This window comes from Aromatoleum sp. (genome assembly GCF_036675785.1).
In the GTDB taxonomy this organism is placed as follows: domain Bacteria; phylum Pseudomonadota; class Gammaproteobacteria; order Burkholderiales; family Rhodocyclaceae; genus Aromatoleum.
This window is the reverse complement of the sequence record NZ_JAKFEF010000053.1, coordinates 1-57671: the sequence shown is the minus strand read 5'-3', so window position 1 is coordinate 57671 and position 57671 is coordinate 1. Positions and strand designations below refer to the sequence as shown.

47 protein-coding genes and 1 pseudogene (1 of these 48 running past the window's edge) are annotated in these 57671 nt (G+C 68.5%); 27 read left to right on the top strand and 21 right to left on the bottom strand.

What is annotated here, in order from left to right; all coding sequences use genetic code 11:
- Positions 1-300: the 5' portion of a hypothetical protein gene (locus V6M37_RS11425; protein WP_332673356.1), read on the bottom strand. The gene continues 252 nt to the left of window position 1, outside the view; 300 of the gene's 552 nt are visible here — the first part of the coding sequence; the start codon lies at positions 298-300; the stop codon falls past the left edge of the window.
- 335 nt (positions 301-635) lie between these two features.
- Here V6M37_RS11425 and V6M37_RS11420 point away from each other — a divergent pair, with 335 nt between their 5' ends.
- The 5 genes and pseudogenes from V6M37_RS11420 to V6M37_RS11400 all read left to right on the top strand — a co-directional run.
- Entirely contained in the window at positions 636-2168 is a 1533-nt protein-coding gene (locus tag V6M37_RS11420; RefSeq protein ID WP_332673354.1) for an FAD-dependent oxidoreductase, read from the top strand.
- Positions 2169-2193: 25 nt separating this feature from the next.
- The gene (locus V6M37_RS11415; RefSeq protein WP_332673350.1) at positions 2194-2826 is read left to right on the top strand and encodes a phosphoribosyltransferase; all 633 of its coding nucleotides are present in this window, start codon (positions 2194-2196) and stop codon (positions 2824-2826) included.
- A 116-nt stretch (positions 2827-2942) separates the two neighbouring features.
- Entirely contained in the window at positions 2943-3545 is a 603-nt protein-coding gene (locus tag V6M37_RS11410) for a chromate transporter (RefSeq protein WP_332673405.1), read from the top strand.
- Positions 3542-4093, top strand: a complete 552-nt coding sequence (locus V6M37_RS11405; RefSeq protein ID WP_332673348.1) for a chromate transporter — start codon at positions 3542-3544, stop codon at positions 4091-4093. Before V6M37_RS11410 ends, V6M37_RS11405 begins: the two co-directional genes overlap by 4 nt.
- A gap of 190 nt (positions 4094-4283) precedes the next feature.
- Positions 4284-4679 (top strand): annotated as a pseudogene (locus V6M37_RS11400) (DoxX family protein); the annotation flags it as partial.
- Positions 4680-4692: 13 nt separating this feature from the next.
- Here V6M37_RS11400 and V6M37_RS11395 read toward each other — a convergent pair.
- A complete protein-coding gene (locus V6M37_RS11395; RefSeq protein ID WP_332673343.1) occupies positions 4693-5463 on the bottom strand; it encodes a UDP-2,3-diacylglucosamine diphosphatase in 771 nt (256 codons plus the stop codon).
- The gene (locus tag V6M37_RS11390; RefSeq protein ID WP_332673341.1) at positions 5463-6686 is read right to left on the bottom strand and encodes a glycosyltransferase family 4 protein; all 1224 of its coding nucleotides are present in this window, start codon (positions 6684-6686) and stop codon (positions 5463-5465) included. Before V6M37_RS11390 ends, V6M37_RS11395 begins: the two co-directional genes overlap by 1 nt.
- Positions 6687-6795: 109 nt before the next feature.
- Here V6M37_RS11390 and V6M37_RS11385 point away from each other — a divergent pair, with 109 nt between their 5' ends.
- Entirely contained in the window at positions 6796-7056 is a 261-nt protein-coding gene (locus V6M37_RS11385; RefSeq protein WP_332673339.1) for a DUF3862 domain-containing protein, read from the top strand.
- Here the strand turns inward: V6M37_RS11385 and V6M37_RS11380 are convergent.
- Complete coding sequence (locus tag V6M37_RS11380) at positions 7034-7954, bottom strand: DMT family transporter (protein WP_332673337.1); 921 nt, start codon at positions 7952-7954, stop codon at positions 7034-7036. The genes V6M37_RS11385 and V6M37_RS11380 overlap by 23 nt on opposite strands.
- A 328-nt stretch (positions 7955-8282) precedes the next feature.
- Between V6M37_RS11380 and V6M37_RS11375 the strand changes: the two genes are divergently transcribed.
- From V6M37_RS11375 to V6M37_RS11355, 5 genes are all read left to right on the top strand, one after another.
- Positions 8283-9485, top strand: coding sequence for an ammonium transporter (locus V6M37_RS11375; RefSeq protein WP_332673335.1), 1203 nt, complete (start codon positions 8283-8285; stop codon positions 9483-9485).
- A 279-nt stretch (positions 9486-9764) separates the two neighbouring features.
- Positions 9765-13913 carry an ankyrin repeat domain-containing protein gene (locus tag V6M37_RS11370; protein ID WP_332673402.1) on the top strand — a complete coding sequence of 1383 codons (4149 nt, stop codon included), beginning with the start codon at positions 9765-9767 and terminating at the stop codon, positions 13911-13913.
- A 146-nt stretch (positions 13914-14059) separates the two neighbouring features.
- Positions 14060-15487 (top strand): cytochrome ubiquinol oxidase subunit I, encoded by a 1428-nt coding sequence (locus V6M37_RS11365; protein ID WP_332673333.1) that lies wholly within the window; start codon positions 14060-14062, stop codon positions 15485-15487.
- Between the two features lie 3 nt (positions 15488-15490).
- Positions 15491-16498 (top strand): cytochrome d ubiquinol oxidase subunit II, encoded by a 1008-nt coding sequence (gene cydB / locus V6M37_RS11360; protein WP_332673331.1) that lies wholly within the window; start codon positions 15491-15493, stop codon positions 16496-16498.
- A complete protein-coding gene (locus tag V6M37_RS11355; protein WP_332673329.1) occupies positions 16498-16656 on the top strand; it encodes a DUF2474 family protein in 159 nt (52 codons plus the stop codon). The genes cydB and V6M37_RS11355 overlap by 1 nt, the downstream gene beginning before the upstream one ends.
- Positions 16657-16659: 3 nt before the next feature.
- On the opposite strand, the gene V6M37_RS11350 is transcribed toward V6M37_RS11355, so the two are convergent.
- The gene (locus V6M37_RS11350) at positions 16660-17577 is read right to left on the bottom strand and encodes a LysR family transcriptional regulator (RefSeq protein ID WP_332673327.1); all 918 of its coding nucleotides are present in this window, start codon (positions 17575-17577) and stop codon (positions 16660-16662) included.
- Positions 17578-17683: 106 nt separating this feature from the next.
- Here V6M37_RS11350 and V6M37_RS11345 point away from each other — a divergent pair, with 106 nt between their 5' ends.
- Positions 17684-18202, top strand: a complete 519-nt coding sequence (locus V6M37_RS11345) for a MaoC family dehydratase (RefSeq protein WP_332673325.1) — start codon at positions 17684-17686, stop codon at positions 18200-18202.
- A gap of 10 nt (positions 18203-18212) precedes the next feature.
- Entirely contained in the window at positions 18213-19424 is a 1212-nt protein-coding gene (locus tag V6M37_RS11340; protein ID WP_332673323.1) for an MFS transporter, read from the top strand.
- A gap of 43 nt (positions 19425-19467) precedes the next feature.
- On the opposite strand, the gene V6M37_RS11335 is transcribed toward V6M37_RS11340, so the two are convergent.
- The 6 genes from V6M37_RS11335 to V6M37_RS11310 form a co-directional block, all read right to left on the bottom strand.
- Positions 19468-20484, bottom strand: coding sequence for an asparaginase (locus V6M37_RS11335; protein WP_332673321.1), 1017 nt, complete (start codon positions 20482-20484; stop codon positions 19468-19470).
- Positions 20485-20592: 108 nt separating this feature from the next.
- Positions 20593-21240, bottom strand: a complete 648-nt coding sequence (locus V6M37_RS11330; RefSeq protein ID WP_332673319.1) for a DsbA family protein — start codon at positions 21238-21240, stop codon at positions 20593-20595.
- On the bottom strand, positions 21237-21683 hold the full coding sequence (locus V6M37_RS11325; RefSeq protein ID WP_332673317.1) for a disulfide bond formation protein B: 447 nt from the start codon (positions 21681-21683) through the stop codon (positions 21237-21239). Before V6M37_RS11325 ends, V6M37_RS11330 begins: the two co-directional genes overlap by 4 nt.
- Positions 21684-21924: 241 nt before the next feature.
- Positions 21925-22215, bottom strand: a complete 291-nt coding sequence (locus V6M37_RS11320; RefSeq protein WP_332673315.1) for a hypothetical protein — start codon at positions 22213-22215, stop codon at positions 21925-21927.
- Positions 22197-23351, bottom strand: a complete 1155-nt coding sequence (locus V6M37_RS11315) for an exonuclease domain-containing protein (RefSeq protein WP_332673313.1) — start codon at positions 23349-23351, stop codon at positions 22197-22199. Before V6M37_RS11315 ends, V6M37_RS11320 begins: the two co-directional genes overlap by 19 nt.
- A gap of 52 nt (positions 23352-23403) precedes the next feature.
- Entirely contained in the window at positions 23404-23910 is a 507-nt protein-coding gene (locus tag V6M37_RS11310; protein WP_332673311.1) for an AraC family transcriptional regulator, read from the bottom strand.
- A gap of 92 nt (positions 23911-24002) precedes the next feature.
- Between V6M37_RS11310 and V6M37_RS11305 the strand changes: the two genes are divergently transcribed.
- The 3 genes from V6M37_RS11305 to V6M37_RS11295 all read left to right on the top strand — a co-directional run bounded on the left by V6M37_RS11305 (position 24003) and on the right by V6M37_RS11295 (position 26804).
- Positions 24003-24353: a hypothetical protein gene (locus V6M37_RS11305; protein ID WP_332673309.1), complete on the top strand. Its 351-nt coding sequence runs from the start codon at positions 24003-24005 to the stop codon at positions 24351-24353.
- A gap of 124 nt (positions 24354-24477) precedes the next feature.
- The gene (locus V6M37_RS11300; protein ID WP_332673307.1) at positions 24478-25122 is read left to right on the top strand and encodes an RluA family pseudouridine synthase; all 645 of its coding nucleotides are present in this window, start codon (positions 24478-24480) and stop codon (positions 25120-25122) included.
- Between the two features lie 206 nt (positions 25123-25328).
- Positions 25329-26804 carry an inorganic phosphate transporter gene (locus tag V6M37_RS11295; RefSeq protein ID WP_332673304.1) on the top strand — a complete coding sequence of 492 codons (1476 nt, stop codon included), beginning with the start codon at positions 25329-25331 and terminating at the stop codon, positions 26802-26804.
- A gap of 55 nt (positions 26805-26859) precedes the next feature.
- Here the strand turns inward: V6M37_RS11295 and V6M37_RS11290 are convergent, their stop codons facing one another.
- Together V6M37_RS11290 and V6M37_RS11285 are read right to left on the bottom strand one after the other, a co-directional pair.
- Positions 26860-28287 (bottom strand): aldehyde dehydrogenase family protein, encoded by a 1428-nt coding sequence (locus V6M37_RS11290; RefSeq protein WP_332673302.1) that lies wholly within the window; start codon positions 28285-28287, stop codon positions 26860-26862.
- Between the two features lie 192 nt (positions 28288-28479).
- Entirely contained in the window at positions 28480-31467 is a 2988-nt protein-coding gene (locus V6M37_RS11285; protein ID WP_332673299.1) for a putative bifunctional diguanylate cyclase/phosphodiesterase, read from the bottom strand.
- A gap of 1479 nt (positions 31468-32946) precedes the next feature.
- On the opposite strand from V6M37_RS11285, the gene V6M37_RS11275 reads away from it, so the two are divergent.
- Positions 32947-35166: a putative bifunctional diguanylate cyclase/phosphodiesterase gene (locus tag V6M37_RS11275; RefSeq protein WP_332673296.1), complete on the top strand. Its 2220-nt coding sequence runs from the start codon at positions 32947-32949 to the stop codon at positions 35164-35166.
- Between the two features lie 45 nt (positions 35167-35211).
- Here the strand turns inward: V6M37_RS11275 and V6M37_RS11270 are convergent, their stop codons facing one another.
- Positions 35212-36723, bottom strand: a complete 1512-nt coding sequence (locus tag V6M37_RS11270) for an acetyl-CoA hydrolase/transferase family protein (protein WP_332673294.1) — start codon at positions 36721-36723, stop codon at positions 35212-35214.
- 328 nt (positions 36724-37051) lie between these two features.
- Between V6M37_RS11270 and gcvA the strand changes: the two genes are divergently transcribed.
- Entirely contained in the window at positions 37052-38017 is a 966-nt protein-coding gene (gene gcvA, locus V6M37_RS11265; RefSeq protein WP_332673291.1) for a transcriptional regulator GcvA, read from the top strand.
- A gap of 48 nt (positions 38018-38065) precedes the next feature.
- Here the strand turns inward: gcvA and V6M37_RS11260 are convergent, their stop codons facing one another.
- Complete coding sequence (locus V6M37_RS11260) at positions 38066-38275, bottom strand: DUF1059 domain-containing protein (protein WP_332673289.1); 210 nt, start codon at positions 38273-38275, stop codon at positions 38066-38068.
- Positions 38276-38424: 149 nt separating this feature from the next.
- Positions 38425-39573, bottom strand: a complete 1149-nt coding sequence (locus V6M37_RS11255) for an App1 family protein (RefSeq protein WP_332673287.1) — start codon at positions 39571-39573, stop codon at positions 38425-38427.
- Positions 39574-39876: 303 nt separating this feature from the next.
- Here V6M37_RS11255 and V6M37_RS11250 point away from each other — a divergent pair, with 303 nt between their 5' ends.
- Positions 39877-40626 carry a hypothetical protein gene (locus tag V6M37_RS11250; RefSeq protein WP_332673286.1) on the top strand — a complete coding sequence of 250 codons (750 nt, stop codon included), beginning with the start codon at positions 39877-39879 and terminating at the stop codon, positions 40624-40626.
- On the opposite strand, the gene trmA is transcribed toward V6M37_RS11250, so the two are convergent.
- Positions 40623-41711, bottom strand: coding sequence for a tRNA (uridine(54)-C5)-methyltransferase TrmA (trmA, locus tag V6M37_RS11245; protein ID WP_332673284.1), 1089 nt, complete (start codon positions 41709-41711; stop codon positions 40623-40625). The genes V6M37_RS11250 and trmA overlap by 4 nt on opposite strands.
- Before the next feature lie 187 nt (positions 41712-41898).
- On the opposite strand from trmA, the gene V6M37_RS11240 reads away from it, so the two are divergent.
- The 5 genes from V6M37_RS11240 (at position 41899) to V6M37_RS11220 (ending at position 45762) form a co-directional block, all read left to right on the top strand.
- On the top strand, positions 41899-42369 hold the full coding sequence (locus V6M37_RS11240; RefSeq protein ID WP_332673282.1) for a tellurite resistance TerB family protein: 471 nt from the start codon (positions 41899-41901) through the stop codon (positions 42367-42369).
- Positions 42370-42381: 12 nt separating this feature from the next.
- The gene (locus V6M37_RS11235; protein ID WP_332673280.1) at positions 42382-43041 is read left to right on the top strand and encodes a UdgX family uracil-DNA binding protein; all 660 of its coding nucleotides are present in this window, start codon (positions 42382-42384) and stop codon (positions 43039-43041) included.
- 158 nt (positions 43042-43199) lie between these two features.
- Complete coding sequence (gene hyi / locus V6M37_RS11230; protein WP_332673278.1) at positions 43200-43979, top strand: hydroxypyruvate isomerase; 780 nt, start codon at positions 43200-43202, stop codon at positions 43977-43979.
- A gap of 73 nt (positions 43980-44052) precedes the next feature.
- The gene (locus tag V6M37_RS11225; RefSeq protein WP_332673276.1) at positions 44053-45315 is read left to right on the top strand and encodes a glycerate kinase type-2 family protein; all 1263 of its coding nucleotides are present in this window, start codon (positions 44053-44055) and stop codon (positions 45313-45315) included.
- 36 nt (positions 45316-45351) lie between these two features.
- Positions 45352-45762 (top strand): GlcG/HbpS family heme-binding protein, encoded by a 411-nt coding sequence (locus V6M37_RS11220; protein WP_332673273.1) that lies wholly within the window; start codon positions 45352-45354, stop codon positions 45760-45762.
- A 67-nt stretch (positions 45763-45829) separates the two neighbouring features.
- Here V6M37_RS11220 and V6M37_RS11215 read toward each other — a convergent pair whose 3' ends face one another.
- Entirely contained in the window at positions 45830-46729 is a 900-nt protein-coding gene (locus V6M37_RS11215; RefSeq protein ID WP_332673270.1) for a LysR substrate-binding domain-containing protein, read from the bottom strand.
- A gap of 225 nt (positions 46730-46954) precedes the next feature.
- Here V6M37_RS11215 and V6M37_RS11210 point away from each other — a divergent pair, with 225 nt between their 5' ends.
- A complete protein-coding gene (locus tag V6M37_RS11210; RefSeq protein WP_332673400.1) occupies positions 46955-48124 on the top strand; it encodes an MFS transporter in 1170 nt (389 codons plus the stop codon).
- Positions 48125-48184: 60 nt separating this feature from the next.
- On the opposite strand, the gene V6M37_RS11205 is transcribed toward V6M37_RS11210, so the two are convergent.
- Positions 48185-49234 (bottom strand): DMT family transporter, encoded by a 1050-nt coding sequence (locus V6M37_RS11205; RefSeq protein ID WP_332673268.1) that lies wholly within the window; start codon positions 49232-49234, stop codon positions 48185-48187.
- 302 nt (positions 49235-49536) lie between these two features.
- Between V6M37_RS11205 and V6M37_RS11200 the strand changes: the two genes are divergently transcribed.
- Entirely contained in the window at positions 49537-50031 is a 495-nt protein-coding gene (locus V6M37_RS11200) for a polyhydroxyalkanoate granule-associated phasin (RefSeq protein WP_332673266.1), read from the top strand.
- Between the two features lie 159 nt (positions 50032-50190).
- On the opposite strand, the gene V6M37_RS11195 is transcribed toward V6M37_RS11200, so the two are convergent.
- On the bottom strand, positions 50191-50820 hold the full coding sequence (locus tag V6M37_RS11195; protein WP_332673263.1) for an MlaC/ttg2D family ABC transporter substrate-binding protein: 630 nt from the start codon (positions 50818-50820) through the stop codon (positions 50191-50193).
- Positions 50821-50925: 105 nt separating this feature from the next.
- Positions 50926-51273, bottom strand: a complete 348-nt coding sequence (locus V6M37_RS11190; RefSeq protein WP_332673261.1) for an EF-hand domain-containing protein — start codon at positions 51271-51273, stop codon at positions 50926-50928.
- 602 nt (positions 51274-51875) lie between these two features.
- On the opposite strand from V6M37_RS11190, the gene V6M37_RS11185 reads away from it, so the two are divergent.
- Positions 51876-57671: CHAT domain-containing protein (locus V6M37_RS11185; RefSeq protein ID WP_332673258.1), on the top strand; the 5796-nt coding region annotated here is incomplete at its 3' end.

Sequence of the window (57671 nt, the reverse complement as noted above, 5' to 3'; positions counted from 1 at the left end):
CAGCGGATCGCGCGCGAAATCGAAACCGAGCATGCGGCCGTCGCCGGGCTGATTGCGGAACGCGGGCGACGACAGCGCGGGCTTCTCGGGGCTGAAGTCGGGCGAGCGGTCGTGGTCAGTCAGGCGCTGCTCCGGCCGCGTGACGCGGACCTGTCGCGGGCTTTGCGCTTCGACCACCGCGCCCCGCGGCGCTGCCGCCCCCCGCGCCGTGCCGTCCTGCGCGTGGCTCGGCGTCGCGCCGATCATCAGCATTGCGGCGGCGATACTGGCCCCGAGAACCGGGCTGCGTCTTCCTTTCATCGCTCTCTCCTTTGACGTTGCGTCGAAAGCTTCAGCGGATTCATGCGGTTCCCCGGGCAGACTGCCCAAGACGGGCCGGACGCCAGCTCGAACACTAGACGCTGAATCGGGGGAATGCCATTGAGCAACTGTCATGCCGAAGGACTTATACGGGGTGGATGCGATCGGCGTGACCGGCCCATCTTTCCGGTGCGCAGCGCCGACCGCCGCACGCGGCGCCTTCGCGTCACCGGCTGCCGAACTTAGAGCGGCGCGCGCCAGTCGACGCAACGCTCGGCCCGCGCCATCGGTTCGCGCGGGCCCGTTACGCCACGGATCCCACAAGGAGGCGAACGATGTCTGTCCCCCACCCCGGCTCCACCTCGATCTGGATGGCGAGCGCCGAAATGCCGCGCGTCGCGCCGCTGGCAACCTCGGTCCACACCGACGTCTGCGTAATCGGCGGCGGCATCGCGGGGCTGACCACCGCCTATCTGCTCGCGCTCGAAGGCCGGCGCGTCGTGCTCGTCGAAGCGGTCGAACTCGGCGCCGGCGATACCGGCCGCACCACCGCGCATTTCTTTCCGCCCGACAACCGCTACCACCACATCGAAAAAGCGTTCGGCGCCGACGGCGCCAAAGTGGTCGCGGAGAGCTTTACACAGGCGACCGAAAAAGTCGGCGCGATCGTCGACAGCGAGCGGATCGACTGCGAGTTCGAGCGGCTCGACGGCTACCTGTTCTCACTGACGACGCCGGGCCTCGCCGGCATTCACGAGGAGTTCAGTGCCGCGCTGCGCGCCGGCGTCGCGGTCGACGAAGTGGTGCGCGCGCCGGACCTGAGCTTCGACACGGGTCAATGCGTGCGCTTTTCGAACCTCGCGCAGTTCCACCCACTGCGCTACCTCGCCGGCCTCGCTGACGCGATCGTGCGGCGCGGCGGGCAGATCTACACGCAGACGCGGGCGCTCGACATCGAAGCGCAACGCCACCTGCAGGTCGTGCGCACCGACGCTGGCGAAGTGCGCGCCGATGCGGTCGTCGTCGCGACGAACACGCCGTTCAACGACCGCGTCGTGATGCATACGAAGCAGTCCGCCTATCGCACCTACGTGCTCGGCCTGCGCGTGCCGCGCGGCTCGGTGCCGCGGGTCCTGCTGTGGGACAACGGCGACCCGTATTACTACGTGCGCGTCGCGACGCCCGACCCGCAGGCCGACCACGACTACCTGATCGTCGGCGGCTGCGACCACAAGGTCGGCCAGGAGGAGCATCCGCGGGACCGCTATCGGGTCATCGAGGACTGGGTGCGCGAGCGCTTCCCGATGGCGGGCGCGGTCGACTACCGCTGGTCCGGCGAAGTCATGGAACCGGCCGACGGTGTCGCGTATCTCGGCCGCAATCCGCTCGGCGACGGCAACGTCTACATCATCACCGGCGACTCGGGCAACGGGATGACGCATTGCACCGCCGGCGCGATGCTCGTCACCGACCTCATCATGGGACGCGACAATCCGTGGAGCTGGCTCTACGAGCCGGCGCGCAAGCCGACGCACGGTCTCGGCGAGTTCGTGCGGGAGCAGGCGAACGCGCTCGCGCACTACGGCGACTGGCTCAAGGGCGGCGAAGTCGAATCGGCCGACGACATTCCGCCCGGCGAAGGCGCGATCGTCCGCGACGGCGCGCGCCGGCTCGCGGTGTCGCGGGAGGCCGACGGCGGGCTGCGCGTGCACAGCGCCGCCTGCACGCATCTGGGCTGCGTCGTCTCGTGGAACGCCGCCGAGCGCTCGTGGGACTGCCCGTGCCACGGTTCGCGCTTCGACATCGAAGGGATGCCGCTGCACGGCCCGGCGACGAAACCGCTGGAAAAGGCGGAACTGAAGCAGTAGCCGCGGAAGCAAGGAGGGAAACGAAATGTTCGCCGACCGTCTCGATGCCGCCCGTCAGCTCGCCGGCGCGCTGGCCAAGTGGCGCGACCAGAACGCGCTCGTGCTCGCGATTCCGCGCGGGGCCGTGCCGATGGGCGCGGCGCTCGCCGAGTCGCTGCATGCCGACCTCGACGTCGTGCTCGTGCGCAAGCTCGGCGCGCCGTGGCAGCCGGAATACGCGGTCGGCGCGATCGACGAGACCGGCTGGTCGTTCATCTCCGATCCGTCCGCCGCGGACGAGGACTACCTGAAGGCCGAACGCGAGCAGCAGCTCGAGCGCCTGCGGCAGCGACGGAAGATGTATTCGCCGGGCCGCCCCCCGATCGATGCGCGCGGCCGCGTCGTCATCGTCGTCGACGACGGGCTCGCGACCGGCTCGACGATGATCGCCGCGCTGCACGCAGTGCGCAGCCAGTCGCCGCAACGCCTGATCTGCGCGGTCCCGGTCGCGGCGCCGGACAGCCTGCAAAAGGTCGGGCCTTACGCCGACGAGGTCGTGTGCCTCTCCGCGCCGCCGGCGTTCCAGGCCGTCGGACAGTTCTACGGCAACTTCGACCAGGTCGAGGACGACGAGGTCGTCGCGTGCCTCGCCCGCTTCCGGCGCAAACCCGGCGCGTAGCCGACCGGGAGGACGCGCGAGAACGCGGAAGAACGGGGACTCGGCCCGCCCCTTTCGGATAAGCTCCCGGCTTTCGCGCGCCCCCCCTTTCGCGCCCCTATCCGCCGGAGTCCGACCTGAACGCCACGCCGCCCCCGTTCGTCGCCACGACGACGCGAACCCCGAAGTCGCCGCTCGATCTCTTCATCGTTTTCACACTGCTCGCGATGCAGGGCTTCGGCGGGGTGCTCGCCGTCGCGCAGCGCGAGCTCGTCGACCGCCGCCGCTGGCTCACGCGCGAGGAGTTCGTCGACGCCTATTCGCTCGCGCAACTGCTGCCGGGGCCGAACGTCGTGAACCTGTCGCTGATGCTCGGCGATCGCTTCTTCGGCTGGCGCGGCGCGATGGCGGCGATCGGCGGCATGCTGCTCGTGCCGCTGGTCGTGGTCCTGGTGCTTGCAGCGAGTTACAACGGGCTGTCGGACTACCCGGCCGTCGCCGGCGCGCTCCGCGGCATGGGCGCCGTCGCCGCCGGACTGATGCTCGCGATGGGCTTGAAGATGCTCGGCGCGTTGCGCGGCAACGTCATGGGGCCGTTCCTCTGCGCGCTGCTCGGCGGCGCGTCGCTCGCGCTGATCGCGATCCTACGGATGCCGCTCGCGTGGGTCGTGCCCGGACTGGGCGCCGCGGGATGGGGCGTCGCGCGCTGGTGCATCTTCCGGCGGGGGCGCGAGCGATGACTGCCGGCTTGCCGCTCGCCGACCTCGGCCAGCTTTTCGTCCATTTCCTGACGCTGTCGCTGCTGTCGGTCGGCGGCGCGATGTCGACCGCACCGGAAATGCACCGCTACCTCGTCGCGGAACGCGGCTGGCTCAACGACGGCGAGTTCACGACCGCGATCGCGCTCGCGCAGGCGGCACCCGGGCCGAACGTGCTGTTCGTGCCGGTGCTCGGCTTCCAGGTCGCGGGCATCGTCGGCGCGGCGGCAGCACTCGTCGGCATCCTGCTGCCGTCGACGCTGCTGTCGCTCGGCGTCAGCCGCTGGGGCAGCAAGCGGCGCGACACGCCGTTCGTGCGCGCCTTCACCGCCGGTCTCGCGCCGGTCACGGTCGGGCTGATGTTCTCGTCGGCGTGGGTGCTCGCGCTGCCGTTCGTCCGCGAACCGGACCACCGGCTCGGCGGCGTCGTGCTGATCGTCGCGACGGCCGCCGTGATGCTGCGAACCCGCATCGCGCCGATCTGGCTGATCGGGATCGGCGGGGCGATGGGCGGACTCGGGTGGGTTTGAAAACCCGTCTCCCGCGGGTGCGGCCGTCAAGTCCACTCGCCCATCCGACTGTTGAAGCACATCCGCCTCGCGCGGCCCGGTCCGCGACTCGCGGTCCGCACCGGTCCCGCTGACGGCCTCGACCGCACCCCTGGCCGCGCCTGCAATGCCACCGTTCGTCGTCTAAACATAAGAGGCCGTCCCACGGTTCAAGGAGAAAAAAATGAAGGACGCAACGCTTCTTGCGGGCCGCATCCTGCTCGCGCTGATCTTCATCATCAGCGGCTGGGGCAAGATCGGCGGCTATGCCGGCAGCCAGCAGTACATGGAATCGATGGGCGTCAGCGGCGCGTTGCTGCCGCTCGTGATCATCGCCGAACTCGGTGGCGGGCTGGCGGTCGCGTTCGGTCTCTTCACGCGCATCGCCGCGGTCGGACTCGCGGGCTTCTCGCTGCTCGCCGCAGCGTTCTTCCATACCGATTTCGCGAACCCGGCCCAGTTCATCTCGTTCATGAAGAACCTCGCGATCGCCGGCGGCTTTCTCGTGCTCGCGGCCCACGGAGCGGGCGCGCTGAGCATCGACGCGTGGCGCGCGCGGCACAAGTGAGGCCGCGGCGCGCCTACACGCGCTCCTCGAGCAGCGCCGGACGCGGCTTCTCGCGCGACGGCGCGTCCTGCCAGCGCGCGATCTCCATCCGCCCGTCGGCGTGTTCGACGATCGCGCTGCAGCTGTCGACCCAGTCGCCGCAGTTCAGGTAGCGCAGGCCTTCGATCTCGTGGTCGGCGGCCCAGTGGATATGGCCGCAGATCACGCCGTCGAACGCCTTCTTCCGTGCCGCGTGCGCGATCGACGATTCGAAGTCGAAGATGAAACCCACGGCCCGCTTGACCTTCTGCTTCGCATAACCCGCGAGCGACCAGTAGCCGGGGCGGCGCAGCCACGACAGCCAGTGGTTGATCCGCACGAGCGCGGTATAGCCGACGTCGCCGAGCACCGCGACCCAGCGGTGATGGCGCGTGACCTGGTCGTATTCGTCGCCATGGACCAGCCAGTAGCGCCGGCCGTCCGCGGCCTCGTGCACCCACTCGCTTTCGACGCGGATCTCGCCGAACGCGATCCCGACGTACTGGCGCAGCGCTTCGTCGTGGTTGCCGGGGATGAAGAACACCTTGCAGCCGTGACGCGCGCGGCGCAGCACTTTCTGCACGACGGTGTTCTGCGTTCCCGACCACTGGATGCTGCGGTTCATCGCCCAGAAGTCGATGATGTCGCCGATCAGGTAGAGGTGGTCGGACGGATATTCGCGCAGGAATTCGAGCAGCCGGCCGGCCTGGCAGGCCCGCGTCCCGAGATGGACATCCGAGATGAACACCGAGCGGACCGCCGGCATCAGCGCGCGACCGCGTTCGCCGCGGGCAACTCGCGCTGCGGCTCCGCGTCGTCGACGACGTGCTGCAGCGCGCGTGCGAAGCTGTCGTGGATGCGCTCCCAGTCGAGGCTTTCGCTCTTCAGGCGCGCGTCCTCGCCGAACTGCCGCCGCAGCGCGTCGTCGCGGGCGGCCGCGATCGCCTGCGCGACGAATGCCGTCGCGTTGCCGGGGGGCGCGAGGAGCCCGTCGCGCCCCCCGGCGATGACCTCCGACGCGGCCGCGCAGCCGTAGGCGACAACGCACAGCCCGCTCGCCATCGCCTCGAGCGTGACGTTGCCGAAGGTTTCCGACAGGCTCGGGAACAGGAACATGTCCGCCGACGCATAGTGCGCCGCGAGGTCCGCGCCGCGGCGCGTGCCGGCGAAGTGGTAATTCGGGTGCTTGCCCTGCAACGGCCGGCGCAACGGTCCGTCGCCGACGATGACGAGCCGCGCGTCGGGGCGCACGCCGCGGATCGCCTCGAACGCCTCGATGAGCAGCGAGAGGTTCTTCTCCGGCGCCACGCGCCCGACGCTCAGCACCACGAGGCCGTCCTCGCCGACGCCCCACGACTCGCGCAGCAGGCTGTTGCGGAACCGCGGGTGGAACTGCTGCGTATCGACGCCGCGCGCAACGACATCGACGTTGCGGTAGCCCTCCGCGCGCAGCGCCTGCGCCATCGCGCGGGTCGGCACGAGAGTCAGCGCGGTGCGGTTGTGCAGGCGCTTCAGGTACGCCGACACCGGCTGCTTGAGCCAGCCGACACCGTAGTGCTGGCTGTAATGGTCGAAGTTCGTGTGGAAGTCGGACGTGACGGGGATGCCGAGCTTCGCCGCGGCCGACACCGCCGACCAGCCGAGCGGTCCTTCGGTCGCGACGTGGACGACGTCGGGCCGCAGGCGGAACCACATCCGCGCGAGCCGCGTCTTCGCCGGCAGCCCGAAGCGCAGACCCTGGTAGCTCGGAATCGGGACGCCGCGCGCGAGCACTTCGTCGTAGCCGGAACCGTCGGCGGCGTGGTCCCCCCTGGTCTGCCGCGGCCGGACCAGCTGGACGCGGTGGCCCCGGGCGACCAGCCCGTCGACCGTCCGGCCGAGCGTCATCGCGACCCCGTTGACTTCGGGAGACCAGGTTTCGGTTACCACGGCGATCCGCAGCGAAGGCTGCCGGCCGCGTTCTTCGGTCATGAAATCGAGGGCTTTCATGAGCCCGAAGGCTAAACTCCGCCTGCGAAAATTCCGTGACGGAAGAATGAAGCCTGTGTTACACCGGCCGGCGACCGAACGAATCCTTCCCAGACCCCCGGAGGCCCCGATGAGAAACCCGCTACGCATCCTCGGCGTCGCCGCGCTCGCGCTCGGCATCGCCGCCTGCACCAAGCTCACCGTCGAGAATTACGACCGGATCAAGGTCGGCATGAGATACGACGAGGTCAAGCGACTGCTCGGCGAGCCGACGAGATGCAGTGACCTGATGACGGTCAGGAGCTGCACCTGGGGCGACGAGGCGCGCCACGTTCAGGTCAATTTCATCGCCGACCAGGTCGTGCTGTTCAGCTCCGCGAACCTGCGCTGACGCTGCGCGACTGCAGCTCCCGCCCGCGCAGCGCGATCGCACTGATCAGCATCAGCGCGACGGCGATGCACAGCATGCCGACCGATTCGGGCGTGCTCGGCCGCTCGCCGAGCTCGATCCAGCCCGACAGCACGCCGACCGCCGGCACCGCGAGCGACGACAGGCCGGCAAGCCCGGCCGGCAGCCGGTCGAGGATGACGAGCCAGATCAGCCACGCGAGACCGGTCGCGAACAGCGCGTTGTAGATCAGCGCGACGACGAAGTAAGTCGTCAGCTGCGGCGGCTCGGACGGCAGCAGCCACGCGACGCCGCACAGCACCACCGCACCGAGGAGCATCTGCCACGCGGTCAGCGACAGCAGGTCGACGTCGAAACGTGCGCGGATCCGCTTCACGAGCACCGCGCTCGCGGCCCACGCCACACTCGCGAGCAGCGCGAGCGAGGTGCTGAAGAGATCCCCTTGCGCCTTCCACGGATCGAGGATGAACACCAGCCCGACGAGCGCGAGCGCGACCGCGAGCCATTGCAGCCCGCGCACCCGCTCGCCGAGGAACACCCACGCCATCGGCAGCAGCCAGAACGGCATCGCATAGACGAGCACCGCGGTCTTGCCGGCGCCGCCGCTGACCAGCGCCCACTGGATCAGCGCGATGAAGGCCGTCGTCTGCAGCAGCCCGAGCAGCAGCGTCTGGCCGAGCGCGACCGGCTTCAGCGGCTTGCGCCGCCACACCAGCACCGCGAACAGCGCGAGCGCGCCGAACAGCGTGCGCACCGCCGAGAAATCGAACGGATCGGCGTAGGCCATCACCTTCTTCATGACGACCCAGTTGTAGCCCCAGATCAGCGACAGCAGCACGAACAGGCCGGCCGCGGCGAGGGGGATTTTCTTTGTGTTCATGTGGATCCGGAGGCTGCGGCAGCCGCGTTGCGAGGACGCGCTCGCCCGACGGAGCCAAGACCGCGGATTGTACCGGGACCGACCGGGAGCCTGCGCAGGAAACGCTTCGGCGCCGTGGCCGCGGAGAGTTCGGCACCGGGAGGAAGCGTCTGCGCGACTGACGCGGAGCAATGCACCTCCCCCGTGCATGAAACCAGGCGCGCTGCACCGGGACGGGGACCGGGGACACCCATTTTTGCGCAGACGATGCGCAAGCGACTGAACACACGTAGTTTTTTATCTCGGCACTGTCCTTGCTCTGGCGAACGATCTTTCACCGAAGTGGCACATGGAGCAGTTCAAGACTTCCGCCGACGTCCTCTTCATCCTGCTCGGCGCGATCATGGTGCTCGCGATGCATGCCGGATTTGCGTTTCTCGAGGTCGGCACGGTCCGAAGGAAGAACCAGGTCAACGCGCTGGTCAAGATCCTCAGCGACTTCGCGGTCTCGTCGATCGCGTACTTCGCGGTCGGTTACTCGTTGGCCTACGACGCGAACTTTCTCGTTGGCGCGGACCAGTTGATCGCGAACTCTGGATACGAGCTCGTCAAGTTCTTCTTTCTGCTGACGTTCGCCGCGGCGATTCCGGCGATCGTCTCGGGCGGCATCGCGGAGCGGGCGCGCTTCGTGCCGCAACTTGCCGCAACTTTCGCGATCGTCGGCATCGTCTACCCGTTCTTCGAAGGCATCGCGTGGAATGGCAATCTCGGCATCCAGGCATGGCTCGAGAGCGCCTTCGGGGCAAAGTTCCACGACTTTGCCGGCAGCGTCGTCGTGCATGCGTTCGGCGGCTGGGTCGCACTGCCGGCGGTGCTTCTCCTCGGTGCCCGCCGCGGCCGCTATCACAAGAACGGCGCGATCGCAGCGCATCCGCCGTCGAACATCCCGTTCCTCGCGCTCGGCGCGTGGATCCTGACAGTCGGCTGGTTCGGCTTCAACGTCATGAGCGCGCAGCGCCTCGATGCGATCAACGGACTCGTCGCGATCAATTCGCTGATGGCGATGGTCGGCGGGACCGTGGCGGCGCTCGCCGCCGGCCGCAACGACCCGGGCTTTGTCCACAACGGCCCGCTTGCCGGGCTCGTCGCGGTCTGTGCCGGCTCCGACCTGATGCACCCGATCGGTGCATTGATTGTCGGCGCCATCGCCGGCGCGCTGTTCGTCCATCTCTTCACGGTGGCGCAGAACCGCTGGAAGATCGACGACGTCCTTGGCGTCTGGCCGCTGCACGGTCTCTGCGGCGCGTGGGGCGGCATCGCCGCGGGCATCTTCGGATCGCAGGCTCTCGGCGGGCTCGGCGGCGTCAGCCTCGCCGCGCAGGCAATCGGCACGCTCGGCGGCATCGCGGTCGCCGCGGCCGGCGGCACGATCATCTACTGGGCGATCGACTTGATGGTCGGGCTACGCCTCGATCCCGAGCAGGAATTCATCGGGGCGGACCTGTCGCTCCACCGGATTTCTTCCACTGCCGAAAAGGAGACCTCCTGGTAAGCGCTGTTTGCGCTTCGAAGCGGGAGGCCCTATAGCAATAGGGTCTGTTCATGAGCAGCCCGCGACGTGACTCGAAGCAGCCGGCCGGACGATAGTTACTTCCCGCCTTTGCGCGAAGAATCGGTATTCGTCGCAACACCGGGCGACATCGCGAGCGTGAGGGCGCAGGTCGAACGCGTGGTGCGCCGACTCGCCGAGGAATCGACGAAGCGTCCGACGATAAAGCCTTACTCCTGGGACCTCGACCTCGAAGGCCCGGGGTTCGAGCAGCGCGTTTCGATGCAGCGCCAGATTCCGCGGCCCGCCGATCCGTTGTGCCGCGGCACGGTCGGCATCCTGTCCGAACGCATCGGCAGTCCGCTCGAAAGCGATTTCCCGCTGCATTTGCTGGAAGCGGCGAACGAATGGACCGACCCGCAGCACCAGTACCGGCTGCAACACCCCTGGCCCGAGAAAGTCGACGAGCAGAACGAATTGCTCGCGAACGGGGCATTTCCGCTGACCGGCACGATATGGGAATTTCTCGACGCGCATCACGCCGGGAATGTCCCTGTTTTCCTGGCCTTTATCGCCGATAAACAGGTCGACGCCGAGGATGCTTCGGTCGGGTTTGGACGGGGCGTTCTGTACGGGGCCTACGCCGCGCGCGGTCATGAAACCCATAAGGCGTGGATGCAGCGCACCTACGAACCGCAGATCCGCGCGCTGCGCAATTTCATCGGCGCGCTCGCGGCACGAGGGATCGATCTCAAGACGTACCCGGACGATGCGGACCTGATCGTCGCGGTCCGGGCGTTCGTGTCGAAGTTCGTTCTGGAACAGTCGCCAGGGAGCGAACGCATACCTTTCAAGCGACTCGACTTCTACGACATCGAAGACGGCGATGTCTTCTACGGCCGGGACCTTCTGAGCGACTCGGTCGCGCGCGACATCGACGAACTCGCGGAAAGGGACGAACGCAGCACCGCGGTCGGTCTCACCGGTGTCAGCGGCAGCGGAAAATCGTCGGCCTTGCGCGCCGGCGTCCTCTACCGGCTGCAGCAGCGCCGTCAACGCGGCCGTTACCACGTGATGGCCGTTCGGCCCACCGATTTCCACAATCACGAAGGGGATCCCGAAAACATCGTTCCGCGCATCCTCTCCGGCTTCGTCCTGTCGACCGGACTCAGGTCCGTTCACGGTTTCGCGGAAGCGTTGAGCGCCCCTCGGGGCGCGCGTGCGGCCGTAGACGCGATCTCCCAGGCGCTTCCCCCGGCGTTGGACGGGGAGCCGTCGCGGCTCGTCATCGGGCTCGATCAACTCGAGGAAATCGTCGACGACCTGCTGGACGAATCGTCGGCGCCGCCATGGCGGCCGCTGCTCGAATTCATCGGCGAAGCGCAGAAGAGCGGGCGCATCCTCTTCGTCTACACGCTCGAAACGGCGCGGACGACGCAGATCAGCAAGACACCGCTGCGCACGTTCGTCGACGAGCTGTTCCAGCACAAGGTCGCGAGCGGGCCCGAATTCTGGCGCGAAATCGTGACCCAACCCTTTCGAACCGCAGGATTCGCGCTCGACGCCGGAATTCGCAAGAAGCTGCTCGACAACATCGGTGCGCTGACAAGGGACAAACCGGAGGCGGAAGTCGGTGCGCTGCTCCCCCTCGTCTCCCTGACCCTGTCGAAACTCTACGTGAAGGCGAAGCACCGGAAGGCGCGATACGACAAGCATCGGGGAACGTCACCGCTCTTCGCGGAGGCCCGACCGAAATTCGAACTCGATCCCGATGACTTTCACGCAGACGATTTCGACATCGAAAAGGCGATCGCGAACGAAGCGTCCGAAGCCATCGTGCGCTTGGAGATCGAACCGCTGGAACCGGACGATTTGAACTACCTGTTGCGCCCGTTTGTCCGGTTCTCGGGCGGCGACGACGACGCGGTCACGCTGCGCGCGGCCGTGGCGCCGAGGTTCTCGCCCGAGCACGAGATCGTCGACGCCTTCCTGAAACGTCGATTGGTCGTCCCTGTCGACGCACAGCGCTGTCGATTGGTCCACGAAGCGATCCTCCGCCACTGGCCGCCGGCCCGCCAATGGCTCGGGACCGCCCGCGGCGAACTGAGAATCGAGAACGCGATGCGCGAGCGCGCGCAGCAATGGGACCGGGCCGGACGCAAGGGCAACCGCCTGCAAGCGACCGACGAGCGCATCGGCTTTGCGGCGCTCCTCCTTTCCGCGTACCTGCGCGCGTGGTCCGGCGGGTCGCACGTCGTGCCGGGCGACGAGGTGCTGCGGGACTATTGCCTGTCTCTGCTGAAGCGCAGCAGGGCGCCGTCAACGCGGGTGGGTTCCGCCCCGGTTCAAACGACAACCCATGCCTACCTGGCGGCAGCCTATGGTCGCGTCGACATCCTCAAAGTCTTCGCGACGCGCGACATCGCCGCCCTTCGTGCGAAGCGCGAAGGGGACGGCAGAACGCTCGTCCACGCTGCCGCGTGGTTTCATCCGAAGGCCGTTGCATGCCTGATGGAATTCGGCGCCTCGCCGACGTCCCGGACCAAGGACGGCTGGCGCCCGATCAGTTCCGCGGTGTGGGGGAACAACCGGGAAGCGTTCGAGCTCCTGTTGCCGCGGTACAAGAAGGACCAGCTCGACGGCCCGGACGGACAAAGCCTCCTGCACGATTGCGCGCAGACGAATAATCGCGAGATGGCGCAGCGACTCATCGAGGACCGCCGACTCAGCGCCGATGTACGCAGCACATGGGGCACGCCGCTTCATCTTGCGGCGGCGAAAGGCCACGTCGAGGTGGCTAAGCTTTTGCTGCCGATCACGGACGTCATGCTGCGCGACCGATGGGGAAGAACTCCGCTGCACGACGCGGCGGCCCACGGAAGCGGCGACATGATCGATCTTCTCCTGTCCCGCTACGATCCCAACTGCACGGTCCAATGCGACGAGCCCGGCACATTCCCGGACAGCTCGGCCCCGCTGCGATCGACGCCGCTGCACGTCGCGGCCCGGCAGCAAAAAAGCCAGGCCGTAAAGCGGCTTCTGGACGATGCGAGAACGAACCCGAACGCGACGGACCGCGAGGGGCGCACGCCGCTCGCGCTGAGCCGCGAGGACCCGGAAATCCGCACCGATCTTCTCGAGGACGAACGCGTCGATCCCTGGCTGCCGATTGCGCCCGACGGCCCCTCTCCTCTGCAGATCTGCCTGAGCGAGCGGAAGTGGCGGCTCTGCCAGCGAATGCTGAAACGCGCGACGGTGCCCGAAGACCCCGACGCGCCGGTGACCGGATACGGCCTCTTCGACACTGCGCTCGAAAACGGCGCGGAGACGAAAGTCCTGCAGGCGCTCGCGAGCGCGCTGTCGGGCCGGATCGACCATCCCGACCCGAAGGGACTCACGCCGCTGATGGCTGCGGCGAAGAACCGTTCGCTGCCGGCAATACGGATCCTGACCACCGAAGCGCGCGCGGACGTGAACTTCCGGAGCGAGGAAACTGGAACGGCCCTGCACGTTGCGCTGAAGCATCGCGCGTCGCTGGACGTCGCTCGGGCGCTGCGCGCGGGAATGCGGGGCGAGCTGCTCGTCGAGGACGGACAAGGCTGGACACCGCTGCACATCGCCGCGGTCACGGTCGACGACGAGGTCGGGCAGTGGCTTCTTGACGACGTCGGACCCGCCCTTCTGCAGACCCGCGACCGCTGGGGGCGCCGGCCGCCTGAACTCTGCTCGCAAGCATGGGCTCCCGCTGCGGGGGACGCCGCGCACGCGCCCTCGCCGGCCTCGTCCGGATCCTGGGACCGGGCATTGACCTGGGCACCGCTCGACGACGTGCGGCGTGAAGCGGCGCTGCAAGGGCTCGCCCCCCTCGGGGACCCGCCGAAGCGGTCCCCGCGGACGCAGTTCGACGAGGCGGTTCTTCCCTTTTATCCCGCCCACAGCGTTCGACTATTGCGGCTCTCCGATCCTGCGTGGCCTCCCGACTCGCATGCCTATTATCTGGTCGCGCCGGCGCGGCATTCGGACGACCCGGCATACCTTCACCTGGACGGCACGTCGCCGCCGATCCACGCCGTCAACGCGCAGGCGCCCATCGCGCTCACGCCCGATCTCGTCTGCGACTACCTGCGCTTCTTCTGCTTCTTCGTGCGCGGCGACGAAGGCCCGTTCATCGTCGCCGAAAGCATCGAACAGCCGGAGATTCCGCCGCTGCCGGAACAACGTCGAACCGAAGTGGACAGGCAGCTCCGCCCCGCCCACTATTGGGGCAGCAACCCGGACGACGGCGCTTATCGGGCAAGCGCGACGATCTACTACGGCTCTGCGCTGTTTTTCGCGGATTTCCTGATCAGCGCGAACGGAAAGATCGAAATGGTCACCGATGTGACCGTCCTGAGCGACCTGCCGCAGGCGGCGAACGTGGCCATCGTTTGAACCGCTGCGGCACCGCCCGCGTGACGATTGCTTGCAATTCCGCGCGCCGGTTGCGGTGCTTGCGGTCGCGTCAGCGCCGTAAAGTCGCGGTCTGAGCGAAAACCGACCGCATCACGCTCCGATCGCCAGCAACGGAGGGTTCTCCCGTGTGGGATTTCGACGCGCTGCTTCTCGCCCGCATCCAGTTCGCCTTCACGATCTCGTTCCACATCGTGTTCCCGGCGATCACGATCGGGCTCGCGAGCTACCTGGTCGTGCTCGAAGCGCGCTGGCTGCGCTCCGGCGACGGGATGTTCCGCGATCTCTACCACTTCTGGTCGAAAGTGTTCGCGCTCAACTTCGGCATGGGCGTCGTCTCCGGCATCGTCATGGCCTATCAGTTCGGGACGAACTGGAGCTACTTCTCCGACTTCGCGGGCGGGGTCACCGGACCGCTGCTCGCGTACGAAGTGCTGACGGCGTTCTTCCTCGAAGCCGGCTTTCTCGGCGTGATGCTGTTCGGCTGGAACAAGGTCGGGCCCGGGCTGCACTTCCTGTCGACGGTGATGGTTGCCGCCGGCACGCTGATGTCGATGACGTGGATCCTCGCGTCGAACAGCTGGATGCAGACGCCGACGGGCTACGAGATCATCGACGGGCGCGTCGTGCCGGTCGACTGGCTCGCGGTGATCCTGAACCCGTCGTTCCCGTACCGCCTCGTGCATATGGGGATCGCGGCCTTCCTCGCGACGGCGCTGATCGTCGGCGCGACCGGGGCGTGGCATCTGCTGCGGGACCGCGACAGCCGCGCGATCCGCAAGATGCTGTCGATGGCGATGTGGATGCTGCTGCTCGTCGCGCCGCTGCAGGCCGTCGTCGGCGACTTCCACGGCCTCAACACGCTCGAGCACCAGCCGGCGAAGATCGCCGCGATGGAAGGGCACTGGGAGAACAAGCCCGGCGACGGCGTGCCGCTGACGGTCTTCGGCTGGCCGGACATGGCGCGCGAGGAGACGCGCTTCGCGGTCGAAATCCCGCGCCTCGGCAGCCTGATCCTCACGCATTCGCTCGACGGCCAGTTTCCCGGCCTGAAGGAATTTCCGCCCGAGGACCGGCCGAACTCGACGGTCGTGTTCTGGACCTTCCGCATCATGGTCGGGCTCGGCGTGCTGATGATCGCGCTCGGCGCGTGGGCGGCGTGGGCGCGGTGGCGCGGCACGCTGTTCCGCTCGCGACCGCTGCTGAACTTCGCGCTTTGGATGGGCCCTGCCGGCCTCATCGCGATGCTCGCCGGCTGGTTCACGACCGAGGTCGGCCGCCAGCCGTGGGTCGTCTACGGGCTGATGCGCACCGCCGACGGCGTGTCGGCCCACGGCGCCGGGCAGCTCGGCACGACGCTCGCGCTGTTCGTCGTCGTCTATACGGTCGTGTTCGGCGCCGGGCTGGTCTACCTGCTGCGGCTCCTCGCGCAGGGGCCGGTGACGCACGAGGGCGAGGAGCCGGTGCCGGGCGGGCCCGGCCAGCCGCGCACGCCGGCCCGGCCGCTGTCCGCCGCGCCGGACCCGGATGGCGACGCCGTCCGCATCGGAGGCTAGGCAATGGGCATCGACCTTCCGCTGATCTGGGCCGTGATCATCCTGTTCGGCGTGATGATGTACGTGATCATGGACGGATTCGATCTCGGCATCGGCCTGCTGTACCCCTTTCTGCCCGACAAGACCGACCGCGACGTGATGATGAACACCGTCGCGCCGGTGTGGGACGGCAACGAGACCTGGCTCGTGCTTGGCGGCGCCGGGCTGCTCGCCGCCTTCCCGCTCGCGTACGCGGTCGTGCTGTCGGCGTTCTACCTGCCGCTGATCCTGATGCTGCTCGGGCTGATCTTCCGCGGCGTCGCGTTCGAGTTTCGCTTCAAGGCCGATGAGCATCACCGGCACTGGTGGGACAAGGCTTTCATCGGCGGCTCGCTGGCGGCGACGTTCTTCCAGGGCGTCACGCTCGGCGGCTTCATCCAGGGTATCGCGGTCACCGACCGCGCGTACGCCGGCGGCGCGTTCGACTGGCTGACGCCGTTCTCGGTGTTCGTCGGCGCCGGCCTCGTCGTCACCTTCGCGCTGCTCGGCTGCACCTGGCTGATCTACAAGACGCAGGGGCCGCTGCAGGCGCGGATGTTCGCGCTCGCGCGGCCGCTGACGCTGACGCTGCTCGCGGTGATCGCGGTCATCAGCATCTGGACGCCGCTCGCCCTCCCGAACATCGCGGCGCGCTGGTTCTCGATGCCGAACATGCTGTGGTTCGCGCCGGTGCCGGTCCTCGTCGTGCTGACGGTGTGGGAGCTGCTGCGGCGGCTGCAAGGCGAAGCGCACGGCGGACCGTTCGTGCTGACGCTGTTCCTCGTCTTCCTCGGCTACAGCGGGCTCGGCATCAGCCTGTGGCCCAACATCATCCCGCCCGACATCACGATCCGCGACGCGGCAGGGCCGGCACAGAGCATGGGCTTCACGCTCGTCGGCGCGCTGCTGATCATCCCGCTGATCCTGATGTACACCGCGTGGGGCTACTACGTGTTCCGCGGCAAGGTCGACGAGACTCAGGGCTATCACTGATGCCGGACGACGGGAACGCCGCGCGGCAGCCGGCTGCGGGGGCTTGGGCGAAGCGGCTCGGCTGGCTTGCGGGCCTCTGGGCCGCCGGCGTTGTCACGCTCGGCGCGGTCACGCTGCTCTTGCGACTTCTCGCGCGCTGGGCGGGACTCGCCGCATGAGCGTCACGCCCGCTCCCACGGCGGCACCGGCGTGAAGGCGCGCTCGAGCGCGTCGAGGAAGACGCGCAGCTTCGGCAGATGGACGCGGCTCGCCGGGTAGGTCGCATACACGTGACGCCCGAAGCTCGTCACCGGCTCGTGGTCGGCGAGCACCGCGACGAGCTCGCCGCGCGCGAGCTGCGCGCCGCAGACGTAGGTCGGCAGGATCGCGAGGCCGTGCCCCCCGAGCACCGCGTCGAGGATGCCGTCGAGGTGGCTGATCTGGAACTTGCCCCGCACCGGCACCGTCGCAAGCGCGCCGGACGGGCTGCGCAAGGTCCAGTCGCTCTCGGTCCGCGCGCCTGAATACGCGAAGCAGTCGTGATGCGCGAGTTCGTCGGGCGTACGTGGCACGCCGCGGCGCCCGAGATAGGCCGGGCTCGCGCAGATGCGCCGCTCGATGACCGCGAGCTTGCGCGCCACCGCGTTGTCCGGCGGCGCATCGGTGAGTCGCAGCGCGAGGTCGAACCTCTCGTCGACGAGATCGAGCGCGCGGTCGGTCAGCACGAGCTCGCACTGCACCTGCGGATAGTCGACCGCGAAGCGCGGCAGCAGCGGCGCGATGTGCAGCCGGCCGAATGCGATCGACGCGGTGATCCGCAGGATCCCGGTCGGCGTGTCGACGACGTGCTGCACCGCGAGCTCGGTCTCCTTCAACTGCGCGAGCACGCGCAGCGCCTGCTGGAAGAACACTTCGCCGGCCGGCGTCAGGTGCAGCTTGCGCGTCGTGCGCTCGACGAGCCGCACGCCGAACGCGGCTTCGAGTTCGGCGAGCTGCTTGCTGACCTGAGCGCGCGAGCAGTCGAGCCGGCGCGCGGCCGCGGCCATGCTACCAAGCTCGACGGTTTTCACGAACGCTTCCCAGGTTGCGAGCCAGCCCATTCGTCAACATCTCATTGACAGTGAAGCGACAAAAAGCCGCTCGTTTGTTTCTCTTGCGGCAACTATAGTACGAGCCCGTCAGCACACCGAAAACGGAGAAAAGAACGTGTCCCCGCAGAACCACGCGCCGCTGTACCTCGACGACCTGTCGGTCGGCCAGCGCTTCACGAGCGCCGAGCACGTGATCGACGAAGCCCAGATCTTCGAATTCGCGCGCCACTTCGATCCCCAACCCTTCCATCTCGACGTTGAGAGCGCCCGCGAATCGCTGTTCGGCGGGCTTGCCGCGAGCGGCTGGCATACCGCCGCGCTCACGATGCGGCTCATCGTCGGCGAACGCGCGCCGTTCGCGGGGGGTGTGATCGGCGCCGGCGCCGAAGTCGCATGGCCGCGACCGACGCGGCCTGGCGACGTACTGCGCGTCGTCAGCGAAATCGTCGAGATCGCACCGTCGCGGTCGAAACCGGACCGCGGCATCGTCACGCTGCGCAGCGAAACGCTGAACCAGCACGGCGAGGTCCGGCAGCGGATGACCTCGAAGCTCATCGTCCCGCGCCGGCAGCCGCAGGCCGCCGACGATGTTCCAAACCGCGCCGCGGCGTCGCGCCCGGCCGGTGCCTGCTGAGGAGCCCGCCGTGCTGCGTTCGCTCGGTTCCCGCGACGTCATGGTCGTCACGCTCGCCGCCGCCGGCATCCTGATGGTGACGATGGGCGCCCGGCAGTCGCTCGGCCTCTTCGTGTCACCGCTGAACACCTCGACCGGCCTCGGCATCGCGACGATCAGCTTCGCGCTCGCGGTCGGCCAGTTCATGTGGGGCGCGATCCAGCCGCTCGCCGGCGCGGTCGCGGATCGCCACGGCCCCGGCAAGGTGCTCGTCGGCGGACTGGTCGTGCTCGCGATCGGCAGCGCGCTGACGCCGTGGATGACGTCGGGCTTCGGCCTCGTCGTCTCGCTCGGCCTGCTGTCGGCGATCGGCTCCGGCGCAGGCAGCTTCTCGGTGCTGATCGGCGCCGCGGCGCAGCGCCTACCGCTCTCCGCGCGCGGCTCCGCGTCCGGCGTCATCAATGCCGGCGGCTCGTTCGGGCAGTTCGTGTTCGCGCCGGTGCTGCAGAAGCTGATCCAGTCGATAGGCTGGATGGGCGCGATGTGGTCGCTCGCGGTGATGACGCTCGCAGCGTTGCCGCTCGTGCGCGTGCTCGCGCCGAAGGGCTACGAGGCGCCGAAGGCGCACGACGACGGCGGCGTCTGGAGCGCGGTGCGCCGCGCGATGGGCGACCGCAGCTACCTGCTGCTGCACGCGGGCTTCTTCACCTGCGGCTTCCACATCGCGTTTCTCGTCACGCACCTGCCGAGCGAGGTCGATCTGTGCGGCCTGCCCGCTGGCGTCGCGAGCTGGTCGCTGGCGATCATCGGCCTGTCGAACATCGTCGGCAGCCTGATCGCCGGCGCCGCGGTGTCGCGCTATTCGAGCAAGTACATTCTCGCGGTGATGTACGGCTCGCGCGCGCTGCTCGTCGCGGTGTATCTGCTCGCGCCGAAGACCGCGCTGACCTTCTACCTGTTCGCCGCCGGCCTCGGCCTCACGTGGCTCGCGACCGTGCCGCCGACCGCCGCGATCGTCGGCAAGCTCTTCGGCATCCGCTACCTCGGCACGCTGTTCGGGCTGACGCTGCTGTCGCACCAGATCGGCGGCTTCCTCGGCGCGTGGCTCGGCGGCCTCGCGTTCATGGAGTTCGGCGACTTCTCGTGGATGTGGTACGCGGACATCGCGCTCGCCGCGCTCGCCGCGGTCGTCAATCTGCCGATCCGCGAAGCGCCGCCGCAACGCGTCGCGCTCGCGACCTGACGCGACATCGGCGGGCCGCAACGACCGGACCGGTCGAGCAGATTCAATCGAGAGTGAACACGGGCACGAGGCGGCCGGTCACGATGCCGGCGTAGTTGCGGATCTCGTCGTCGCCCCACGCGCGCAGCAACGCCGCCGCGTCGGGCGGCAGCAGCCCGAGCTGCGCGAGGGCCGAGAGGGTCGCGACGCGTACCGCCCGCGCGCCGCCGTCGGCGATCTTCACCGCGATGCCGATCCCGCGGCTCGCGACGCCGATCGCCTGCACGCCTTCTGCCCCTGCCTTCGCGAGCCAGTCGCCTCGGCCTGCCTGCGCGAACAGCAGATCGCCGCGGCTCTCCCCCGACACCATGTCCGGGTGCTCCGTCATCGCGCGGAAGATGACGCCGAGTGGCCCCGCGCCGCGCCGACCTTCCGAGACGAGGCGGGCATAGCCGCCGGCGAGCCGCGCGAGCGGCATGGCGTAATTCGGTGCACTGCAGCCATCCGTCCCGGCGACGAGCTCGCCCTCGTCACACTCGAGGAGTGCCGCGAGCGACCGGCGGATCGCCCGCTGCAGCGGATGGACGGGGTCGAGATAGCCGTCGAGCGGCTCCGCGTGCAGTCGGCACCAGGCGAGAAACCCCGCGTGCTTGCCGGAGCAGTTGTGGTGCAGCGGCGTCGGCGCGAGGTCGGGCGGAACCGGCGTGTGCGTCGCGCCGAAGAACAGCGGCGGATGCATCCCGCACCCGAGCTTGCGTTCGTCGCACCCGGCTCGCGCGAGCATATCCGCGACAGCAACGACCTGCCGCGGCTCGCCCGAATGGCTCGCGCACATCAGCGCGACCTGCTCGGCCGAAAACCCGAACCGCGCCGGCCCGCCGTCCGAGACGAACGGCAGCGCCTGGAAGGGCTTCAGCGTCGAGCGCGTGAACACCGGGAATGCCGCGTCGCCGACCCCCGCGAGCAGCGCGCCCCTCGCATCGACCACGGCGATGGAGCCGTAATGCACCGATTCGACGAAGCCGCCGCGCGTCGCGACGACAAGCGGAACATGCGAAGGCAATCCGGGATGGTCGTTCATCGGCGAGCCCTGTCCGAGGAAGAAATCCCCTGAGTGACGCGATCACCGGCCGCAAGGGGAAATCGGTTTCCCCCAATGATAGAAAACCCGCTGCTGTCCGCTCCCGCTTCAGCGCACCGCGAGCGCCGCGTCGACCATCGCCTTCAGCGGCTCGTAGCCGAAACGCGGCAGCGGCTCACCGTTCACGAAAAACTCCGGCGTTTTCGTGACGTTCAGCGCTTCCGCGTCGGCGAGATCCTGCCCGATCACGCGCCCGATTTCCGGCGCGACCATGTCGGCGCGCAGCCGGTCGAGATCGAGCCCGAGCCCTTCGAGCTGCGGCCAGACGAGATCGACCTGCGGCGCGTGGGCCGGCGCCCAGTGTTCCTGCGTCGCGAACAGCGCTTCGAGCGTCGGCCAGAACTTGCCCTGCTTGCGCGCCGCTTCGAGCACCGCGACGACCGCTTCGGAGCCGTCGTGGAACGGCGCGTAGCGGACGACGAGGCGGATGTCCTCGGGGTTCGCGGCCATCATTTCCTTGACGAACGGATAGAAGCTGCGGCAGGTCTCGCACGCCGGATCGAGGAACTCGACGATCTGCACTTTCGCCTGCGCGTTGCCGAGCGTCGGCGAATGCATGCGCACGAGGCGGTCGCGGTTCTGCTCGACGACCCGCGCCGACTGCTCGGCGGTACCCGTGTTGTAGGTCATCGTCGCGACGACGAAGACGAGCAGCAGGATGGCGGCGGCGCCGAGAAACAGCGTCTTTTCCTTCATTTGGAGCTCCGGAGATGCACCGCGACCAGCAGCGCGATGACGATTGAGAAAGCGGCGACCGACAGCAGCGGGATCGTGACGAAGCCGAACCACTCGATGACGGTCTGGGAACACGGCACGCCCTGCGTGCAGGGGCGGATCTCCTCGGGGATCACGCCGGCGACGAGGAGCTGGTGGAACACTGCGATCAGCCCACCGACGACCGCCAGCGGCAGCGCGTATCGGACGAGCTTGCGGTCGAACGGGAACAGCCCGACCGGCAGGATCAGCGCGAGCGGGAACATGAAGATGCGCTGGTACCAGCACAGCACGCAGGTCGGCAGCTTCATGACCTCGCCGAAGAACAGCGCCCCGAGCGTCGACGCCATCGCGACGAGCCAGGCGGCGAAAGCCAGCATCCAGGCGGAAGACTCGCGCTCGCGCGCGGCGGGGGAAGTGCTCATCTGCGGGTTCGGGTCGGATTCGACAAACATTTTCGATCGGCGCGCGCCCCGCCTCGCGCCCGACGGGTCGGGAGGACGGTCCGCTACGGGGCGCAACTATACCCGCCCGCAAGCGCCCGGCGCGGCTGTTTTCGGCACATGTTTGTTCCTCGGAACGGAGCGAACCGGCACGTCAGGGGGCTATTTGCTCATCAGCAAGAAGACCGAAATCGAGTTCCGCCGAACGAAGGGAAGGGGCAGGTCAGGCGGCGTCCGGTTCGGCGCTGGCGCGCACCGCGGCGAACTCGTGCAGGTCGACGAGCTTCGCGCGGCGCATCGCCTTCACGAGGATGCGGTACGCGTCAAGTTCGAAGCTCGGCCGGCCCGCGTCGAGGATCGCGTGCAGTTCCTCGTCGCTCGACGCGGTGCCGAGGTAGCACCAGCTGTCGACGACGTGCATCGCGTCGCCCTCGCGGATGCCGACCGCGCCCCGATACGGCCAATGTTCGACGCGCAGATCGCGCAGCGCGAGCATCAGCCGCGCGCCGTGCATGCCGCGCGGCTCGCCGCCGGCGCACGCCCCTTGCAGCGGCGAAGCTGGTGCGTGAAGCAGCGCCCCGCCGGGTCGGGCTTTTCGAGCCCGAGCAGCGGCGGGCAAAGCTGCTGCTCGGCGGCGATCGCGCGCAGCTTCGCGACCGCGGCGCGGCGGGTGCGGAACAGGCCGTAGAGATGCTCCTGCCGCCCGACGTCGAGGTCGTCCGCATACACGAGCTCCGGCCGCCAGCCGCCGTCCGCCTGCAGCTGCAACTGCCAGCTGCACAGCTCGCGACTGCGCCGCAATTTGCGGTTCATCGTCGGCAGCAGTGTCTTGACGAGTTCGGCTTCCTTCAGCAGCGCGCCGATCTCGCCGGCGGTCACGATCCAGTCGATGCGGCGCACCTGCTGCGACAGCGTCATCTCGCGGCTGTCGCGGTGATCGGCGCCGAAATGCGACAGCACTCGCGTGCGCAGCGTCTTGCTCTTGCCGACGTAGAGCGGCAGGTCGTTGTCGCCGTAGAAGAGACAGACCCCGGGCGAGTCGGGAATCGCGTCGATGAGGTCCGCGTCGAGATGCGGCGGCAGCGTCGGCCGGCCGAGCAGGTCGCGCAGCACCGTCTCGACGCGCGCCGCGCCGAACTGCCGATGCACGCGCTGCCAGAACTGCCACAGCGCCTGCGCGTCGCCGAGCCCGCGGTGGCGCGCGTCGATTTCGAGGCCGTGCCGTGCGATCAGCGCGTCGAGGTTGTGGCGCCGCTCGTCCGGATACAGCCGGCGCGACAGGCGCACGGTGCACAGCACCTTCGGCCGAAAGTCGACGCCGAGCCGCCGGAACGCGGCGCGGATGAAGCCGTGGTCGAAGCGCGCGTTGTGCGCGATGAAGATGCGGTCGTGCAACCGGTCGAACACCGCGTCGGCGAGCTCGGCGAAGCGCGGCGCGTCGGCGACCATCTCGTTCGAGATCCCGGTCAGCCGCTCGATGTAGTCCGGGATCGGGTTGTCCGGCCGCACCAGGCTCGACCATTCGCGCACGCCGTCCTCGTCGACCTCGACGATGCCGATTTCGGTGATCGAGTCGCGCGACGACGTCGCGCCGGTCGTCTCGATATCGACGAACGCAAGGCCACGGGGGTGGAGGAAAGCGGGAATCATCGGGGGCCCGACGGGCGTGGGCGGTAACAGGGGCCGCCCATTCTATCGGCGATCAGGCCGCCGCGACGCCGCCGGGGGGATTCGACATCCTGCGGCGCCACGTCGCGGGCGGCGCGCCGACCAGGCGCTTGAAGGCGCGCGAGAACGCGGCCTCCGACTCGTAGCCGACGTCCTGCGCGATCGACGCCACCGTCCGCCGGGTGTCGCGCAGCAGCCCCGCCCCGAGCTGAATCCGCCAGTTCGCGAGGACGAACATCATCTCTGCGAGCCGTTCGAGCACCGCGTCGGCGCCGGCGCGCTGCTCCGTCGACTCCTGCGCCGCCTGATCGATGACGCGCGCGATCCAGCCGCCCGCGGCGGCGGACGGAAGATGCAGCAGGCGCGGCAAGGCCGCAATCAGCGGGTTGAACGGCCGCGCATCGGAACCGACGAAGCCGCAGACGAGGATCGTGGGCGCATCCGCGACGGGCGCCGTCGCCCCGGGTTCGCGGACGCCGCGGTGATAGGCGACCGGCATCGGCTTCGACGTCGCGCTGTCGACCTTCGGCGCGATGTTCACGCCCGGTCACCGGCGCACGGCCGCCGAGCTGCTGCGCGTCGTGCGTCCCGGCGGGCGCATCGGCCTCGCGGCGTGGACGCCGGAAGGCTTCATTGGCGAACTGTTCCGCCTCGTCGGCAGTTACGTTCCGCCGCCCGCCGGCGTGGCGTCGCCGTTGCGCTGGGGCGACGAAAGCTACGTCGTCGCGCTGTTCGGCCCGCAGGCCGAAGCGATCCGCTGCGCGCCGCCTCTACAACTTCCGCTACCGCTCCCCGGCCCACTGGATCGAGATCTTCCGCCGCTTCTACGGCCCGACGCACAAGGCGTTTGCCGCGCTCGACGCCGACGGGCAGAGCCGGCTCCACGCGGACCTGATGCGGCTGCTCGAATCCCGCAACGTCGGCGGCCCGGACTCGCTGGTGGTTCCGGGGGAATACCTCGAAACGGTGCTCGTCCGGCACTGAGACCGGACGGCGGGCAAGGCCGCGCGGTCTCTGCCCGCCGCACCCGGTTCCGTTTGTCTTGGGCGGCGATTCCTGCTATGAACGCGGGACTTTCCGACCCCCGCCGACAGTCCCCCCTGCTCCCATGCCATCCCTCGAACCCGCAATCCTCCATGCAGACGACGCGCTGATCGTCGCCGACAAGCCGGCCGGCCTGCTTTCCGTGCCCGCGCGCGGGGACGAACGGCAGGACTGCCTCGCGAGCCGCGTCCAGGCGCTGTATCGCGACGCGCTGATCGTGCACCGCCTCGACATGGCGACGTCGGGGCTGGTCCTGCTTGCGCGCGGCCCGGAGATGCTGCGGCGGATGAGCCTCGCGTTCGAGCAACGCGTCGTCGGCAAGCGCTACGTCGCGCTGGTGCAGGGCCATGTCGCCGACGACGCCGGCGAGATCGACCTGCCGCTCGGCCCGGACGTGGAAAACCGGCCGCGGCAGATCGTCGATCCGTTGCACGGCCGCCGCGCGCTCACCCGCTACCGCGTCATCGCGCGCAGCGGCTCGGGAGCGGACGCGGTCTCGCGCGTCGAGCTGAAGCCGGTCACCGGCCGCTCGCATCAGTTGCGGGTGCATCTCGTGTCGATCGGGCATGCGATCCTCGGCGATCCGCTCTACGCGCCACCCGAAAGCGCCGCGCGCGAGCCGCGCATGCACCTGCACGCGGCCGGCATCGCGTTCATCCATCCGGACACCCGGGTCCCGGCGAGCTTCGAGAGCCCGGTGCCGTTCTGACCCCCGTCGCTGTCCCCGGACCCAGCCGGTCCATCACGAAACCGCGTGGTAACTGCGCCACGCTGCACCGCACGAAATGTTTCAGTTCGCGTCGCCGATCTGAGAGAATCCGCCCCGTCTCGATTTCAGGATATCGGCCGTCAGTCGGGGTCCCGGGTGCGGAAGAGCCGATTTCCGTCACCGGCCGCGACTGCGAAGCCGTGCAGATGATTCAACTATTTGGCACCCTCGACCCCTGGCTCCTCGCCAGTCTCGTCCTTGCGCTGGCGTTCGTGCTGGCCTTCGAGTTCATCAACGGCTTTCACGACACGGCCAACGCGGTCGCCACGGTGATCTACACGCGCGCGATGCCGCCCTACCTCGCGGTGATCGCATCGGGCGTCTTCAATTTTCTCGGGGTACTGCTCGGGGGCGTCGGCGTCGCGTACGCGGTCGTGCATCTGCTGCCCGTCGAACTGCTGATCGACGTCGAGACCGGGCGCGGGCTGGCGATGGTGTTCTCGCTGCTGACGGCGGCGATCGCGTGGAACCTCGGCACCTGGTACTTCGGGATCCCCGCGTCGAGCTCGCACACGCTGATTGGCTCGATCCTCGGCGTCGGCCTCGCGAACGCGATGATCACCGACATCGCGCTCGCCGAAGGCGTGAACTGGCAGAAGGCGATCGATATCGGGATCTCGCTGATCGCATCGCCGATCGCCGGCTTCGTCGTCGCCGGGCTGATCCTGATCGCGCTGAAATGGAAGAAACCGCATTCGTCGATGCATCGCACCCCCGAGTTCCGCATGGGCGAGGTCGGCAAGAAGCATCCGCCCTTCTGGAGCCGGCTGATCCTGGTACTGTCGGCGATGGGCGTGAGCTTCGTCCATGGTTCGAACGACGGCCAGAAAGGTATCGGGCTGATCATGCTGGTGCTGATCGGGATCGTGCCGGCGCACTTCGTCGTGAATCTGAACAGCACCTCGTACGACATCAGCCGCACCCACGACGCGGCGGGCCACCTCGGCGAGTTCTACCAGCGCAACACCGCGTCGCTGTCGGGCTACCTCGCGCTCGGCAAGTCGAACGGGACAGATCTGCCAACGAAGTTCCGTTGCGATCCGCAGCAGACCGAGATCACGATCGCGGCGCTGCGGCGCGACCTCGAGGGCGTCCAGAGTTACGACGACCTCGCCCATCCGGCACGCATCGCGGTGCGTCGCTACCTGCTGTGCCTCGACGACACCGCGCGCAAGGTCTCGAAGCTCGCCTACCTGCCCGACACCGAGAAGAAGGACCTCGCCCGCCTGCGCAAGGACCTCACCTCGACGACGGAATACGCGCCGTTCTGGGTCGTGCTCGCGGTCGCGCTGGCGCTCGGCTTCGGAACGATGATCGGCTGGAAGCGCGTCGTCCTCACCGTCGGCGAGAAGATCGGCAAACAGGGCATGACCTATTCGCAGGGGATGAGCGCGCAGATCACCGCCGCGATGGCGATCGGCCTTGCCAACGTGTACTCGTTGCCGGTGTCGACGACGCACGTGCTGTCGTCGGGCGTCGCGGGGACGATGGCCGCGAACCGCAGCGGCCTGCAAAGCCGCACGGTCGGCAACATCCTGCTCGCGTGGGTGCTGACGCTGCCCGCGTCGATGCTCCTGGCGGCGGGCCTGTACTGGCTGGCTTACCGCAGCTTCATTTCCTGAGCGGGATTCGTCCGCCGGGGACGGGCGCGAGCCGTCCCCGGCAGCGGCGGGACGTTCAGCCCGCCCGCAACTGGATCGCCTTGTACTCGAGGAACTCTTCGAGTCCGTAGACGCCGTTCTCGCGGCCGAGCCCCGACTGGCGGTAGCCGCCGAACGGCGCGAGCGGGTTCCATGGCGCGCCGTTGACGTCGACCTGGCCGGTGCGGATGCGGCGCGCGACCGCAAGGCCGTGCTCGTCGCTGCCCGCCCAGACCCCGCCACCGAGGCCGTAGATCGAGTCGTTCGCGATCGCCACCGCATCGTCGTCGCCGTCGTGCGGCAGGATCACGAGTACCGGCCCGAACACTTCCTCCTGCGCGATCGTCGCCTTCGCGTCATCGACGACGAGCACTGTCGGCGCGACGAAAAAGCCTTCACCCGCCGGCGCGGCATCGGCGCCCCCGGCGACGACCCTGGCGCCCTCCCCGACGCCGCGCCGGATGTAGCCGACGACACGGTCGCGCTGCGCGGCCGATACCAGCGGACCGAGGCGGCTGTCTTCAGCGAGTGCCGGACCGACCCGGAACGACGACGCAGCCGCGGCGGCGAGGCGCGCCGCGTCGTCGAGCTTCGCGCGCGGCACGATCATCCGCGTCTGCGCGGAGCACGTCTGGCCCGAATTCAGCAGGCAGTTCGACACGGTGCCCTTCACCGCCGCCGCGAGATCCGCGTCGTCGAGGACGACGGAAGCGGACTTGCCGCCGAGTTCGAGCGCGACCTTCTTGACGGTCGCCGCGGCGAGTTCGGCCACCCGCTTGCCGGCGCGCGTCGAGCCGGTGAAGGACACCATGTCGACGCGCGGGTCCGACGCGAGCACTTCGCCGACGACCGGACCGTAGCCGGTCACGAGGTTGAACACGCCGGCCGGCACGCCCGCTTCCGCAATAATCTCGGCGAGGATGAACGCGTTGATCGGCGCGACTTCCGACGGCTTGAGCACGACCGTGCAGCCGGCGGCAAGCGCCGGCGCGACCTTCAGCGTGATCTGGTTCAGCGGGAAGTTCCACGGCGTGATCGCGCCGACGACGCCGACCGGCTCGCGCACGACGAGCGAATTGCCGACCCGCGCTTCCCATTCGAACTCGCGCGCGAGCTGCGCGTAGTGCCGCCAGCTCCCCAGCGGCCCGCCGACCTGCACGCGTGCGGCCAGCTTCAGCGGCATGCCGACTTCGTGCGCGATCGCGAGCGCGAGATCGTCGCTGCGCGCCCGGAAGCCTTCGGCGATGCGCTCGAGGCAGTCGGCGCGTTCCACCGGCGACGCGCGCGACCAGCCGTCGAACGCGTCGCGCGCAGCCGCGATCGCAGCTTCGGCGTCCGCCGGCGCGCCTTCGGGCACACGCGCGTAGATCGACGCGTCGCTTGGGTCGATGACGTCGATGAAGCCGCTGCCCTGCGGCGCGACCCACTGGCCGCCGATAAAGATCTTGTCGCGAACGATGGTCATGGGAAATTCCTCGGCTGTCGGGAAACCCGTCGACTATAGCTGGTGACCATGCTCGGTGACGCGCGGCCCGCCGGCGACGGCTCCCTGCGCCGGCGCACAACGATCCCGCCGGCTGTGAACCGGGCAATGAAACAGGTACCGTTCGCCCCGAGCTTGTCGAAGGGCTCAGCCCGAACGGTATCGGTTGCCGGATTAACCGCGAGCCGGCGCGGATTTCCCGCCTTCGACCGGCGCGGTCCCGTCGCGACCCAACAGTTGCTCGAATTCTTCGAGCGGCACCGGCCTGCTGAACAGATAGCCCTGATACGCGCGACAGCCGATCTCCTCCAGGAAGGCGCGTTGCGCCTCGCATTCGACACCTTCCGCGATGACTTTCAGGCCGAGGCTCTGCGCGAGCGCGACGACAGTTTTCGCGATCGCCGCGTCGTTCGGGTCGGTCAGCACATCCCGGACGAACGAGCGGTCGATCTTCAGCTTGTCCGGCAGCAGACGCTTCAGGTACGACAGCGACGAGTAGCCGGTCCCGAAGTCGTCGAGCGCGAAGCTCACACCATGCGCTCTGAGGCGCGTCAGTTTCGCAATCGTGTCCTCGACGTCGCTCATCAGCTGGCTTTCGGTGAGTTCCAGCTTGAGCTTCGCCGGAGCGACCCCCGCCCCCTCGATGATCGCGAGCACCTGTTCGACGAAATCGTCCTGTTGCAACTGTTGCGCGCTGACGTTCACCGCGAGCGTGAGGTGTTCGGTCGCGGGGTGCTCCGCCCACGCGGCGAGCTGAACACACGCGCGTTCGAGGACCCAGCGACCCAGCGGCAGGATCAATCCCGTCTCCTCGCACAACGGGATGAATTCGTTGGGGAACACGAGGCCGCGCTCGGGATGCAGCCAGCGCACGAGCGCTTCGGCGCCGGTCAGCCCGCCCCCGTCGTCGACTTGCGCCTGGAAGTGCAGGACGAACTGGCCGACGCGCAGCGCGTCGCGCAGATCGGTTTCGAGCGCGACATGCGCAGCGACGGCCGCCTGCATTGCCGGGTCGAAGAAGCGCACCGCGTTGCGGCCGGCGCCCTTGGCCTGATACATCGCGAGGTCGGCCTGCTGCAGCAGGCTGTCGATCGAGACGTGTTCCGCTCCGAACAGCGTCACGCCGATACTCGGCGTACTGCGGTGCTCGCGGCCGTCGAGCGTGTACGGTTTGTCGAGGGCGGCGCGGATCTTTTCGGCGACGATTTCCGCCTGACCCGCCGCTTCGCTCAGCCCGTCGCTGAGATTGTCGAGCATCACGACGAATTCGTCGCCCCCGAGCCGGGCAACCGTGTCCCCGTCGCGCACGCATTCGAGCAGCCGGCCGGCGACCAGTTGCAGCAGCTGGTCGCCCTTGTTGTGACCGAGCGTATCGTTGAGCGACTTGAAATTGTCGAGATCGATGAAGAGCAGCGCGCTGCGGCGCCGGGTGCGCGAGTTCCCCGCGAGCGCCTGGTGCAAGCGATCGAGCAGCAGCCGGCGGTTCGGCAGGTGCGTCAGCGGGTCGTAGAACGCGAAATACCGTATTTCTTCCTCGGCGGCCTTGCGGTCGCTAATGTCCGTCTGCGTCCCGACGTAGTGCGTGACCGATCCGTCATCGCCTTTCACCGCGGTGATCGTCAGCCACTTCGGGTAGATTTCGCCGTTCTTGCGGCGATCCCAGAGTTCCCCCTGCCATACGCCGGTGCGCGCCACGCTATCCCACATTGCCGCGTAGAAAGCCGCGTCATGCCGGCCGGATTTGAGAATTCGCGGCGTTTGGCCCACGACTTCCGCGGCGGTGTAGCCGGTTTCCTCGGTGAAGGCCCGGTTGACCCTGAGGATCGTGTTGTTCGGGTCGCAAACGATGATGCCGACATGGGCCTCGAACGCCGCTGCCGCAATGCGCAGGTCCGCGTCGATCTGCCGCTGGTCGGTGACGTCCCGCAGGATCACCGTGAAAAACTTCCGGCCGTTCGCTTCGAGCTGCGAGATCGACGCCTCGATCGGGAACTCCTCCCCGTTCGCCCGCAGCCCGGTGATCGTCCCGGGCCCGTGACGGTTCGGCGTGTCCGACGCGTCGAAAGCCTGCAGATGCTCGATGTAGCGCGCCCTGACCCGCTGCGGCAACAGCACGCCGAGCCATTTCTCGAGCACGTCCCGCGCGTCGTAGCCGAACATGCGCTCCGCAGCGGGGTTGAACAGCACGATCCGCTGCTCGCCGTCGATCATCACGATCGCGTCCATCGCCGATTCGATGATCCCGGTCAGTTGGGCTTGCTGCTCGCGCCGCGCACGATCGATCGCGGTCCGCCGCGTCTCGCTTTCGCGCAGCACCTCGGCAGTGCGCCAGATCAAGGCACCGAACAGCACGACGTAGACGACCGACACGAGGGCGACGCCGAAATCCGACTCGAAATGCCCCCCGCGCTCGCCGAGCAGGCGCGCCCACCCGATCAGGAACGGTGCGATGAAGGCGACCGGCAGCAGGCGCCGCGCCATCAGCCCGCCCAGTGTGTCGCTCGTCACGGTCACCATCAGGCCGTGCCGCGGACGGACGAGGAACACGCCGACGTTGATCAGCACCAGCCCGACCGCCGTGGGGAACGCAACGTTTGAATAAAGCCCGAGGCCGTACAGCGGATAGACGTCATAGGCGTACCCGAGGATCGCGAGGACACCGAACAGCCCGCCGCCGAGCGCGGCCGCCTGCGACTCGAAGCGCGCGCGGGGACGGTCGAGCATCAGCAGCGCCACGCCGAAAAACGCGAAAGCGAGCGCAGCCGCCAGTGGCATCCGCGCGGCCGGGCCGCCGCTGCGCGGCTCGAATGGCGCGTCGAACAGCATTCGGTCGATGCCGAAATCGGCGGAGAGGACGTACTGGCCCAACGTCAGCAGCGCGAGCAGCGTCAGAGCCGCCGCCGAAAGCCGGCTCGCGACGCGCCACGCCCGCACGTCGGCGCTCTTGTCGGCGGCAGTGAGCGAAATTCCCGCCAGGATGAAGCCGAGCGCGGTATTGGGCTTCATCGCCACCCAGGGCGGCAGCAAGGTCTTCAGCGCGTCGACTTCGAACGCCCATCCCGAAAGGACGGCCAAGCCCAGCGTGAGCGAGGCGAGCGCACAACAGCGCGCGGCACGTTCGCATGCCGCGGCCAGGGGAGCGCTCGCGTTGTCCTCGTTCATGTCGGGGGCCGCATTGTCCTTTTCCCGACATTCTCTCATTCCGCGAGCAATCGCGGCGGTCCGCCACACCTTTCGATGCAAGGAGGTGTTCGACCGAGGACCGGCCGGGCGCAGAGGCGCGAAAGGCAACGCCGGCGGCCCGCAATATGCGCCCTGGCCGCCCAGGACTGGAGGCCGAACCGCAAACGGCCTGGCCGGAAGCCAAAACGGAAACTGCTACATCGATTCGCCGCGCAACGCCCGCAGGTGCCAGTCGAAGACCTCGCCGAGCCGGTGCGGCGTGTGCCGGCCGGGCGACCGGTCCAGCGCCGGCTTGAGGTCCGGGTGCGCGCAGTTGTCGATGACGGCCTTCGCGCGCTGCTTCGGGAGAGGCCGCGGAGGTCCGCAAGACCGCGTTGCGTGACGAGCACCTGCACGTCGTGCTCCGCGTGGTCGACGTACGGGACCTTCGGTCACGCGTGCGCCGAACAGTGCAAGAGTGCTGCTGCGATACTTGAGGCACACGGCGCGCGGTTCCTATTGACCCACAAGCTCATTGAACATTTGTTCGCGGGCATAGTGCTGACCGAAAACGTGGTTGCTGAATAGCACGGCGTCTCCGGCGACATAGGTGTCGACTCGGTGCAGCATCGGCGCTTCGACGCCGCTCTGGTCAATCTCGGCATGGTTGGCGACGATGTAATCGATCTTGGCAGGCCCTGGCGGGAGTGAGTCCGCTCGGTGCCGTTCGCGGCCAATTTCGACGTTACGGCGGCTGCAAACGAAGTGCTCAAGGCAGCAATCAGAGTAATGGCAATGTTCTTCGTGAATTTCTGCATTTCAATCTTCAATATCAAGTGTGAAATTGCCGGGATTTACAGCCGGACCTCATCGACAGGATGCAAATGACGAAACGTGAAAAGAAATGCCAGGTCGCGGGAAAGTATTTCTGTGTTGACGCGCGCTGCCTTTTCCGACGGACCGCAATTAATTGACGGCTTCGACCACCCAAGGCGTTAGCGAGAGATGTGCCATGTCACTTAGGTCATTGAAACAACACGCCTTCGTATGCCAATCAGGATCAATCCAAATCACCGAATGAACGTTCATTTGAACGTTCAGCGTTCAGGTGTTCCAGGCTTGACACTTTCCGGATCCGAATTCAGGCAACGCGAGCGGGAAGCATCCGCACTATTCGGCAGGACTGCTTCGTTCGAGATCAGCGCGAACGGTAAGGGCGGGCAGGAACTCGATACAGGCATCGCCCACTCACAGCGCTCATGCCGGTTTTTAGCAGGTTCAAATCACCTTTTTGCTCTGCAAACGGGCCCCTGCGGCATTTGAGCCAAATCAAGGTTCGACATTTAATAGCCGAGTAATTTTCTCGGCCATTATCGATTCCCCTTCCGTTCGCGAAGAAGAAACAATGCTGTTCGAGACTTATCGAAGATTCCTTTTTGCGGGCGAAGCGGCCGTCGACGCCCTCGGGACGACTCATTGATGACCGACGAGGACTGCAAGCTCGAATTGAGGATAGACGCGGCTGAAATTGCCGAGCGCAAACGATTCCTCGATTTCGACGAAACCGACGTGGCGCGGCTGCGAGCAGTTCATGAAAGGATTGCCGAGGCCCGCAGCGGTTTTTCAGATGGCCTTTACGATTACCTGCGACGCTATTCCCCGCTCGCAGCGCTGCTCGACGACGAGAAATCGGTAATCCGGCTCAAGGCTGCTCATGATCGCTACTTTGCCGAGCTGACCGAGGGCGACTACGGTGCAGACTATGTCCAGCGACGCCTCAAGGTCGGACTGGTGCATGCACAGATCGGACTCGAGCCGAAATGGTACGTGGGCGCCTTTCGGAAATATCTGGCCGACATGCTGCCGGCGCTCTGGGACCAGGCCGACGGAGATCGCGACAGCTTCCTCGGCACCTGCGACGCGCTACTCAAGGTCGTCGTCTTCGATCTATGCCTGACGCTCGATACTTACATTCATGCCGACAAGCGCAGCATCGCCCTGCGGGATCGCGCCATCGAATCCAGCGTCAACGGCATATTCATTGCGAACGCGACGCTCCCCGAATACCCGCTTATCTACGTGAATCCTGCGTTCGAACGCATTCTCGGGTTCGCGCCAGGCAGCGCCCTGGGCAAAGCCTGCATCTGTCGTGACGATGAGGCGGGCGAGGTTTGCAATGCCTATGCCGATGTCTGCCAGGCGATCAGCCGCGGCACCGAAGGCTACACGGTGCTCAACCTGATACGGGACAACGGCCAGCAGCAATGGGTGGAGCTCTTTCTCGCGCCGGTCGAGAATGAATCCGGCAACGTCACCCATTTCATCGGCGTGCTGAACGACGTCACGGATCGCACGCGGGCCGAGACCTTGATGCATCAGGCCAGCCACGACGTGCTGACCGGTCTGCCGAATCGCAGCCTGCTGCACGACCGGATCAGCCACGCTGTCGCGCGCAGCCGCGGAGGGCTGAACGCCGTGCTGTTTCTCGATCTGGACCGCTTCAAACTGGTTAACGATAGCTACGGACACGCGGTCGGCGACGGTCTCATCCGGGAGGTTGCCAGCCGCCTCTCCGGTTGCCTGCGCGAAGGTGACACGGTGGCGCGACTGGGCGGCGACGAATTCGCTGTTTTGCTGGAAGATCTGTCGAGCGCCGAGGATGTGGCGCGGCTCGCAGGAAAGCTTCGCGACCGACTCGCCGAAAACGTCCGCGTCGGCGGCCTCGAGCTGCCGCTGTCCGCGAGCATCGGCGTTGCCCTCGCGCCCCGTGACGGAACCGATCCGGAAACGCTGCTCAAGCACGCCGACATCGCGATGTATCGCGCCAAGGAATACGGACGCAACGGGTACTGCTTTTATGCTTCCGAAATGGACCACCACGCGCGCCGCCGCTTGACGGTCGAAAGCGAGCTGCGGCGGGCCCTGGTGGCGGGCGAACTGGAAGTTCACTACCAGCCGCAGGTTGACCTCGCCAGCGGCGCACTGATCGGCGCGGAAGCCCTGGTGCGGTGGCTGCATCCCGTGCGGGGCATCGTGTTGCCCGCGGAGTTCATTTCGGTGGCCGAGGAGACCGGGTTGATCGTGCCACTGGGCGAGCAGGTGCTCCGCGCGGCCTGCCGCGAGAGCGCGCGGTGGCGCGAGGCCGGGCGGCCCGATTTGAAGGTGGGAGTGAATCTGCCGGCCCACCAGTTTCGACAGCGCGACCTTGTCGCGAAACTCACCGCGATCCTCGCCGAGACGGGCGCCCACGCATCTCAGCTCGAGCTGGAGATCACGGAGAGCGTTGCGATGGCCGACGCCGATGGCAGCGCTGCGGTCCTTGCGAGCCTGCGCGACCACGGCATCTCGCTCGCGATCGACGACTTCGGAACCGGCTACTCGTCCCTGTCCTATCTGAAACGCTTTCCGATCGACGCCATCAAGATCGACCGTTCATTCATTCGCGGCATTCCGAATGACGGTGACGACACCGCGATCGTTCAGGCGATCATCGCAATGGCCCGCAGTATGCGCCTCTCGCTATTGGCCGAGGGGGTCGAAACCCCCGAACAACGCAGGTTTCTCCTCGACCAAGGGTGCCAGTCGGCCCAGGGCTATCTCTTTGGTCGTGCCATGCCCGCGACAGAGTTTTACGCGCTGATCGCCTCGACGGCGGCACCGCGTCCGCGGCCGCGTACCGCTGATCTGACCGCGAAATAGCTGGCTGCAGTCGGAGCATGCCGCGACGAAGTCCCGCCGCGGCGGCTACATCGACTCGCCGCGCAACGCCCGCAGGTGCCAGTCGAAAACCTCGCCGAGCAGGTGCGGCGTGTGGCGGCCGGGCGACTGGTCGAGCGCCCGCTTGTAATAGTCGGTCAGCGCCGGCTTGAAGTCCGGGTGCGCGCAGTTCTCGATGACGGCTTTCGCGCGCTGCTTCGGCGACAGGCCGCGAAGGTCCGCGAGGCCGCGCTCGGTGACGAGCACCTGCACGTCGTGCTCGGTGTGGTCGACGTGCGGGACCATCGGCACGATGCACGACACCGCGCCCTGCTTCGCGACCGACGGCGTCATGAAGATCGACAGGTAGGCATTGCGCGCGAAGTCGCCGGAGCCGCCGATGCCGTTCATGATCTTCGAGCCCATCACGTGCGTCGAATTGACGTTGCCGTAGATGTCGGCCTCGATCATGCCGTTCATCGCGATCACGCCGAGGCGGCGGATGACTTCGGGGTGGTTGCTGATCTCCTGCGGGCGCAGCACGATGCGGTCGCGGTAGCGGCCGAGGTCGGCGGTGAGCTCGGCGAGCGCCTCGTTGCTGAGCGAGAACGCGGTCGCCGACGCGCTCGCGAGCTTGCCCGACTTGATCATCTCGAGCATGCCGTCCTGCAGCACCTCGGTGTAGGCGGTCAGGTTGTCGAACGGTCCGTCGTTGAGGCCAGCCATCACCGCGTTCGCGATGTTGCCGACGCCCGACTGCAGCGGCAGCAGGTTCGCCGGCAGGCGCCCCTTCTTCACTTCGTGCGCGAAGAAATCGAGGATGTGCCCGGCGATGCGCTGCGAGTTTTCATCGGGAGCGCTGAACGCCGAGTTGCGGTCCGCGCTGTGCGTCTCGACGACCGCGATGATCTTGTCGGCCGCGCAGCGCAGGTAGGGTTCGCCGATGCGGTCCGACGCGCGGACGAGCGGAATCGGCTGCCGGTTCGGCGGCAGCTGCGTGCCGTAATAGATATCGTGCATGCCTTCGAGGTCGGGGCTCTGCCACGAATTGACCTCGAGGATGACCTTGTCCGCCTGGTCGAGCCACGTCTTGTTGTTGCCGACCGACGACGACGGGATCAGCCGGCCGTCTTCGAGGATCCCCGCGACCTCGACGACCGCGACGTCGAGCTTGCCGAGGAAGCCGGACCAGACGAACTGCGCGACGTGCGACAGGTGGATATCGATGTATTCCATCCGGCCGTCGTTGATGCGCTCGCGGCAGGTCGGGTCCGACTGGTACGGCAGCCGCATCTCGATGCCGTCGACTTTCGCGAGCGCGCCGTCGAGCTCGGGCGCGGTCGACGCCCCGGTCCACACACCGATGCGGAATTTCTCGCCGCTCGCGTTCGCGGCGTTGATCCGCGCGGCGAGCGCCTGCGGCACCGCCTTCGGGTAACCGGCGCCGGTGAAGCCGCTCATGCCGACGTTCGCGCCGTTCGGGATCAGGCGCGCGGCGGCGTCCGCCGACATGACGCGATCGCGCAGCGCCGCGCAGTGAATTCGATTCTCTTTGCTCATCGTGTTCCGTCTCCAGACAGCCCGCATCGGCGTTGCCGGGGACGGAACGCGGACGGGCGAAAGGTCCCGCTGCTGCGGGTCGCGAGCGACCGCTCGATGTCATCGCTTGTGGCGAGGCATCGGGCCGCTTCTTCTAGCTTGTACGGGAATCGCGCACCACCCGGGCGGGGCAGTGCGCGCTGCGCTCGGTCGTATCCGGCCGACGACAGAGGAGGGAGAGGGCCGCCGGTCAGGACCGATGCATTGGTAGCGAGTCTAGTCAGCGCTTTGCCCGCTCACAAACGACGATTTATGATGCGATGCATTAGCCCCAGTTAACCATCGAACGATGAAGTACCGTTTGCCCGGCCTCGCCCTGCTGCGCACCTTCGAAGCGGCCGCGCGCCGCCTGAGCTTCAAGAAGGCGGCCGAGGAACTCCACGTGACGCCCGCAGCGGTGAGCCAGCAGATCAAGGCGCTCGAGGACTGGCTCGGCGTCCCGCTCTTCCGCCGCATGACCCGCGCGCTGGAACTGACCGAGCAGGGCGCGGCGATGCTGCCCAAAGTGCGTGAAGGCTTCGAGTGCTTCGACGCGGCGGTCGAGGCGACGCGGGAGCGTGCGGCCGTTCCGCTGACGGTCATCGCGCCACCATCGTTCGCGAGCCACTGGCTCGTGCCGCGCCTGGCGCGCTTCTCGGGGGCGCACCCCGACATCGAACTGCGCCTCGCGAGCACGGCGGACACGATCCACCGGCGCGGCGAGGCGGCGGTGCTCGAAAAGGACGATGACTCGCGCGACCCGAGCAGCAAAGTCGCGATCCTGTACGGTCAGGGGGACTATCCCGGCTACCGCGTCGAACGCGTCTTCACGCCCGACTACGTGCCGGTTTGCGCGCCGTCGCTGCCGGGCCTCGCGGCGCTGACGGCGCCGCGCGAGCTCCGGCGCTTCACGCTGATCCACGACGAGACGCTGCACGAGCAGGTGCACGGCGGGCGGTCGCGCTCCGGCTGGGGGCAGTGGCTGCGGCGCGCCGGCGTGAGCGGCGTCGACGCGAGTCGCGGCCCGCGTTTCTCGAACGCGGTGCTCGCGATCGACGCCGCGCTCGCCGGCCAAGGGATCGCGCTGGCGTCGAAACCGCTCGTCGAAGCGCGCGTCGCCAATGGCAGCCTCGTGATCCCGTTCGACCTCGCGCTGCCGTCGGCGCTTTCGTACTTCCTCGTGATGCGCGAATCGATTTCGCACCGTCCGGCGATCGAGGCGTTCCGGGCCTGGCTGCTCGCCGAGGCCGCGGACACGGGCGGCACGACGGACTGAACGCCGCGTCGCTCCCCGCGTCCGCTCAGATCGATCGACGAACCGACTTCACGCCGCCTTTTGCTCCTCCGGCGGCGAGCCGCTTTTGATCGCGCCGCGCAGCCAGGTGCGCAGTTCCGGGGTGTCCTCGTGACCATGCACCGCGACCGCGTGCTGCGCCGCAGCCTCGACGAGTTCGTCGTCGGTGTCGGCCGACACCGCGACGGTGCAGTTCGTCGCGCTCGGATATTCGCGGCAATCGATGTATTTCCTCGTCATGGCGAGCTCCTTCGAGAAAGCGGGCTCGTGCCGCGCGTTGTCGTTGTCGGGCATTTGGCGGACGCGGATCGCAAGTCCTTCACACTCCCTTATTTCCCTATAGGTCGCATCAGGGCAGAGGGCAATCGGAAATTCGGCCGCCGCGGCGCTCAGATGCCGGCCCGCCCCGCGATCGTCGGTGCGTCCTGGTCCTCCCGTTTATCGGCGCGCACCGCGGCCAGCGAGGCCGGCGCGATCAGGCCCTGGGCTGCGGCGTGCACCGCCGCGAACTCGGTATCCGGCGCGAGGACGAGCTGGGCGCCGGTGTGCCGGACCTCGTCGATCAGCCGGTCGATCGCCTCGACGCGCCCCGGGTCGGGATTCACGCTGCGGATATAGATCGCGCGGATCCTGCCCGGATGTGCGTGGACGATTTCGGCGTAAACCTCGGGATCCTTCTCGCCGCTGTCGCCGATCAGCACGAACGGCAGGTCCGGAAAGCGTCGCAGGATGCGCTCGATGTTTTCGAGCTTGTGCCGGTGCTGGTGGCGCGACGACAGCAGCGACTGCCTGCTGAAGTCGCGCAGCAGCAGCGGCCCGGCGGGGATGTCCTGCAGGCGCAGGAACTCGACCAGCGGCGTGTAAAGATTCCACGGGCTGCCCGAGACGTAGAAGATCGGATTGCCTTCGTCGCCGCCGGCGCCGTCGGCGAGCGCGCGATAGAACGCCGCGACGCCCTTGAACGGCTTGCGCGTGTGCGCGTTCGAGCGAATCAGCAGCATCAGCATGCGCAGCTTGTTGCGGACGTTCGTCCACACGACGGTGTCGTCGATGTCGCTGATGACGCCGAAGCGGGCCGTCGGCGGCGGCACGAGAACCGGCGCCGCGACGCGCACCCCGGCAGACCGCGGCACGGGGCTGACGAGTTCGAGTTCGGCTTCATGCCAGCCACTGCGTTCCAGCGGCACGGCCGGCGACAGCTCGACGCTGAAGTGCCCTTCCGCGTCGGCGACGAGGGGCTCGTCGAGGCCGGCGAAGCGCACCCGCAACCCGGCGCCCGGCACTTCATCGGTCTCGAGCCGCTTGTACAGCTCGATCAGGTTGCGCAGCGTGCGGTCGTTCGGCGTAGGCACCGCGAAAGCCTCGTCCTTCAGAACGCGGCCCTGGATCAGCACGCATTCCTGCGTCCCGTACCCGGCGTAGGCGGCGATGATGAATGGGCCGCGTGGCGGCAACAGGCGGCGCACCCGCACGCGCGTATGCGCCGCGAGCCGGTCGGCGCGGCTCAGGAAACCATGAAGACGGCGCGGCGCATTCATTCCGATTCTCTCGTCCGCTGCATCCGGACCAGGTCCAAAAAATCTTCGGGGTTCGTCGATTCGGGGGCTTCAGTTCCTGCCGCCGCAACGCGAAAAACCGCCGTCGACGTCGCCCGCCCAGACCGCCGCGCCTTGCAACGCACGTTCCCGCAGCGGCTCGGGCCTGACATGGCGACGTGATTGCGCGGGACTTGCGGGAACCCGCCGCGAGCCGGTTCCCCCGGCCGCGCGGGCGCCGATCGACCTTGAACGGCCCCCCCCTCGGGTGCCAGATTGACTGGCGGCTTAGGCGCGAGGTGCGACATGAATCACGTCCTGTCCCTGGTCTTCCTCTTCGTCGTCCTGCCGGCACACGCGGCGCTATTGCGCTTCGACCTGAGAGGCGAATTCGAGGCGGCGTTCGATCCGCCGGTGCGCGGGACGGTCGCGATCTCGCACGACCTGAACGACGGCCCGAGTCAGCCGTCGTTTGCCGACACGGTGGCGCCGAACGGCACCCTCGCCCCGGACTACTTCGTCGGAACCGAATTCTTCTCCGCCGCCATCCCCAGCACGAGCCCCGAAGAGTTCGGCCCGATCGGTCCGGTTTCAATGCGTTTCGGCAACGGCGACGCACTGACGCTGAAGCCGTTTGCGAACTCGCAATCCATTTCGTCGGTCGCGTTCAACCGCTACCGCTACAGCTTCGACCTGGTCATGAGCGGCGAGGCGTTCGTGTTCCTGACCTACGAACTCCTGTTCTCGCCGCCGGACGGGGTGCCGTTCTGGCATCGCGCCTTCGTCGAATCGCTCGACGCGCCGGTGCAGCTGCTCGCCTTCGCCGACATCGAGAGCGCAGAGGGGATGATCGAGTTGAGCCAGCTCAACATGGCGGTGGAGTTCACGAGCGTGAGGATCGCGCTGCCCGCCGCTGCGCTCCCCGAGCCGCACGCGCTCGTGCTCGCGGCGACGGGCATCCTCGCGCTATGGGCCGCGAGCCGGCGAACGCTGCTTCGGGACCCGCGGCGGCGTGAAGCGTCAACCGCCCGGCGACGCGTCCGGATTCGTGCTTAGCGTCGGGCGAGCAGCAGTCCGCATTCGAGGTGGTGCGTGTACGGGAACTGGTCGAACACCGCGGCGGCGGCGATGCGATGCGTGTCCTGCAGCGCGGCGACGTTGTCGTGCAGCGTCTGCGGATTGCAAGAGACGTACAGCACGCGGTCGAAGCGGCACGCGAGGTCCACGGTCGCGTCGTCGAGGCCGCTGCGCGGCGGATCGACGAACAGCGTCGAGAAGCGATAGCCGTCGAGGTCAAGGTCCTTCAGGCGGCGGAATTCGCGCACGCGCGCGAGCGCGCCGCTGATCTCGTCGCTCGACATCCGCAGCATCGCGACGTTGTCGATGCCGTTCGCGTCGAGGTTGTAATGCGCCGCGTGCACCGACGACTTGCTGACTTCGGTCGCCAGCACCTGACCGAACAGCGGCGCCAGCGCAACCGTGAAATTGCCGTTGCCGCAATAGAGTTCGAGCAGGTCGCCGCCGAGCCCCGCCGCCTGCGCGCTTGCCCAGCCGAGCATCTGCCGGTTCACGCCGCCGTTGGGCTGCGTGAAGCTGCCCTCGATCTGCTTGTAGCGCAGCCGCCGGTCCCCGAGTTCGAACTCCTCGAGCACCCAGTCGCGGTCGAGCACGATCTTCTGCTTGCGGCTGCGCCCGATCAACTGCACGCCGAAGTCGGCGGCGAGTCCGCGCGCGGCCGCTTCCCAGCTCTCATCGAGCGGGCGGTGATAGACGAGGGTCACCATCAGCTCGCCGCTCAGGGTCGCGAGAAAATCCACCTGGAACAGCCGGCGTTTCAGGATTTCGTCGCGCTGCAGCCGTTCGCGCAGGCGCGGCATCAGCGCGCAGATCGGCTCGGCGGCGGCCGGAAAGGTGTCGATCGCGACCGGTTGCTTCGGGTCCGCGGGGTCGAACATCGCGTAATCGACGCGGTCGCCGTCGTGCCACATCCGGAACTCCGCGCGCAGCCGGTAATGCATCGGGGCCGACGCGAACACCGCGGGCTCGGGAACGGCGAAGGGCGCGAACGCGCGCTTGAACCCGGCCACCTTTTCGGCGAGCTGGGACGAGTAAAGGGCGGGGTCGATGCTGGGCAGGGGCATGGTAGGCGTGACGAAGAGGCCGGGACGGTCGCCTGCGCGTCGTTTGCGGAGCCGGCGCGAAGCGAGCGGCGAAATATACGCGCGTTCGTCCCAACGCAGAACCGCGCGCGATTTTGCACCTTCCCGTCCGGCCGTTGTCCTCACGAAAACGACCGGGCGCGACCGCGCCGTCACCGGAGACTTGCCGATGCTTCGTACGCTCAACGACCTGTTCCGCAACCTGTTCGACGCCGCGCCGTCCGCGAACGAAATGGAAAGTGCGCACGCGCTGCAACTCGCGACGGCGGTCCTGCTCGTCGAGGTGATGCGCAGCGATTCGGAAGTCGGCCCGCGGGAGCGGCAGGCGGTGCTCGCGGCGCTGCGCACGAAGTTCGACCTCGCCGACGACGAACTCGCGCGCCTCGTCGAGCTCGCGGAAACCGAAGCGACCAACGCGACCGATTTCCACCGTTTCACGTCGCGGATCAACAAGGGGTTCAGCGCCGAGCGGAAGCTGCGGATCGTCGAGTTCCTGTGGCAGGTCGCGCTCGCCGACGGCCACCTCAGCCACCACGAAAATCATCTGATGCGCCGGCTCGGCGACCTCCTCCACATTCCGCATGCCGACTACGTCGCCGCGAAGCAGCGCGCGCGCGAGCGGATCGACGCGGGCGAATGAACGGGGATCGGCATGACCGGCAAGGATGCGGAAAAGACCGCGGCGCCGTTCATCCGCCCGGACGCGTCGCTCGACGAGCTGCGCGAGGCGGCCGGGCACTGCACCGGCTGCGATCTTTACAAGAACGCGACGCAGACGGTATTCGGCGAAGGGCCGGACGACGCCCCGGTGATGCTCGTCGGCGAGCAACCCGGCGACGCCGAGGACCGCGCGGGGCAACCCTTCGTCGGCCCGGCCGGGCGGCTGCTCGACAAGGCGCTCGCCGAAGCCGGCATCGACCGCTCGCGCGTTTACGTCACGAACGCGGTGAAGCACTTCAAGTGGAGCGTCGTGCGCGGCCACAAGCGGCTGCACCAGACGCCGAAGATCATCGAAGTACGCGCGTGCGCGCCGTGGCTGCGCGCGGAGATCGAGCGGGTCCGGCCGCGCGTCGTGATCCTGCTCGGCGCGACCGCTGCGAAGTCCGTGCTCGGTCCGGGTTTCCGCGTGACCCTGCATCGCGGCGAACCGGTCCGGTCCGACCTCGCCGAGCGCGTCGTCGCGACGGTCCATCCGTCCTCGCTGCTGCGCATGCCCGACCCCGACGCGCGCGCCCGCGCGTTCGACGAATTTGTCGACGACCTGCGGAAAGCCGCGGGGGAGTCTCCTCCCCCGGCGCGCGGACCCGCGTAAAATCCACGCCCCGCTCCGCAGTCCGCCGGTCCCCGACCGCGAAACGCGCCGCCCGGCAGGCATCGGAAGCAACACCCGATCCATGGCCGCGCCGTTCGCGCGCCGCTGCGCGGCACCGCGCACCCGCGGCGCCCGGCCCAAGACACAGGAGACGAAAAATGCCGAAGTTCGCCGCCAACCTGACGATGCTGTTCAACGAGGTCGGTTTTCTCGACCGCTTCGACGCAGCGGCGAGCGCGGGCTTCGAGGCGGTCGAATGCCAGCTCCCCTACGCGTTCCCGACGGAAGCGCTCGCCGAGCGGCTCGACCGCGCCGGGCTCGTGCTGGTGCTCCACAACCTGCCGGCGGGCGACTGGGACCGCGGCGAACGCGGTATCGCGTGCCACCCGGACCGCGTCGGCGAGTTCCAGGACGGCGTCGGACGCGCGATCGACTACGCGCAGGCGCTCGGCTGCAAGCAGTTGAACTGCCTCGCCGGCATCGTGCCGGCCGGCGTCGATGCGGAGCGGGTGCACGCGACCTTCGTCGACAACCTGCGCTTCGCGGCGCCGAAACTCGCCGCCGCCGGCATCCGGCTGCTCGTCGAGCCGATCAACACGTTCGACATTGCGGGCTTCTACCTGAGCCGCACCGATCAGGTCGCGCGGCTCCTCGACGAGGTCGGCGCGGACAACCTCTTCATCCAGTACGACATCTATCACGCCCAGCGGATGGGAGACGAGCTCGCGGCGACGATCGCCCGTTTTCTGCCGAAGATTGCGCACATGCAGCTCGCCGACCACCCCGGCCGCAATGAACCGGGCACCGGCGAGATCGACTGGCGCCGTCTGTTCGACCACATCGACCGCCTCGGTTACGACGGCTGGGTCGGCTGCGAATACCGGCCGACCGGGACGACGGCCGACGGCCTGGGCTGGATCGAGCGGTTCACACGCTGAACACCGCGTTCCTTCGACAGCCCCAGCGAACCGATGTATTTCCCTTAGGGTTTAACGCAAAGAGAACGCCGCGATGCCTGACACTCCCCGCGAACTCCTCGCACGCCTGTTCGCCGCCGCGGTCGCCGCCGCGCAGCCGGAGCGCTGCCTTCCGCGCCACCTTCCTCCACCGCCGAAAGGCCGCACGCTCGTGATCGGCGCGGGGAAGGCGTCGGCGGCGATGGCGCGCGCGCTCGAACGCCACTGGGCGGGTGCGCTCTCCGGCCTCGTCGTCACTCGCTACGGCCACGCGGTGCCGTGCGAGCGGATCGAGATCGTCGAGGCTGCGCACCCGGTACCGGACGCGGCCGGCGAAGCGGCTGCGCGGCGGATGCTCGAACTCGTCCAGGGGCTCGGCGAGGACGATCTCGTGATCTGCCTGATCTCGGGCGGCGGCTCGGCGCTGCTGCCGCTGCCGGCCGCGGGCCTCGCGCTCAGCGACAAGCAGGCGGTCAATCGCGCCCTGCTGCAGTCGGGCGCGACGATCTCGGAGATGAACTGCGTGCGCCGGCACCTGTCGGCGATCAAGGGCGGACGGCTCGCCGCCGCGTGCCATCCGGCGCGCGTCGTCAATCTGCTGATTTCGGACGTGCCCGGCGACGATCCGGCGAACATCGCGTCCGGCCCGACCGTCGGGGACCCGACGCGCTGCGCCGACGCGCTCGACATCGTCCGCCGCTACCGCATCGACCTGCCCGCCGCGGCGCGCGACCTGCTCGAAACGGGTCGTGGCGAAAGCGTCGAGCCCGCCGATCCGCGGCTCGCGCGCGTGGCGACGACGCTCATCTCGACGCCGCAGATGGCCTTGCAGGCGGCCGCGGACGTCGCCGCCGCTGCCGGCTTCACGCCGCTCGTGCTCGGCGACGCGATCGAAGGCGAGGCGCGCGAGGTCGGCAAGGTCATCGCCGCGATCGCGCACCAGGTCCGCCGCCACCGCCAGCCGGTCGCGCCGCCGTGCGTGCTGCTGTCCGGCGGCGAGACGACGGTCACGGTGCGCGGCGACGGGCGCGGCGGGCGCAACGTCGAATTCCTGCTGTCGCTCGCGATCGCGCTCTACGGCGAGCCGGGCATCCATGCGCTCGCCGGTGACACCGACGGCGTCGACGGCCAGCAGGAGATCGCCGGCGCCTTCGTCGCGCCCGACACGCTCGCCCGCGCGTGGGCGCGGCAGATGAACCCGCGCGAACGGCTTGACGCGAACGACGGCCACGGCTTTTTCGAGGCGCTCGGCGATTCGCTCGTGACCGGACCGACGCTGACGAACGTCAACGATTTCCGCGCGATACTCGTCCTATGACTCCGGATGCCCCAACCCCTTAAGGAGAAACGAGAAATGAGAACGATCAAGGCACTGACGCTCGATGATGCGAAGCGGATCGCCGCGGCCGCCGAGGCCGAGGCGAACCGGAACGGCTGGGCGGTCAGCATCGCGATCTGCGACGCCGGCGGCCATGCGCTTTGGCTGCAGCGCATGGACGGTGCGCCGTTGATGAGTACCCAGGTCGCACCGGAGAAGGCGCGCACCTGCGTGATGACCGGCAAACCGAGCAAGGCGTTCGAAGACATGGTGAACAACGGCCGCTACGCCGCGCTGGCGATGCCGGTGGTGCCGCTCGAAGGCGGTGAGCCGATCGTCGTCGAAGGCGTCATCGTCGGCGCGGTCGGCGTGTCGGGGGTCAAGGCGGGCGAGGACGCGCAAGTCGCGCGCGCCGGCATCGCGGCCTTGACCGGCACCGGCGGATAAAGCGCCCGCTACGGCGCGCCTGCCTCGACGCGGGGGCCCGCCGCTTGCCCGAGTGTCGCTGCCGACCTCACATGGATTTCACCGCGACCTCGTCGAGCACCGCGAGGAAACCGGCGAGCAGCGGGCTCGGCGTGCGCTCCGCCGCGGCGATCGCGAGCGAGAAATACGCGCCCTCGTCGAGCAACGCCAGGTAACGCACGCGCGGCAGCCTGACGCATTCGAGCGGACCGGGCAGCATCGCGACGCCGAGGCCGGCCCCGACAAGGCCGATCTGCGTCGTCGCTTCGCGCGCGGTCTGCACTATGCGCGGCTCGAACCCTGCGCTGCGGCACAACCGTTCGAGCACGAATGGCAAACCGGAGCCGACGTCCGGAGGAAACGCGATGAAGCCGTCGTCGCGAAACTGGTCGAGCGACACCGCGCCCGCGCCGGCGTGGGGATGCGCCGCATTGACGACGAGCCGCAAGGGGTCGCGCCCGATCTCGCGCACGCCGACCCCGGCCGGCACTTCCAGCCCGCCATGGCGCACGAACCCGACGTCGAGCTCGCGCCGCGCGAGCGCGGCCAGTTGGTCGAGCGTGAACATCTCGCGCAATTGCAGCGCCACGTTCGGGTAGCGCTGACGGTAACGGTAGAGCGTGTCGGCAAGGGTCGACGTGTATGCGAGCGACGACGCGAAGCCGATCCGGAGTTCGCCGGCCTCGCCGCGGCCCGCGCGCCGGGCCTCCTCGACTGCCGCGCGCGACTGCTCGAGGATCCGGCGAGCGTGATCGAGAAACCGTTTGCCGGCCTCGGTCAGCGTGACACGCCGCTTTTCGCGGTCGAACAGCGGAGTGCCGACCTCTTCCTCCAGATCGCGAATCTGCATCGACAGCGGAGGCTGGCCGATATGCATGCGCTCGGCCGCGCGCGTGAAGTTCAGCTCTTCGGCGACGGCGACGAAGTAGCGCAGGTGGCGCAATTCCATAGCTTGCTTTCGTATATGGTTTTCACCATTTCAATATATTGGACAGATAGTCGAGAGGCAACCTAGGATGCTTTCCAGACCTTACGCGAGTTCGATATGTTGAAAACCGACCTCCCCGACCTTCCGATCGCCAGTGCCGCAGCCCGCGCCGGCGCCGCCGTTGCCTGCGACCCGGACGCCCGCATCGAAGCCGGCACGTCCGCGTTTCGCCGCGTGAACCTCGCGATGTTCGTCGGCGGTTTCGCGACGTTCTCGACGCTCTACGCGACGCAGCCGATCCTGCCGCGCCTGTCCGCGGACTTCGCGGTCGCGCCGACGAGCGCGAGCCTGTCGGTCGCCGCCGGCACCGCCGCGCTCGCGGCGATGCTGATCCCAGCGAGCGTGCTGTCCGACCGCTACGGCCGCGAGCGCGTCATGAAAACCGCGCTCGTGCTCGCCGCCGTCGTCGCGCTGGCGACCGCATTCGCGGCGGATTTCGGGCAATTGCTCATGCTGCGCGTGTTGCTCGGCGCCGTTCTCGCCGGCCTGCCGGCCGCGGCGATGGCCTACATCGGCGAGGAAGTCGCGCCGGGCGCGCAAGGGCGGGCGATGGGACTGCTCATTGCCGGCAACTCGCTCGGCGGCATGAGCGGCCGCTTCCTCGTTGCGACGCTCACCGACTGGACGTCGTGGCGGGTCGCCCTCGCGGTGCTCGGCGTGCTCGCCGTACTTGCCGCCCTGTTGTTCTGCCATGCGCTGCCGCGATCGCGCCAGTTCCGCCAACGCGCCGTCAGCATCGCCGCCGTCGCGCGCGATACCGCCGCGCTCTTCGCCGACCGGGCCCAGCGCTCGCTGTTTGCGATCGCCTTCCTGATGATGGGAGCCTTCACCAGCCTCTACAACTACCTCGGCTTCCGCCTGCACCTGCCGCCGTACTCGCTGGGGCAGACCGCGATCGGCGCGGTGTTCCTGCTGTATTTTGTCGGCACGCTCTCGTCGGCGTGGACCGGCCGGCTCGTCGACCGCATCGGCCGGCGCAAGGTCCTGTGGTCGATGATCGTCGCCAGCGTCGCCGGCCTCGCCGTCACGCTGTCCGACCATCTCGCGCTGGTGATCCTCGGCGTCGGCGGCCTCACCTTCGGCTACTTCGGCGCGCACACCGCCGCGAGTGGCTGGGTCGGCCGGCGCGCCGGCGAGCGGCGTGCGCTCGGCTCGGCCCTGTACCTGTGCAGCTACTACCTCGGCGCGAGCGTCATCGGCACCCTTTCGGGCCTCGCGTGGGAGCACGGCGCATGGCCCGGCCTCGTCACCGCCCTCGCGGCCGCGACGGCGCTCGCCCTCGCCGCCGCGTGGCAACTTCGGAACCTGCAGCCGATCGCCGCACCGGCGCGACCGGCTTTGAATACCGGCTCGTAACCCGGGCCGCGCGCGCCGCCCCGCTTCGTCACCGCGCCTTCGCCCCGGGATTTTCGCGTTTCAATGCCGATGCCGGTGATGCGCGTCGGGGAAGTGCGCGTGCGTGTGGCGCAGCGGTTCGTGCCGATGCGGATGGCGGTGCGGCTCACGGCCGTCCCAGTCGAAATCGTGATCGTGACGGTGGTGTTCGTCGTGGACGTGCAGATGGTCGTGCGCGATCGCCTCGTGCTGATGCTCGTGCTCGTGCCGCTCGGTCAGGTGCAACCAGACACCGAGGGCCATCAACAGGCCAGCGGCGACGAGTTGGGGCGCCAGCGGCTCGCCGAGCAGCACCGCGAGCAGCGCGCCGAAAAACGGCGCGACGCTGAAATACGCCCCGGAGCGGGCCGTGCCGAGTTCGCGCAGGCCGACGACGAAAAGCGCGAGGCTCACGCCGTACGCGAGCAGGCCGACGCCCATTGCGGCGACAGCTTGCGCAGGCGGGGGCAGTTCGGCGCCGATCGCCAAGGCCAGTCCGAGATTGACGACGCCCGCCGCGAGTCCTTTCACCGACGCGACCCACGTCGCATCGGCGAGCGACACCTTGCGGGTGAAGTTGTTGTCGAGGCCCCACGCGAGGCAGGCGCCGAGGATCAGCAGCGTCGGCACGAGCCCGGCGAACTGCGCCTCGCCCGGCCACGCCAGGACGAGCGCGCCGGCGACGATCGCGAACATGCCGAGCGCGATGCGGCGGTCGACGCTTTCGCCGAACACGAACCACGCGAGCAGCGCGGTGAACACCCCTTCGGCGTTGAGCAGCAGCGAGGCGCCCGATGCGGGCATTCCCGCGAGCCCGAACATCAGCAGCACCGGCCCGGCGACGCCGCCCGCCGCGATCGCCGCGACGAACCAACTTACCTCGCCCCGCGCGAGCCGCACCGCCGGCTGCCGCGATGCGGCGCGGTAGAGCCATAGCCCGATCCCCGATCCGAGGTACAGCAAGCCCGCGAGCAGCCACGGGCCGACGCCGTCGAGCAGCCGCTTCGCGAGCGGCGTTCCCGCGCCGAACAGCAATGCGGCAAGCAGCGCGGCGCGGACGCCGGGCGTGCAGGCGATGACGGTCGGGCTCATGATCCTGTCGACGCGGCAGCGCGAGCACTCCGCGGCCTGTTCGCTGCACCCCGGAACTCCCGCATCGCTCTTCGCCCCTCTTTCGCTCGCGTCGCGCCGGACGATGCCTGTCCGCTGCGGACAAGGTCAAGCACCGGGTCGCGCCGAGCGCTTTACAAAGCGACGCATCGGGGAGCCGGCTTTCCTGCTACCCTTCTCGGACGCCGCGGCGCCCGCGTGCGTTTCCGTGAATTTTCCACGAGGAATCCCTGGTCCGCGTCGCGGATCGCGGCGACTTCCGCATTTGCAGGTAGAAAAAACTTTTGACGACACGATTGCAAACCCGTGGCCTCTCCGCCGATCCGTTGCTGCAATGGACGAACCTCGCGCTCAAGACCGCGGAGATGATGGTCGCCTCCGCCCAGGTGATCGGACATCGGACTACGCGGATCGCCGGCGCGGGCTTGAGCCCGAGCGAACACGACCAGCGGGAATTCACGTTGATGGGACAGGAGAAGATCGAAGCTGCGACGGAGTCGGCGCGGGCGATGACCGAACGGCTGATTCGGATCAACGGCCGCCTGTGGACCGAGGCGTCGACGCAGATGTTCGCGGGCGCGAGCGCGATGTGGTCGCTCGCGACCAGCCCGTCACTCGCGGCATCGTTCGAACGCCAGGCGGCGCTTTTCGACGCGATGCGCGCACCGGCATTCGGCGCGACGGGTTTCGCGGGCTCGGCGGCCCGGCTCGCCCACTCCGTCCTCAAGCCGATCCACGCCAGGGCGACCGCGAACGCGCGCCGCCTGGGCACGCGTTAAGACTCGGGCTGCCGGCTTTGCGGTCGCCGCAATGGTGGCGGCCGACTCGCTGCACGCGCCGCACGGCGTCGGCTTCCGGCTGCGACTCGTGTCGGCTCGCGTGCCACTGCGCCGGAGACATCCGGCAGGGCCACAGGGAATTCATCACCCGGCCCTCGCTCAACCCGGTGACCGGACGGACGCCTGCCCCTCGCGGTTCTTCGCCTGCAGCGCCTTCAACAACCCGTCGATGCCGCCACTGCTGACCTCCGACGCGAAGCTGCTGCGGTAGCTCGTCACGAGGCTGACGTTGGCGACCGCGACGTCGATGACCTTCCACCCGTTGGCGCTGCGCGCCAAGTGGTAGTCGAGCGCGACCGGCTGGCCACCGGGCTGGTTGATCTGGCTGTCGACCCTGACTTCGTTCGCGTCGCTGCCCGGACGCACCGGTTTGAACGTCACGGTCTGGTCGCGGTAGCGCGTCAGCGAATTCGCGTACGTGCGGACGAGAAGCTGACGAAACTCGTCCGTCAACGCCTCGCGCTGAGCGGCGTCCGCCTGCGCCCACGCGCGGCCGACGGCGAGCGCCGTGATCCGCGGAAAATCGAAATGCGGGGCGATCCGGGTTTCGATCAGTTCGGCGGCGCGCTTCGTGTCGCCGGCCTGGATCTGGCGGTCCTCGCGAAGAATCGCCAGGACTTCCTCGGTGACGCTCTTCACCAGTTCGTCCGGCGCGCGCTCCTGGGCCGCGGCGGGGGTCCCTGCGAACAGCAGCAACGCTGAAAACAACAGGCGGGCAAATACGGTCATCGTGGTGCTCCTCCTGGCCTTGGGCGCCGCGCGGTCCTCTCCCGGGGAAGGGAGCCGCGCGGCGCGAGTCGCTCCGCGCGGATGCGACGCTGAGGGCTCAGTCGCTTACGGCATCACCTTCCTCTTGGGGCTGCTGTTCCACTCGTTCATCGACACCTTGCCGTCGCGGTTGGCGTCGATCTCATCGAAGCGCGCCTGCATGTCGGCCGAGCGCTTGGCCTCGTCCTTGCTGATCTGTCCGTCCTTGTCACGATCGAGTTCCTTGAACATCGACGACGTATCGCCGCTCTTCATCGTGCCGGTCGCATCCGGCGTCGTCGATCCGCCCGGGGTTCCCTGCGGTTGGGCCGAGTCGGTGCGAGGAGTCGAATCCTGGTAGCCGCCCTGCGCCAAGACCGCCATAGGCAGCGAAGCAGCGATCACCAGTGCCGTGAGAGTGAGCTTGCGTTTCATCGTCCATCTCCTATCGGTTTGCATCGAGCAGCCGTTCGATAACCGGCTGGGCACGGTAACGCAACCGCGATGCCAGCTCCCCGGAGCGCCTTTCCCGGCGCGGGTTTCGAGGATTCCGGGGAATTCATGGAACATGACCGGTGCGGCAAACCTGTCGCCGGCCCCCGACGCCCCGCCCTGCGATGCCGCCTCCGCGAGCGCAAAGCGCGGCAAAAGCGCGTGTCGTCCGCCGACGACATCGCAGCGCCTCCGGAGCAAGAAATACGCGGGCTCGCGTGAAAAAAACGAAGACGAAGCCCCGCGGGCAGTGTTGCTCGACCTGATCCAGCGCCCCTGCATGCCGGTATGCGATTTGACAAAGCCGGGGCGGCCTTCTACACCGAGATCGTCGAAAAGAACGGGAACAGCGGCCCCGAACGGCGCCTTTGCGAATGCACGCCTATGTGGGTGGCATCAAATGCAACCGTTCGCCCTGAGCTGTCGAAGGGCATTGGCCGGGCTTCGACAGGCTCAGCGCGAACGGTATTTGGTTGCGGCTAATCGTTTTTCCTCGCCCAGTGGATTCCGTTCGGGCCGAGCGCTTCGCCCGGCTAGGAATAGGCTTGGCTAAGACGGACGGGCTCCTGATGCCGACGATGACGAAATCGGGCGAAATCGCGCTCCGGCTGCCGGGCAATCCCCTTCCCGTGACCGGCGCACGCGACGCCTTGCCGCATGCGCTGTCGGCGGGAAGCCGGGCCGACGGCGCTGCGGACCCGTTCCTCGACCGCGTCCTCACGATCGAAGCACGTTTCAGCCTCGTCGCGCCGGGCCGCGCCGGGGGGCCGGAAACCACGACCGCGGTCGGCGACGACCGGCTCCTCGCCTTCGAAGCGGACGACGGCACGAGCGTGTTCATTCGTGCCGACAAGCTGCGCGACGATCTCGCCCGCGTACACCCCGAAGCGATCGGAGCCGACGGCTCGATCGACGTCGGCGCGCTGCGCGATCCGACCGCCGCCGCGCGCGGCATCACGGACTGGATCTGGTCGGGTATGTCGGTGCTGTCGTTGGGCAGCGACGCGATCACCGACGCTGCGCTCGACAAGGCGACGGAGTGGCTCGCCGAATGGCTCGGCGAAGCCGCGGGTGACCTCGCATCCGGTGGTGCTTCATGGCTCGGCGCGAAGGCGCTGATGTGGGCAATCGAGAACCGGCTGCCGGGCGAGCCCGGAATCTACCAGTGGCGCGATGGGGGCACGCTCGCGGCGTCGGACCGCTGCGAGCCCGGGGACGCGCGCCTCGCGGCCGGCGCGGACGCTCCGATGCTGCTTTTCATTCACGGCACCGGCTCGCACACGCTCGGCAGTTTCAAGGACTTGCGCAGCGGCAGCGCCGCCGGCGACTGGGAGCCGCTCGCGCGACGCTTCGGCGAGCGTATGTTCGGCTTCGAACACCGGACGTTCTCCGAGAGCCCGATCGACAACGCGCTCGCGCTGGCCCGCGCGCTGCCGGCCGAGGCCCGGCTGTCGCTTGTCACGCATTCGCGCGGCGGCCTCGTCGGCGACCTGCTGTGCGTCGCCGGCCTGTCCGACGCCGAGATCGCCGCGTACCGCCGCGCGCCGCCGCCGAACACCGTCGAAACGACGCAGCAAAAGCAGCTTCGCGACCTCGTCGCCGCCCGCGAGCAGGAATCGCTGCGGGCGCTGCGCCGGGAGCTCGAAACGAAGAACTTCCGCATCGAGCGCTACGTGCGCGTCGCCTGCCCGGCGCGCGGCACGCTGCTGCTGTCCGACAACCTTGACGTCTTCCTGTCCGGGCTGCTGAGCCTGACCGGGCGATTCGTCGGCGCCGTCAGCGGGCCGGCCGGCGGCGCGGCGCTGTCCGCGCTCAAACGAATCGTGCTGGAGATCGCCGACAAGCGGATCGAACCACGCCTCGTGCCCGGCATCGAGGCGATGCTGACCGACGCGCCGATGGCCACGCTGCTCGCCGGCGCGCAGCGCAAGCAGGGCGTCGAGATGGCAATCGTCAGCGGCGACGTCGAAGGCGGCAACGTGCTGAAGCGGCTCGGCGCGCGGTTCACGGACTGGATGTTCTTCGACCGCGTCGACAACGATCTCGTCGTCGACACCGAGTCGATGTACGCCGGACTCGCCGCGCGCAACGAGGCCCGCTACCTCTTCGACCAGGGCGCTTCGGTCAATCATTTCAGCTATTTCGCGAACCGCACTTCGCGCGGCGCGTTGCGCGACTGGCTGACGGCCGACGATCCGGCGGCGCTGCCCGCGTTCGCCCCCCTCGCGCGCCGTCACGAACCGGACGCGGCGGCGGCGCGGACCCGCGCCGCCCTTCGTGCCGCCCCGATGCCCGACACGCGGCCGGTCGTGATCGTGCTGCCGGGCATCATGGGTTCGCACCTCGAAATCCGCGCCGCGCAGCGCGCGCCCGGCGACGGCGACCGGGTGTGGTTCGATTTCTTCGACCTCGCAACGGGTGGCCTGTCGAAGATCCGCTTCGACCGGCCCGACGTGCGCGAGGAAGACCTGTTCGACATGGCGTACGGCGACCTCGCGGAACACCTCGCGGCGAGCCATTTCGTTATCCGCTGCCCGTACGACTGGCGGCGCCCGGTGCAGGCCGACGGCGCGGCCGCGGACCGCCTCGCCGACATCCTGAAACGGGCGCTCGCGGACCACCCGAGCCAGCCGGTGCGCCTGCTCGCGCACAGCATGGGCGGCGTCGTCGCCCGCGCGATGATCGCGAAACATCCGCAACTCTGGGCCGAAGCCGTGCGGCGCGCCGGCAGCCGGCTCGTGATGCTCGGCACGCCGAACAACGGCTCGCACCTGATGGTCGAGGCCCTGCTCGGCAAGTCGGACACGATGCGCAAGCTCGCGCGCCTCGATCTCGCGCATGGCCTGCAGGGCGTGCTCGATATCGTCGCGGGTTTTCCCGGTGCGCTGCAGTTGCTGCCGCGGCCGGATTTCGTCGACAGCGGCCCGAGCTGGGAAGGCAGCTATCTCGACGCGGCGGTGTGGCCGGCGCTCGCGCAGCACAACCGCGACCGCTGGTTCGGCGACCGCGTTGCCGGCGCGCCCGTCGCCGAGACCGTCGCGCAAGCCCTGGCGCTGTGGCAGGGTCTGCTCGCGACGAACGACGCGCCGCAGCCGGTCGAGCGCGTCCACTACGTGTTCGGCAAGGCCGAGAACACACCTTGCGGCCTCGTGCTCGACGGCGACCGCCTGAAGATGGTCGGCACGCCCGAAGGCGACGGCTCGGTGAGTTGGGCGTCGGGGCGGCTCGCGAATCTGCCCGACGCGCAGTGCTGGTTCATGCCGGCGGACCACGGCGGGCTCACGGACACGCCCGAGCACTTCCCGGCGCTCGTCGAGCTGCTCGAAACCGGCACCACGGCCCGGCTCGGCCGCGTGCCGGTGCCGCGCGGCGCGGCGGCGGCGACGGTCCGCTACGACGCGCCGCCGCCGGTGCTGCCGACCGAGGAAGAACTCGCGCGCAGCATCGCCGGAACGCGCCCGACACGGCGCCGTCCCGCCGCCGCGGTGCAGTCGCTGCAGGTCTCGGTGACCGCGATGGACCTGCGTTTCGCACGGCAGCCGGTGATCTGCGGCCACTACATCGGCGATCCGATCGCCGGCGCCGAATTGAGCATCGACCGCTATCTCGTGCAGGGGGCACTGCGCCAGCGCGAGCGGCTCGGGGTCTATGCCGGCGACGTCGGGTCGAGCGCGATCGTGCTGCAGGCGCGCGGGTCCGAAGACCGGCTGCGCGGCACCGGCCGCGGCGCGGTCATCGTCGGTCTCGGTCGCTTCGGCGAGCTCACGACGATGGACATCGGCGAGACGGTCCGCGCCGGCGTGCTGCGCTTCCTGCTGCACTCGCTCGATCGCCAGGGCGCGGACGACGCCGGTGGGAACGGGTCCGACGGCGACCTGACGCTCGCGAGCCTGCTCGTCGGCTACAACTCGACCGCGCACATCAACGTCGAAGACTCGATCGCGATGATCGTGCGCGGCGTGATCGCGGCGAACCGGCAGTTCGCCGACGCGATGCCCCGCACGCGGTTGCGCGTCGCACGGCTCGAACTGATCGAACTGTTTCTCGACACCGCGATCACCGCCGCGCGCGCCGTGCGCGAACTGCCCGAGCGCATCGCCGGCGACCTGCGCAGGCTCGAAGCGCGCATCGAGGCAGCCGAGGAACTGCGCGAAGGCGAAGGGGCGCGCCCGCGTCTCACGGTGTTCGCGCGTTTCGGCTACTGGCCGCGGCTGATCGTGACCGACGCCGACCGCCTCGACGACGCGCTCGACCCCGCGCCCGACGACGCCGGGCTGCGTCCGTCCCCGCTGCCGGGTGGCGCGCTGCAGCCGCCGTCCCGCCCGGTCGCGGCCCGCCTCAAGTACGTCTTCCTGTCCGAGCGCGCGCGCGCCGAGAGCGTCGTCCAGCAGCGCCAGCCCGGGCTCATCGAAGCACTCGTGAAGAACGCGATCCGCCGCGACGAGTACAGCCCGGATCTCGCGCGGACGCTGTTCCAGTTGATGATTCCGCTCGATTTCAAGGCCGCCGCGCGCGACACCGAAAAGCTCGTCCTCGTCGTCGACGGCTACACGGCGAACCTGCCGTGGGAGATGCTGCAGGCCGACGACCAGCCGATGGCGCTGAAGACCGCGATGGTGCGCAAGTTCGAGTCGACGCGCTACCGGCGCAATCCGATGATCCTCACGCGCAAGGTCGCGTGCGTCATCGCGAATCCCTCGACGCGCGGCTACCTGTCGGTGTTCGGCGACCCCGCCCTGCCCGCCCCCGCGACCAAGGACGACCATCTTCCCGACCTCCCCGGCGCCGCCGCGGAAGGGGCGGCGATCCGCGACCTGCTGCTGCAATGCGGGTACGAAGTCATCCACGGCGAAGGCCTCGAAGCGCTCGACGTCTTCGCGCGCCTGTTCCAACAGGCCTGGCGCATCCTCGCGATCGCCGCGCACGGCGTGTTCCGCGTCGTCGCGCGGGACGGCCGGGCGCGCAGCGGCGTCGTGCTGTCGGACGGATTGCTGCTCACCGCGGCAGAGATCGGGCAGATGGAAGTCGTGCCCGAACTCGTGTTCCTCAACTGCTGCCATCTCGGCGCGATGAGCGCGAGCCCCGAGACCGCGAACCGGCTCGCGTACAGCCTCGCGCGCGAGCTGATCGAGATCGGCGTGCGCTGCGTCGTCGTCGCCGGCTGGCAGGTCAACGACGAAGCCGCGACGGTCTTCGCGACGGCTTTCTTCGACGCCTTCGTCGCGCGTGGCCAGCCGTTCGGCGCCGCGGTGTTTTCGGCGCGGCGCGCGACCTGGGAACGGTTTCCGCAGTACAACACTTGGGGCGCGTACCAGGCCTACGGCGAGCCCGAGCACATGCTGGAGCCGCCGGGCGAGGACGTGCCGGACTGGGGCACGGCCGGAATGGTGTCGCCGGCCGAGTTGCTGAACACGCTCGCGGGCGCGCGGCTCGATCTGAGCCATGAACACGCCGACCGGGCGATGCTCGAACGCCGCCTTGCGGCGCTGCTCGGCTCGGCGCCGGAGGGCTGGCAGGCGCTGCCCGAAGTGCAGGCGGCGATCGGCGCGGTCTATGCCGAACTCGGCGGGGACGGATTCGAACCCGCGTGCGCGGCATACTGCCGCGCGATCGAAGTCGAGGACCGACGCGGAAGCGTGCCGATCCGGACCATCGAACAGCTCGCGAACCTCGAAGCGCGCACCGGGGAAGCACGCGGCGAGCTCGCGCTGATCGACCGCGCGGTCGTCCGCCTGCGCGGCCTGATCGACCTGTGCGCCCCGCCGGGCGGGGTGCCGGGCGTGCCGGTGGCCATGGAACGGTACGGCGTGCTCGGCAGCGCGCTGAAACGCAGGGCGGCGATCCTCGCCGCGACGGGCACGCCGTGGCCGAAGGTCGAAACCGTGCTGCGCGAAAGCCGCGACACCTACGCCTGCGGCGAGGGCAGCGCCGATTCGCCGACGTTCGACCCCTACGCCACGCTAAACCGGCTGCAGCTCGACTGGCTGCTGCTGGCGGATGACGCGGACGACGCGGACGATGCGCGGGAACGCCTCGCCGCACTCGCGACCCGCTCCGCCGACGCGGCGCGCAGGCAGTTCGCGGGCACCGGTGATTTCTTCGACGCGGTAAAACCGGCCGACGCCGAACTCACGCTGCGGCTGCTCGCCCGTCTGCGCGACAAGGATGTCGACGACCTCGAACGGATCTACCGCGACGCCGTCGGGCAGGTGCCGCGCAGCGCGCGCAAGTTCGACTCGGTCGTGAAGCAGATCCGCCTGCTCGCCCGCTTCGCCGCGCTGCGCGGCCGGCGCGGCGACGCTGGGCTTGCCGTCCTGCTCGACAGGCTCGCTGCGCGCCTC

What these genes read in the sequence shown, in the direction of transcription:
- V6M37_RS11330 (WP_332673319.1), bottom strand. Translation starts at nt 21,240, where the DNA reads ATGAAGGAAAAGACGCTGTTTCTCGGCGCCGCCGCCATCCTGCTGCTC.
- V6M37_RS11380 (WP_332673337.1), bottom strand. Translation starts at nt 7,954, where the DNA reads ATGAACACAAAGAAAATCCCCCTCGCCGCGGCCGGCCTGTTCGTGCTG.
- V6M37_RS11300 (WP_332673307.1), top strand. Translation starts at nt 24,478, where the DNA reads ATGCCATCCCTCGAACCCGCAATCCTCCATGCAGACGACGCGCTGATC.
- V6M37_RS11225 (WP_332673276.1), top strand. Translation starts at nt 44,053, where the DNA reads ATGCCTGACACTCCCCGCGAACTCCTCGCACGCCTGTTCGCCGCCGCG.
- V6M37_RS11320 (WP_332673315.1), bottom strand. Translation starts at nt 22,215, where the DNA reads ATGCACGGCGCGCGGCTGATGCTCGCGCTGCGCGATCTGCGCGTCGAA.
- V6M37_RS11260 (WP_332673289.1), bottom strand. Translation starts at nt 38,275, where the DNA reads ATGACGAGGAAATACATCGATTGCCGCGAATATCCGAGCGCGACGAAC.
- cydB (WP_332673331.1), top strand. Translation starts at nt 15,491, where the DNA reads ATGGGCATCGACCTTCCGCTGATCTGGGCCGTGATCATCCTGTTCGGC.
- V6M37_RS11190 (WP_332673261.1), bottom strand. Translation starts at nt 51,273, where the DNA reads ATGAAACGCAAGCTCACTCTCACGGCACTGGTGATCGCTGCTTCGCTG.
- V6M37_RS11325 (WP_332673317.1), bottom strand. Translation starts at nt 21,683, where the DNA reads ATGAGCACTTCCCCCGCCGCGCGCGAGCGCGAGTCTTCCGCCTGGATG.
- V6M37_RS11420 (WP_332673354.1), top strand. Translation starts at nt 636, where the DNA reads ATGTCTGTCCCCCACCCCGGCTCCACCTCGATCTGGATGGCGAGCGCC.
- V6M37_RS11335 (WP_332673321.1), bottom strand. Translation starts at nt 20,484, where the DNA reads ATGAACGACCATCCCGGATTGCCTTCGCATGTTCCGCTTGTCGTCGCG.
- trmA (WP_332673284.1), bottom strand. Translation starts at nt 41,711, where the DNA reads ATGCCCCTGCCCAGCATCGACCCCGCCCTTTACTCGTCCCAGCTCGCC.
- V6M37_RS11370 (WP_332673402.1), top strand. Translation starts at nt 9,765, where the DNA reads ATGCAGCGCCAGATTCCGCGGCCCGCCGATCCGTTGTGCCGCGGCACG.
- V6M37_RS11270 (WP_332673294.1), bottom strand. Translation starts at nt 36,723, where the DNA reads ATGAGCAAAGAGAATCGAATTCACTGCGCGGCGCTGCGCGATCGCGTC.
- V6M37_RS11290 (WP_332673302.1), bottom strand. Translation starts at nt 28,287, where the DNA reads ATGACCATCGTTCGCGACAAGATCTTTATCGGCGGCCAGTGGGTCGCG.
- V6M37_RS11415 (WP_332673350.1), top strand. Translation starts at nt 2,194, where the DNA reads ATGTTCGCCGACCGTCTCGATGCCGCCCGTCAGCTCGCCGGCGCGCTG.
- V6M37_RS11385 (WP_332673339.1), top strand. Translation starts at nt 6,796, where the DNA reads ATGAGAAACCCGCTACGCATCCTCGGCGTCGCCGCGCTCGCGCTCGGC.
- V6M37_RS11315 (WP_332673313.1), bottom strand. Translation starts at nt 23,351, where the DNA reads ATGATTCCCGCTTTCCTCCACCCCCGTGGCCTTGCGTTCGTCGATATC.
- V6M37_RS11235 (WP_332673280.1), top strand. Translation starts at nt 42,382, where the DNA reads ATGACCGGCAAGGATGCGGAAAAGACCGCGGCGCCGTTCATCCGCCCG.
- V6M37_RS11220 (WP_332673273.1), top strand. Translation starts at nt 45,352, where the DNA reads ATGAGAACGATCAAGGCACTGACGCTCGATGATGCGAAGCGGATCGCC.
- V6M37_RS11375 (WP_332673335.1), top strand. Translation starts at nt 8,283, where the DNA reads ATGGAGCAGTTCAAGACTTCCGCCGACGTCCTCTTCATCCTGCTCGGC.
- V6M37_RS11240 (WP_332673282.1), top strand. Translation starts at nt 41,899, where the DNA reads ATGCTTCGTACGCTCAACGACCTGTTCCGCAACCTGTTCGACGCCGCG.
- V6M37_RS11195 (WP_332673263.1), bottom strand. Translation starts at nt 50,820, where the DNA reads ATGACCGTATTTGCCCGCCTGTTGTTTTCAGCGTTGCTGCTGTTCGCA.
- V6M37_RS11390 (WP_332673341.1), bottom strand. Translation starts at nt 6,686, where the DNA reads ATGAAAGCCCTCGATTTCATGACCGAAGAACGCGGCCGGCAGCCTTCG.
- V6M37_RS11250 (WP_332673286.1), top strand. Translation starts at nt 39,877, where the DNA reads ATGAATCACGTCCTGTCCCTGGTCTTCCTCTTCGTCGTCCTGCCGGCA.
- V6M37_RS11395 (WP_332673343.1), bottom strand. Translation starts at nt 5,463, where the DNA reads ATGCCGGCGGTCCGCTCGGTGTTCATCTCGGATGTCCATCTCGGGACG.
- V6M37_RS11275 (WP_332673296.1), top strand. Translation starts at nt 32,947, where the DNA reads ATGACCGACGAGGACTGCAAGCTCGAATTGAGGATAGACGCGGCTGAA.
- V6M37_RS11350 (WP_332673327.1), bottom strand. Translation starts at nt 17,577, where the DNA reads ATGGGCTGGCTCGCAACCTGGGAAGCGTTCGTGAAAACCGTCGAGCTT.
- V6M37_RS11255 (WP_332673287.1), bottom strand. Translation starts at nt 39,573, where the DNA reads ATGAATGCGCCGCGCCGTCTTCATGGTTTCCTGAGCCGCGCCGACCGG.
- gcvA (WP_332673291.1), top strand. Translation starts at nt 37,052, where the DNA reads ATGAAGTACCGTTTGCCCGGCCTCGCCCTGCTGCGCACCTTCGAAGCG.
- V6M37_RS11405 (WP_332673348.1), top strand. Translation starts at nt 3,542, where the DNA reads ATGACTGCCGGCTTGCCGCTCGCCGACCTCGGCCAGCTTTTCGTCCAT.
- V6M37_RS11295 (WP_332673304.1), top strand. Translation starts at nt 25,329, where the DNA reads ATGATTCAACTATTTGGCACCCTCGACCCCTGGCTCCTCGCCAGTCTC.
- V6M37_RS11285 (WP_332673299.1), bottom strand. Translation starts at nt 31,467, where the DNA reads ATGAACGAGGACAACGCGAGCGCTCCCCTGGCCGCGGCATGCGAACGT.
- V6M37_RS11355 (WP_332673329.1), top strand. Translation starts at nt 16,498, where the DNA reads ATGCCGGACGACGGGAACGCCGCGCGGCAGCCGGCTGCGGGGGCTTGG.
- hyi (WP_332673278.1), top strand. Translation starts at nt 43,200, where the DNA reads ATGCCGAAGTTCGCCGCCAACCTGACGATGCTGTTCAACGAGGTCGGT.
- V6M37_RS11215 (WP_332673270.1), bottom strand. Translation starts at nt 46,729, where the DNA reads ATGGAATTGCGCCACCTGCGCTACTTCGTCGCCGTCGCCGAAGAGCTG.
- V6M37_RS11205 (WP_332673268.1), bottom strand. Translation starts at nt 49,234, where the DNA reads ATGAGCCCGACCGTCATCGCCTGCACGCCCGGCGTCCGCGCCGCGCTG.
- V6M37_RS11210 (WP_332673400.1), top strand. Translation starts at nt 46,955, where the DNA reads ATGTTCGTCGGCGGTTTCGCGACGTTCTCGACGCTCTACGCGACGCAG.